Raw genomic sequence first — 57671 nt, forward strand, 5'->3', positions numbered from 1 at the left:
AACAGTATGCTTGAAGATATACTTAGCGCAAGCAACATGAGACAAGCCTATAAGCAGGTCGTATCGAACCTTGGCTTTGGTTTTCGTTATAAGAAAGGCGGTTGTGTGCCACGTGTGTCCGAGCGTCCGAAAGAACGACTAAAGGACAAGATACGTGTGATAACCAAACGCAGTCGTGGCATCAGCATCCGACAGATGCTGGAAGAGTTGAACACGGCTACATGGGGATGGGTAAACGACTTCCGTATAGCCGGATGCAGGACGTTCCTTGAAAAGGTGGACGGCTGGATACGTGTCCGTCTGCGAACTTTTATATGGAAGCAGTGGCAGTTCATCCGTACCCGCATCAAAAAGCTAAAGCAGTTCAACATCCCCGAATGGGTTGCTCTGACGGTAGCCAAAACTCGTAAAGGACCTGTGCGCATCGCTTCTACAGCATTGAGTACAAGTATGACGAATGACTACCTGAAAGGATTGGGGTTCATCCCCATGTCAGAATACTATTACGTGAGAACATCAAGTTTAATGAACCGCCGTGTACCGAACGGTAAGCACGGTGGTGTGAGAGGTCGAAACGGGAAATAATCCCGTTTCTCCTACTCGATTATCCGCAACTAAAAAAAAGAAAAATGGAAAAAGAAAAGAAAATCGAAAAAGCTAAACAAGTATTCAGAAGAATGCTTGTTGACGAGTACGGCATAAAATCAGCCGACCAGTTTTTCTCTACCGAAGGAGAGGAAATGGCAGAAATATACGAGAGCATGAAAATTGAACAAGAGAACTTCAATCTCACTGATGATGAATTGAATAACCTTTTAGATTCAATTTTCGATGAAATGTAAATGCGGATAACAACGCAGGATAACGGCAAACCGTTCCCCGTCAAACCATTAGTAACAAAAGTAAAACGTCATGTTTGATTATAAAGAAATAGAACGAACAATCACGGACAACAATCTTCCATTTCAGAAAATAGAGGATGCAGATAAAGAGATTTTAATACAAAGTCTATATGATACTTTTGTATTTGGCAATCCCCGTGCATTATGGTTGAACTTTAAATATGTGCCATACAGCATAGATTGCAACATGGAAGATCCTTACTTTCATCTACTGGATATAATAGACAAAAATATCGTTCTCTATTTCTTTATTGATTATTGGAACAAAGATTTCATTGTTTATAAAGCAAGAATGTCTGATATATATACATTCATAGGTGATTGTGAAGGACTTGATGAGTATTATTTAGTGACTGTTGATTTTATGGAGTTATATAGCATAACAGACCATGATGATTTGCTTTATATTGATGTGAGAAAAAATGAAATGAAGAAGTTGATAACAAACGAATGAACTGCCCTAACGGTCAATTATTCGCCAGCCATTATGAATTAAAAGATTAAATATATGATTGAAGCATTGCAAAATATAGGATTTGTTGTAAAAAGAAGAACTGAAATTAAAGAATTGTCTCCTTTCTTTTTACAACGATACAGTAATCTCCCGGCAGATTATCTCAAATTCTTGAATGAGTTCCAACTTATCACAAATGAGGATGATAACGTATGGTTTAATTCCATTGAAGATTTTAATGAGGAAGTCGATAATGGATTCCGTTGGAACGAGTTCGAAATAATGAGCCTTGATGCACTTAAAGATGATAAAGAAGCCTGTGAAGAAATACGCAACTTTTGGAATACGCATATTCCTATTGCAATGGCAGTCGGAGGAGAATATCAATATCTATGTATTGATTTGTCTCCAAATAATTATGGTAAAATCTATTATGGATTAGAACCTGAATTTGAAGATTCAGCAGATTTTGTCTGTGATAGCTTCAATCAACTATTAGGGTTACTGTCTTCTGATAGTGAAGACAATAGGCTTATACCTTTCAAATGAGTTCATAACGAAGCGCGATAACGCTTGAACAGCGTTCCACGCCAAACCATTAGCAATAATTTGTAGTAAAGATGAAAAATACAAGTGAAACAAGAAGTCGTTTTGAGCGAAATAACTCAATGCAGAATGGGAAGAAATACAGGTATTGCTTCTTTGATTATCTGTATTACAGGCTGTATGTTACCTACAAGAAGCATAATGATCCGCCACGTTTCAGTGCTTTCGGCGTGTTTGCCGCCACATTCATGATTGCCCTGCTCTTTTTTAGTATTTTCTTCAATTGTGTGCTGACGGACAGTTGGTTTTCACGAAAGAACTTCACGGAACTACAAGGCGGGCTTGTCTTTTTTATCCTGACAACCGTGTTTTGTATCATCCCCTTCTATCTGCGATACACCCGGAAACGGACTGCTGCCATACTGCTGAAATATAAAGGAAACAAATGGAACAGGATTATCCCGTCTTGGGTAATATATACTTTCCCGATATGGGGTTTCTTGGCAGGGATAGGAATATGTATGTTGATATTCAACTAACAACAATATAGGCATGGATAAAAAAGGTATCAATAAGATTGTACGCATGAAGAAAGTTATATTATGTATTATTATACTGTTCGGCTTTGTCAGTTGTGAGACTTGGTACGAAAAATTAATTGGCAATTATTACCTTTTGGCAATAGATTCAATGAGTGAAATGCGCGTCAGCTATTATGACAAGGGTATGGACTTGGATGTTTCGATTACAGAAAACGGAATATATGAAGTGGGGCACGATGAACATTTCATTCTTGCCAAAGCATACAAGACACTGATAGATAGTCTTGGAAATTCCTTGCACCGTTACGATACGGACATAACCGAATATTACATCATCCCGGTGGATAACACACAAAACGGGTTGGAAGCACAGGAAAACTGCTTTAAGCTGACGACCAAAGAGGAATTTGAAGCCAAACGAAAGGAACTCGGAGTGCCGGACAAGATTACGTTTGATATTGATTTCAAGAAATTTTATAGATAAAAGGAAGGTAACATAACAGATGAAAGCAAAATTGAAATTTCCGATATTTTCATTCTCACCCCGAAATAACATGGTATATGCCTTTTGGAAAGCGAATGACTATAAGACTACCGATATGAAGTGGTTCAAACGGAATAAACGCAAAAAGGACATAGTTGTGGATGCCACGGGTATGATGTACAAGGTAAAAAGTGTGCATTTCGTCCGCTGGAAAGGCATACATGGATTTATCGGTCTGCAATGCGGTATTATTGAGATCGAGAATGAATATGAAGAAAATCCAGTCCGCATATCCTTACGGGAACTGCAAGAAATCGTGATGGAACGATACCCAAAATCACGGGCATATCATGAGGAATTTTGGGAGAGCATAGGTGAGTTCAAGCAGACCGTATTCGGATGTAAGAGCTTTGAAGAACTGGCGGAGGTATTCAGATGCCGCCCGTCCAAAAATATCTTTCTGAAACTTTGGCGGGGGTATTGAAGGTGATAAATATAGTTGTCAATCAAATATGGAGAAAAGAGTGTAACAAATAAAGCTATACTTTACTCTAAACGAGAAGATACTCTTCAATCTGAATACCAATATGTATTTATAAGGAAAAGATGCTTTGCCAATTTGTGGGGAGAGGAATATAAAAAGATATGCAAGGAATTAAACATTTAAGAGGTAGAGCCAACAGCTAAACGCTGTTCCCCACCAAAATAAGATAAATGAGAACAAACTTAATTGATATAGTACAAAGAAATGTTTTCCTAAAGCAGTTGTATCCTAAAGGCTTTGAAAAATTCTGCATAGGACAATTAAAACTGGGAATAGGTGAAATAAATCTCCAGCTTCATGTTTTTGATAAACCATTAGTAGAAGTTTCTAAATGGGGAGTTTGGAATAAAGATTATAATGTGGTTGTGATAGAAATATCAGATAATGTAATTCAAAAACTGAATATTTACAATTGGCAGAATTGTAATATGGGTTTATGCGATTGCGAAATACAAGAATATGATAACCATATAATTCACTTATTGTTTAAGGGAGAAAGTTGGCAAATTGAATTAGAAACAGAATTTGGTTTGATATTTCAAAAATGTGGTACATATATAATATAAACGAATAAGGTGGTTAACAAAGCGTGATAACGCCTGACCGCGTTCCCCGCTTAGCCATTTGCCCTGCATGTTCAGTAACTATAGGGTGGCACGTCCCGAACGAGCCTTGATAGTGGGAATCGTTAGCCAAGAGCAAGGGTGTCCACCATGAGGAGGAATCCGAAGGAAGCCGGAGGCAAATTCTCGGTCAGACGAACAGAAACCGGATATAAGGCAGTCGCAAATAGACCAGTCTGCATCTATCTTTTCCACGTTGTTTGTCGGGAGTGATTTGTGGTTACATCATAAAATATCACGCTGGATAGCTTTAACCTTAATAGCACTCGCCTACTTAATGAGTTTTGAATATTATTGTTTTTGCGACGAATATAGATTAATCATTCATATAAATTCAAATGAAAAGATTATTTTAGCAAGTGTAGCCGACTTTTATCAATATTGGTTTTGTCATGGTCTGCTGGCAGGCTATCTGCTCTTGGCAACCGGGGTTTCACATCTAATAACAAGAAAGAAGTTACTAACGAAGCATGAAAACAGCGATATACCGTTTTCTGCTTAACCAGACTGATAACAACATATAAGAATGAAGAATGTAAAATACATATTCTGTATCGTCTTTTGTTTGGGAATGATGAATGGCGTAATGGCACAAAACAGCACTGTTTTGTCTGCTTTGGAAAAACAGCTTTGTTTTATTCAAGACACACTATATACGCTACGGCAAAATTATTCCTGCACGAATGATGCTTATTGCGATTCTTTGCAAAACAGATTCTCTGTCCTATTGGAAGAACTCTGCGCAACCGATAAAGGAATGGAATACGACTTCAAGGATTTGAAGAAAAAGGAACGGCAATTTACTGCCGGCGTATCAGCAGACGGAAATATGAGGGTGTTTTCCCGAAACACCTATTGGGGCGGTTCTATGCCTTTGTTCGCTTGTTATATTCAATACAGGAATAAAGAACAATCCTACTTCTTCGAACTGAACGGGGAGGATGATATGGGAATGTGCTATGACACCATTTATTCGGTTCAAGCATCCGATAAACGATACTACCTGCTTGCAGGAACAAGCCGGATAGCCGCTGCCTATCCGTTAGCGGTCATGCGGGCTATCAGTTGTAAAAACGGGAAGTTGGAAAAAGAAGCCATATTCGTTTCCGATGATATTCAAACGGATTGTTTGTCTATCTCTTACCGTTCTGTACCGGATGATATAGACGCACGGTTATTCATTGACAGTAATTTGTCGTTTCCCCATATCGTGTATATCGGAACACAAGAGGAAATATTAAAGCCTGTTGTCGTGAGAGATAAGGACGATACCGAATATATCAGTAGAGAGATTGAGGTTTATAAACTGGAGAGAAATAAGGATGAAATAAAATTCATCAGCAGTGGCAAGGATGGGCATTTATGAGTATTGCATTCCTTTTAACAGCGAGGGTCACAAAATAATAGTATGGAGAATGAATAAAAGGTAAACATGAAAAAGATGATTCTATATATAATGTCTGCAATGATACTATTAAGTATGCAACAATCAGATATTAATTGGGTGGATGTCCGACCAGTTAAGAGTAATGCCTCCGTTATTTTAAAGGCAAATCGCTCAAAATCCAAAATCCTTATGATACAATTCCCATTAGCTTTTAAAGTATGCAACTTGTCATCAGAAAAAGTGTGTCTATATTACCATAGCTATTACATCAATCATACCGATAAATCCCGTATTGGAAGAACAGGTTGGATGGGACAAGGCATGTTAATTTTCAAGAATATGGATGGGAAACTACAAAGTCCATATCAAGCAGGCAGAATCGTTACTAATCCCAAAGAATGCAGTGAATACATAGCATATACCTATCATCTTATCGGAGAGCAAGGGAATTATCAAGACGTGTTTTCACATTATTTGGAAAAAATGAAAGAAAAACAGAAAGATACCTTACACATCGGGACTTTGGAGGAAATAAAAATGGCATCCCCTCGAATAATTGACGATTTCTTAAAAGGAGATAGTATTGAATTTGACTTTTGGAGAATTTATATGGTGGGAAAAGAGAAAGGACAATCTGTTGTTTTACCTGTTAAAATTCTATAGTGAGAAAATTCTGTTTCTTACCGCTTTACTACTAAGATACTGACCTGCTTATTTCTAAGCTAAACTTTTTTTCTTTGCGCCTAATCCCAATTTTTCTATTAAAAACGACAATTGCCGATATTTATATAGGTATAAAGGCTCATTTCTTAGATTTTATCCTTTTCTTTGCATCATCAGAATATTAATAACGTAAAATACAGACAATGAAAAAGAAGTTTTTATTAAGCTGCCTCTTGATGGTCATGGCATGGCTTCCGTCATTTGCCCAAATTCAAGATCCGGTCAAGTTTAAAACTGAGTTGAAAACAATTTCCGACACAGAAGCACAGATTGTGTTTACCGGTAAAATTGATGCCGGATGGCATGTTTATTCCACCGATCTTCCTTCGGGCGGCCCTATTTCCGCTACCTTCAATGTGGAAAAGATACAGGGTGCAGAACTGGTAGGAAAGCTCACTCCACAGGGAAAAGAAATTGAAAATTTCGACAAAGTGTTCGAGATGAAATTACGTTACTTTGAGAGCACAGCAACATTTGTTCAAAAGTTTAAAATCACAGATACTTCTTATCAAATTGAAGGTTATTTGGAATACGGTGCATGTAATGACGAGAATTGCTTACCACCGACAGAAGTGCCGTTCTCTTTCTCAGGAAAAGGAAATGCTGCCACTACTGCAGTTGCAACTCCGGAGACCAAAAACGAAACTGTAAACCAGCCGGCCGCCGAGACCTCTGTTGCAGAAGCAACTGCCATTGACAGTGCCGCTACTGTTGCCTTAGCCGGCAACGAAACTTCCGTTCAGGACTATTGGACACCGGTCATAAAAGAACTGAACAGTTATGGTGAGACAACTTCACAGCAGAATCGTTCATGGATATATATTTTCTTTGCCGGGTTCATCGGCGGATTACTTGCCTTGTTCACCCCGTGTGTATGGCCTATTATTCCAATGACTGTAAGTTTTTTCCTGAAACGCAGCAAAGATAAAAAGAAAGGTATCCGTGATGCTTGGACTTACGGTGCATCTATCGTAGTCATTTATGTAGCATTAGGCTTGGCCATTACTTTAATTTTCGGTGCAAGTGCATTAAATGCGCTATCTACCAATGCTGTATTCAACATCCTGTTCTGTTTAATGCTGATTGTTTTTGCTGCGTCATTCTTCGGAGCATTTGAGTTGACATTACCTTCTAAATGGAGTAATGCGGTGGATAGTAAAGCAGAGCAAACAAGCGGTTTATTGAGTATCTTCCTGATGGCATTTACCCTGTCATTGGTTTCTTTCTCTTGCACAGGCCCTATTATCGGTTTCTTACTAGTAGAAGTTTCCACTACCGGCAGTGTCGTTGCACCTGCTATCGGTATGCTGGGTTTTGCCATTGCTTTAGCTTTACCGTTCACCCTGTTCGCCATGTTCCCGTCTTGGTTAAAATCAATGCCGAAATCCGGAGGCTGGATGAATGTCATTAAGGTAACATTGGGCTTCCTTGAATTGGCATTCGCCTTGAAGTTCTTGTCTGTAGCCGACTTAGCTTACGGATGGAGAATTTTAGACCGCGAAACATTCCTCGCCTTGTGGATTGTAATCTTTGGCTTGCTGGGATTCTACTTGTTGGGCAAAATCAAATTCCCGCATGACGACGACGACAATACCACAAGTGTTCCCCGTTTCTTTATGGCACTGATTTCTTTGGCATTTGCCGTATATATGGTTCCCGGTCTGTGGGGAGCACCGTTAAAAGCTGTCAGTGCTTTCGCACCTCCTATGACGACTCAGGATTTCAATTTGTATAACAATGAAGTCCATGCAAAATTTGATGATTACGACGCCGGCATGGAATATGCCAAACGCAATGGCAAACCGGTTATGCTCGACTTTACAGGTTACGGATGCGTAAACTGCCGTAAGATGGAAGCAGCTGTCTGGACTGATCCGAAAGTGAGCAAACTGATGACAGATGATTATGTATTGATTACATTATATGTAGACAACAAGGAGCCGTTGCCGGAACACATTAAAGTAATGGAAAACGGCAAGGAGCGCACTCTGCGTACAGTGGGCGACAAATGGAGTTACCTGCAACGCTCCAAATTTGGTGCTAATGCACAGCCGTTCTATGTATTGATAGACAACGAAGGAAAACCGCTGAATAAATCTTATTCTTACGATGAGGATATAGATAAATATGTTGATTTCCTTCAAACCGGATTAGACAATTACAAAAAAGCAAAATAAGAACTCCAGATAAGAGGTTGTACCAAGAAAAACGGTACAACCTCTTACTCAGAAAAAACTCTAAAACTATGATTGCCAAGTCAGAAAGAGAGCAAATCATTGCCCTGATAAACCGTGAAGTGGTTCCCGCCATTGGATGTACTGAGCCCATAGCCGTCGCACTTTGTGTAGCCAAAGCAACCGAAGCATTGGGAAGAAGACCTGAAAAAATAAAAGCACTGCTAAGTGCCAATATATTAAAAAATGCAATGGGAGTAGGTATTCCGGGAACTGGCATGATTGGCCTTCCTATTGCCATCGCTTTGGGAGCTTTAATTGGAAAGTCCGAATACCAGCTTGAAGTATTGAAAGACAGTACTCCCGAAGCTGTAGAAGAAGGAAAAAAGCTGATAGACTCACAAGCCATTTGCATCGGGCTAAAAGAGAATATAGACGAGAAGCTATATATCGAAATCATTTGTGAGGCAGGTAATGACAGAGCAACAGCCATTATATCAGGAGGACATACTAATTTTATATATGTGTCTCGCAACAATGACATTATACTGAACAAACAGACTACAAGCTCCTCTGAAGAAGAACAGCATGAGCCGGAATTAGACTTGCGAAAAGTGTATGATTTCGCCATGACTACCCCTCTCGAAGAAATCCGCTTTATACTTGAGACCAAACGTTTAAACAAAAATGCAGCCGAACGCTCTTTTCAAGGTAATTACGGACACCAATTAGGCAAAATCTTAAAGGATAGCAAAAGCGAAGAACAGTTATTGGGCAGCAATACTTTCACTCATATTCTATCTTACACTTCTGCAGCGTGCGATGCACGTATGGCCGGAGCTATGATACCAGTAATGAGTAACTCGGGCAGTGGGAATCAAGGAATTACCGCTACCCTGCCGGTGGTGGTTTATGCGGAAGACAACCATAAGTCTGAGGAAGAATTGATTCGCGCACTCGTCCTCAGTCATTTGACCGTAATTTATATCAAACAAAGTTTAGGACGTTTATCAGCTTTGTGCGGCTGTGTAGTTGCAGCAACAGGTTCCAGTTGCGGGATAACCTACTTAATGGGAGGAAATTACGAACAGATTACTTTTGCCGTACAAAATATGATAGCCAATATTACGGGAATGATTTGTGATGGAGCGAAACCCAGTTGTGCCCTCAAACTGACAAGTGGGGTATCTACAGCTGTATTTTCCGCTATTTTAGCAATGGAGCATAAATGTGTCAGCTCCGTAGAAGGCATTATTGATGATAATGTAGACCGCAGCATCCGCAATCTGACCAAAATTGGCTCACAAGGCATGAATGAAACAGATAAATTGGTATTGGAGATTATGACTCACAAACAGTGTGACTAAAATACAATCTTTGGAAAAGGCAGTGTGTCGCGACACACTGCCTTTTATCTTTATACCAATAAATCCTTGTATTGCGAATGACGTATGAAGTATGTCTTTGCAAATGAACAAGTCGGTTTTATTTTCAATTGGTTTATTTCAGCATATCTGGCAGCAGCCGTTGTCAAGTCTGCCGCTATTCCCATTCCTTCCAATTGCGGAGGAACCATAGTGTGGAGTATATCCAGCACTCCGTCCTTTTCCTCATATTGCAGATAGGCAATCTGTCCCGATTCAAAAACCTCAAACCGATTTACCTTCTCATCATGTATGACTGTATGTTCCATTCTATTCTTATTTTAAATGTGACTATTACAAATAAAACAACTTCAAAATGGAATTGTTCTTATCATTCGCCTTGTTCTTGTTTTTCCTCCTGATACACTGACGGCAGCATACCAAATTCTTCTTTAAAATATTTAGTGAAATACTTCGGATTATTGAAACCCACCTGATAGGCAACTTCCGATATATTCAGCCGAGTTTCACGCAACAACTTAGCAGCATGCTTCAAACGGATGGCACGAATAAACTCTATCGGTGTCTTTCCTGTCATAGCCACCAGTCTCTTATATAAGTTTACCCGGCTCATTCCTAGTTCACGACTTAATTCTTCTACCGATAAATCGCTACGGGAAATATTACTTTCTACATATTTCATCGCGGTTCCCAATAGTTTTTCATCTACCGACTCATCGTTACTACTGTAGCTTACTGCTTTCTTCGTTCCTATCATTTCACTGATAGCAGGCGGTATGATATTATCAACCTTCTTGCTTCCTGCAGTAATAATTACTTCCGGCAACTCATCTTCCGGTACTATATGGGTGATATACTCATCACTATTTTCACCTTCTATAAGTTGGATAACTCTGGCTCTCTGAGTCTTGATGGTTGAAACGGTATCAATTTCCTTTTTTTCCGCCAAAACAGATTCTATTGTTTTTATCTCTACAATCTCCTCCTCTTCTTCAACCGTTTTTGGGTGAGAAGCCTCATCCATGTCTTCAGAAGATACTGATTCATCATGGGCAAGTACAACAACACCCGAATCTTCTTCGGGCACTATTTTCTCTTCAGGCTTATAGCTGAGCAATTCAAGATTTTCCGATTCCTTATCCGATTCATCCTCTTCTATTCCAGACTGTTCCTCCGGTTGTTCAACCTTACGCTTACCACCGCACATTCTGCTGCGCATTAACAATATAATGCAAACAAACAAAAGTGCATACAATATATAAGCCCATGTAGACAACCAAAACGGAGGTAGGACAATTATTTTCAGAGAAGCCTCTTCATTTCCACTGAACCCATCGCTGTTTATTGCTTTCACTCTCAATAAATAAGTACCGGGGAACAAATTAGTATAAATGGCTTCACCGGCCTTAGTCGTAATCCATTCATCACTGAACCCTTCCAACTTATAGGCATATTCCACTTTTTCAGGAATAATGTAATTATCTGAAGCAAACCGCACGCAGAACATATTCTGCTTATAATCCAATTCCACTTTTTCTGCAAAATTCAGAGCCTTATCCAAAACGACTTTATCACCATATATTTTTCCTACTTCAACTTCTTTATTGAACAATAAGAAATGAGTGAAAAACACGTTAGGCAATACCTCATTATATTTAATTTCATCGGGAAAGAAACGGTTAATTCCATATACACCTCCTATTACGATTTCACCGGAAGACAACTTTTTCACAGAACGTTGATTAAAGCCGCTCCTCTGCAAGCCATCTCTTTCATCATAAATATTACAACGAAAATCGTACATGCCGGTCTTTGAGTCAAGCATTGGTATGATATGAGTCAATCCTTTGGCAGAAGTTATCCATATATTCGAATTATCATCCTCTACAATTCCGGCTATCAACAAGTTCGACAAACCATTTTCCTCTGTAAGAATCGTCAGTTCATCTACCTTCGGATTATAAATATTCAACCCCTCACGAGTTGCTATCCATATCAGGCCACGGCTATCTTCATATACCTGGTTTATATTCTGGTTTGAGAAGCGAGTCTTTCCCGATTTTGTTCCCACCAAAGAGATAATCTTTTTTGTGGATAAGTCCATGACAGACAAGCCCCGGGAAGTTCCTATTATTAAAGAGTTATCCCTAGTCATACACAATGAAGAAACACTATTAAACGCGAGGTCAGACGTTGTGGTATTATAGGTATTAAATTCTCCTGTACGCGGATTAAAGCTCTGCAGACCGCCACCCAATGTTCCTATCCAGACAATACCGGATTTATCTTCCGCCAAGGCCCCGATGTTATTATCGGCCAATGAATTACTGTTTTTCACTATATTCTTATAATGAGTAAAGCGGCCATTGTCATTACAATCCAATCCCCCTCCCAACGTTCCAATCCAAAGTTTTCCGTCTTTGGCCCTCAACAGGCAAGAGACAACATCCGATGACAAAGAATTGGTGCCGGAAGTCTCACGGGCAAACGACTGAGGTTCGCCGGCATTTATTTTCCAATGTATCAATCCGTCATTACTTGTCCCTATCCACAAATCTCCATTTTTATCTTCTTCAACCGCAGTAACATCACCCACATAATCAAGGCTGAATTTGAAAATACTTTCATGATAATAAGATATTCCTTTCTTCCATGTACCCACCCACATCATTCCGTTAGAATCTCCATATAATGCTGAAACAGTATTATCTTGCAGACTGCGTTCATCATCAGACTGGTGCATCAACGTTTTTATTTCACCGGTAGATTTATTCAGAATATTTATCCCATCATGTTCCCGTCCTAGCCAAATACGTCCTTGCAAGTCTTGAGCAACAGACAACACCGCACTACGCGATTGTTGTTTTATAAGGTCACCTAACTCCTTCTGCCATTTCTTTTCTTTCAGATTATAAATCCAAAGTCCGGAGGGACTGTAAACCCAGATATCCTCCTCTCTATCTACGAAAAAAGAAAAAATCTCATATTTATTATTTCCCAGTTCCTTGGGAATCTCCTTTAAATCCCAGTTTATTTTATTCGTATCCTTGTTCAGACACACAATCATTCCCGTATTATAAATCAGCAACACTCCATCGCTACACTCTGAAATATCCGTTATTTCTCCTTTAGGCAATTGACCGGCATCAAACAAAAGCGGATAAAGCAACTGTGATTCGGGAATATAAAGATAGCAGCCTTTAGAAGCAATATAGAACCACATGTTCTTATTCTTATCAATATAAGTCAAAGCAGGAACTCCATCAATGCCGGCTTCCCACAGCAAAGTACGCACGTCACGATTAAAACTTTCTGTTTGAGAATCATAAACCGTATAACCGGCAGCAGTACGTATCCACAGTCTTTTCTTTCCATCTTCCTGCACCTTTTGAGCACAATTATCCGGCAAGGGGCCTGACTCAAGGTCATAACTGCGAAAGACCTTCATTTGGCTACCATCATAACGGTTTAATCCCGAAGTCGTGGCAAACCACATAAAACCTTCAGAATCTTTAAATATATCATTTATCTGATTGCTGGACAATCCGTCTTTCACTTCAAGATGCTTGAACATAAAACCACCGGCACTAACTGCCAAAGAAAGACATAACAGTACCATGACAAGTCCCAATTTCTTCATATCTTTATTATTTAAAAGCTAAATTCTTTTTTCCTATGCAAAAGAAAGAAAAAGCTTGATAATAACCAAGTTAATTCTTTCATTTTTATCATTTAATACCTATAATTTGTTTCACCGTTTCTCTCCAACTTTGAGCATAAGCATTATTTTTCCTATTTTTGCAACCGAAATGAAGCCATTAACAGATACACAATACATCCGGCAACTGGTCTCGGAGGGAGAACATTGCCATCAGGATTTTAAATTCGAGATATCGGATGCCCGCAAGATAGCCCGAAGTTTGTCAGCTTTTGCCAATACAGAAGGAGGACGATTGCTGGTCGGCGTCAAAGACAACGGTAAGATAGCCGGTATCCGTTCTGAAGAAGAAATATATATGATAGAAGCGGCAGCCACAATGTATTGTCGCCCCAAAGTAGAAATCGAAACACGGACTTATCTGGCCGAAGGAAAAGCTGTATTAGAAGTTTCTATCAGTGAAATGACAGCCAAGCCTGTTTATGCGCTGGATGAAGAGAATAAACCTTGGGCATACATCCGCATCAAAGACGAAAATATCCTCGCCACACCTGTACATCTGAAAATGTGGCAACATACCAAAAAACCGGAAGGAGTATTGGTCGAATTTACCGAAAGAGAACAACGGCTGCTTGACACACTGAAAGAACGTGGCGAAATATCTCTTAATCAGTGTTGTCGAATTTGTAACTTAAATAGGAAGACTGCAAGCGAACTATTAGCGGACTTTATTCGTTTTGGCTTAGTGGAGCCTGTATTTAGCGGACATAAGTTTTACTTCAGACTAAACCAAGAATAAAAACATCAATATTAAAACCTAAACTAAAGACAATAAGAGAAATGGAGATTTTAACCCAATTAATCGGCAGCATAAACGATGTTCTTTGGACATACATCTTAATTATAATGTTGCTAGGTTGCGCATTTTGGTTCACTTACAAGACGAAATTTGTACAATTTCGCATGATAGGCGAAATGGTACGTCTACTTGGAGATTCCACCGGCAAGACAGAAGGCCGCGAACATCACATCTCCTCTTTTCAGGCATTTGCCATCTCCATAGCAAGCCGTGTGGGAACAGGCAATCTGGCAGGAGTGGCCACCGCCATCACATTGGGTGGTCCGGGCGCCGTCTTTTGGATGTGGATAATTGCACTCTTTGGTGCCAGCAGTGCTTTTATCGAATCCACACTTGCTCAATTATATAAGGTACACGGACATAATTCTTTTGTCGGTGGCCCGGCTTATTACATGAGAAAAGGATTAAAACAGCCATGGATGGGAGTTCTATTCGCCTTTCTGCTTATTTTTACTTTCGGCTTTGCTTTCAATTCCGTACAGAGCAACACTATCTGTGCCGCCTTCGAGGAAGCATTCAATATCTCTCCGACTCTAATGGGATGCATATTAACTGCACTTACATTAATTATTATTTTTGGAGGTATTCAGCGTATAGCCAAAGTCAGTAGCATTATTGTACCCGTCATGGCCTTGGGATATATTTTTTTAGCCCTTTTCATCATAATTATGAATGTAAAACATTTGCCGGGAGTCATTGAGCTGATTATTGAGAATGCCTTCGGTTGGAAACAGGCATTAGGCGGAGGTGTAGGTATGGCACTGATGCAAGGCATCAAACGCGGACTGTTCAGCAACGAAGCCGGTATGGGTTCCGCGCCCAATGTGGCAGCAACTGCCGATGTCACTCATCCTGTAAAACAAGGATTGATTCAAACATTAGGTGTTTTTACAGATACCCTGGTCATTTGCACATGTACAGCATTTATCATTCTTTTCAGCGGACTGGCGTCTACAGGAGAAGCCAACGGAATTAAACTGACACAGATGGCGTTGAATAATGAAATAGGCAATATCGGAACGATTTATGTGGCAGTAGCAATCCTATTTTTTGCTTACAGCAGCATTTTGGGAAACTATTATTATGGCGAAGCCAATGTACGTTACATCACCCGCCAACGCTGGGCTATTCCGGTTTACCGCATCTTAGTAGGCGGCATGGTTATGTTTGGTGCACTTGCCAGTTTGGACTTGGCCTGGAGCCTGGCAGATATGGCAATGGGATTCATGACCATCTGCAACCTGATAGCCATTATTTTATTAGGCAAATATGCTTTTCGTTTATTGGAAGATTACCGGATACAGAGACACAACGGAATCAAGAATCCTGTTTTCACTAAAGATAGGATGAAGGATATTGAGGAAGATTTGGAATGTTGGTAAAGTATTAAAAAAAATAAGTATCTTTGCGGCAAGAACATAAAATAAGAAAGCCATGAGCATATTTTCAAAATTATTCAGTAAAAAACAAGCAGAAGGAGAAGAAAGTACCAAAGTGGGTGGAATGGAAGACTTCATGACACTGATTCGTGTATATTACCAATCTGTAATGGCCTGCAACATAGGTATTACCAATATTAATTTCCTGCCTGATATGGCAATTTTCAAACGTACGCTTAAAATTCCAACCCAAAACAATAAATTGGGAATTGCCGAAAAGTCACGCTGCAAAAAAATGCTGGTAGAACTTTATGGCCTGAGCGATGATTTCTTTAAAGAAATAGACAATTCCATTAAAAAGAATTGCAAGAACGTAAACGATGTAAAGACTTATCTTTTCATGTTCCAAGGATTCAGCAATGACTTGATGATGCTTATCGGCAACCTGATGCAATGGAAGTTCCGTATGCCCAGCGTAATGAAGAAGATGCTGCGCAATATGACGGAAAAAACCATCCATGACATTATGACCAAGACAGACTGGAAGGATGACAGCGTACACAAGACCTGTATCGCCATTCGCAAGTACCAACACGCATTGGGATACTCTGAAAAATGGATGACTGAATACGTTTACAACATTGTTTTATTAGCTAAAAAAGAACCGAAGCCGAAGGAATAAAGATTTCATGAACTCTCTATTAAACATCGAAGCACATCCGTTAGAGCCCTTTCTACCGGCTAATGCTGTCCTGTTGATGCTGGGTAGTTTTCCTCCGCAAAAAAAACGGTGGAGCATGGATTTCTTCTACCCTAACCTGCAAAATGATATGTGGCGTATCGTCGGACTTATTTTCTTTCAGGATAAAGAGCATTTTCTGAACCCTGAGAAGAAAGTATTTGATAAAGACCGTATCATTGAATTCCTAAACGACAAAGGAATCGCACTTTATGATACAGCTTCAGCTATCCGCCGTTTACAGGACAATGCCTCCGACAAGTTTCTGGAAGTAATAGAACAAACAGATATCAGCCTGTTACTAAAACAAATTCCGATGTGCAAAGCCATTGTTACCACCGGACAGAAGGCAACAGACATTATCCGCGAACAAATAGACGTAAAAGAGCCAACCGTAGGTACAAGCGAACCGTTCGAATTTGGAGAGAAGACTATGAAATTATATAGAATGCCTTCTTCCAGCCGTGCCTATCCTTTGGCACTGGAAAAAAAAGCTGCAGCTTATCGGGTCATGTTCAGCGAATTAGGGTTATTGAACGAATAAGAAAAAAAATATTTTTTCATAAATAAGTTTGTATATTTCAAATATTACACTACCTTTGCAGCCGCAAACACGGGAGTAGCTCAGTTGGTAGAGCACCGGTCTCCAAAACCGGGTGTCGGGAGTTCGAGCCTCTCCTCCCGTGCAAATAAAAAGGTTGTGTCAATACATTGATACANAAATAAAAAGGTTGTGTCAATACATTGATACAACCTTTTTTATATACAAAGCCGCGACTATCCCCTTCCAGTGAACCAAACCACAAAGCACCAGTCTCATCTTGATAGATAGAGATGATATCGGAACAGTCAGAGACCCCTGTGGGTGATAAGGAGACAGTCATTATTCTTGGGGGGAGGTAACATATCAATCAAACACCTGTCGCCTGATGTTGTCTCCTCCGGTTTTCAACCTCTGCATACGTTTTTTGAGCTCCCTAAGTCGTTTCATTAGCCGGACTAAACGTTTTCGTCCTTTCGGTTATGCCTGTCTGTCCGTCGGATTACTACAGTCTCCGGCAGTGGACTGTACGGTCTACGTCAATGGACTGTACGGTCTACGTCAATGGACTGTACGGTCCACTGCAACGGACTATACAGTCCGCTGCCGGAGACTGTAATAATCTTCCGTTTAAAAGACCTTGACCGACCCTAAGAAACGGCTTATTCTTCCCTTTGTTTGTGATATGATATTTGCTCCCCCCAAGAATAATAAAAAACAGGACAATGTGCCGCCAAAAGCTTCACCGTCTTTTAGAAAAAGACTTTGTTCTTTTTTAAAAAGAACAAGATGTTTTGCGGAAAGACCAAGGTCTTTTTTCAACACACTTTCCTCTGAATTTTCTCGCAGATTTAATGAATAAATTGAGTCCCAAAAGAAAGTTGACAAGACTTCCTTTCACGTTTCACAAGCACCGGGAACTTGCTGTTCATAAGGGTTTCCGTGTGAAAGCAATCCATTCACCTCTTAAAAGTTCTTTTCACCCAAAAAGCCGATGAATAAAGGGTTTCAGAGAGTGAAACGTGTGAAAGCAACTTGATATCAACTTTTTCTTGAAAGCATTCTTATTGCAAAAAAAGACATCAGGGTATTTGCAATAACTTATGAGTCTGCAGGCTCAACCGCCATTCGGGATGCTTCAGAATATAAGCTATTACTTCCTCGGTATTGGAACAGGAACAAGGCTGCATAAAATAATACCGAGCAGGCAAATCCAGATAAACAGATACATCTTGTCCTACATAGACAACCTTCACCTCATCTATATGGTTTAACTTTATTTCCCCTCCTTCTTTTGGCGAACAAGTCACCCAGTCTATATTGTTCGGCAGCACACACGTACCGTTAGTCTCGACACAGACATATTTTCCTTCATTATGCAAAGCATCCACCAAAGCTTCGTCAATCCACAAACCCGGTTCGCCACCGGTAAGAATAACCATAGGAGCAGGATACTTAACGACTTCCGATATTATTTCTTCATCGCTCATCATTACCCCGTCTTCATGTGACGTATCGCAAAAAGAACACTTCATATTGCATCCCGAAAAGCGGACAAATATGGCAGGAATACCTGTATGATATCCTTCACCCTGCAAACTATAAAAAATCTCATTAATCTTTTTCATATATCACAGTATTACCTTCCGATTCACGGACTTCAACTTTAAAACAAAAGGGTATTTGCCCACAAATCCAATGTGCAATATTTTCGGCCGTAGGATTAAATTGAAGTACCTCATTCAGATTTTGATGATCCAAACGCCCCATCACAGCCTCTTTGATATGGGTAAAGTCCACCACCATTCCGTCTTCATTCAGCACCTCCGAACGGCAATAAACTGTAATAATCCAATTGTGACCATGCAAATTCTCACATTTACTTCTATACGAAAGTTTCAGGCTGTGCGAAGCCGATACTTCCATTCGCTTAATTACTGTATACATTGCTTTAGTTTATATTTAGAAAGAACTTACACCTAATGTCACCTCGGTGTGTAGATGCAAAGATACATTATAAAATCTAAGAATATAGAACAGTAATCCGTATTTTTTCATTTTTTGGTCTATATTTGCATCCATGAAAATTTTCTATACCGTCACAGGAACGATATCACTGGCATTAGGCATTATTGGCATCTTTGTACCTCTTCTGCCTACCACCCCCTTTTTATTGTTATCCGCCGCACTCTATTTTCGCGGTTCTCCACGTCTGTACAGTTGGCTAATCCATCAAAAACAACTGGGACCTTATATTAAAAATTTCCGTGAATACCGCGCCATCCCCTTACGCGCAAAAGTTATTTCCGTATCACTGATATGGATAACCCTAAGTTATTGCATTTTCCAAATAGCTCCTTATCTTTGGTTGAAAATTGTATTACTTGCCATAGCCATTGGTACCACTTGGCATATTCTTTCATATAAAACACTGAAAAAGTAAACCGGCAAGGAGGCAGTAAAAAAGGAGTCGTAAAAGACTGAAAAAAAAGTTTTTTGACCGGAATTGATAAATTCCCCTCAAAATATTTTCTTGTTTGCTTTCAATCCTATATATTTGTGTACAATTTTGGTATAAAATGACTGAAGAAGACAAAAAGCTATTAAGTACTTTTGAAGCAAGACTGAGACATTTTATGTATTTGCACGATGAATTAACGCGTGAAAATGCTCAGTTAAAGCAACTTCTCGCCGAAAAAGACGAAAAGATAGAACAGGTAGAAGATAGTCGCAAAGAATTGGAAGTAATGTATACCAATTTAAAAATGGCTAGGACAATCAGTATCCACGATAATGATATCAAAGATACGAAGCAAAGGTTGTCAAAGCTCGTGCGTGAAGTCGACAGATGCATCGCTTTATTAAAAGGCCAATAGGATTTTAAAACAATAAAACGATAGTATGATGGACGATGTGATGAAAATACATTTACTGATTGACAACGAAAGATACCCTTTAACTATTCGTCGGGAAGATGAACTGTTATATAGGAACGCTGCCAAACAGATTGATAATAAACTAAACAAATACCGTAGCCGTTTTCCTGATTTCAGCCCCACAAGGCATTGGGCAATGGCTGCGTTGGAATTAGCTTTTGAAAACATTTCTATGAAAGACAGAAATAATACTGAACCTTATCAGGAGAAGTTGAAAGAGCTGACGAAAGAGATAGAGCAGTATCTTAGTAAAAACGAATAGTTTAAATTTTTAAATTAAGGATATTCACGCACAACTTAACTGTCAAGAGAAGGGTTCTTGACAGAATGGTTGTGCGTTTTTTATTTATATAAATTAATAACAATGGTAACAACAGTAATAATAGCAATTGTGTGTTTCGCTGTAGGTGGTGGGTTATCATACATGCTTTTCAGATATGGCCTGAAATCGAAGTATGACATCATCATTAAGGAAGCACAAACAGAAGCTGAAGTAATCAAGAAGAACAAGCTTCTCGAAGTTAAGGAGAAATTCTTAAATAAAAAGGCGGATTTGGAAAAAGAGGTTGCATTGCGCAACCAGAAAATCCAGCAAGCCGAAAACAAATTGAAACAGCGCGAACTGATGCTGAATCAGAAACAGGAAGAAGTACAGCGCAAACGTACAGAAGCTGAAGCTATCAAGGAAAACTTGGAAGCGCAAATTGTGATTGTAGACAAGAAGAAAGAAGAATTGGACAAACTGCAAATGCAGGAACGCGAAAAACTGGAAGCACTGTCCGGTTTGTCTGCCGAGGAAGCAAAAGAACGTTTGGTGGAATCTTTGAAAGAGGAAGCCAAAACCCAAGCTGCCTCTTATATTAATGATATTATGGACGACGCCAAGTTGACAGCCAACAAGGAAGCCAAACGAATCGTCATCCAGTCCATTCAGCGAGTTGCCACAGAAACAGCAATCGAAAACTCCGTCACTGTATTCCATATTGAATCAGATGAAATCAAAGGTCGTATCATCGGCCGTGAAGGACGCAATATTCGTGCTTTGGAAGCTGCAACAGGCGTTGAAATTGTAGTGGACGACACTCCGGAAGCTATCGTACTTTCCGCATTCGACCCGGTTCGTCGCGAAATTGCCCGCCTAGCACTTCATCAGTTGGTAACAGACGGACGTATTCATCCGGCACGTATCGAAGAAGTGGTTGCCAAAGTACGCAAACAAGTAGAAGATGAAATCATCGAAACCGGTAAGCGTACCACTATCGACTTGGGTATTCATGGTTTACACCCCGAATTAATCCGTATCATCGGTAAAATGAAATATCGTTCTTCCTATGGTCAGAACTTATTACAGCATGCACGAGAAACTGCAAACCTCTGCGCTGTAATGGCATCAGAATTGGGACTGAATCCGAAGAAAGCCAAACGTGCCGGACTCTTGCATGATATTGGTAAAGTGCCAGATGAAGAACCTGAATTGCCACACGCACTGCTGGGTATGAAGATAGCCGAGAAATACAAAGAAAAACCGGATATTTGCAACGCTATCGGTGCTCACCATGACGAGACGGAAATGACCAGTTTGCTAGCTCCTATCGTTCAGGTATGTGACGCTATCTCAGGTGCACGTCCGGGAGCGCGCCGAGAAATTGTAGAGGCATATATCAAACGCTTGAATGACCTCGAACAGTTGGCAATGTCTTATCCGGGAGTAACAAAGACCTACGCCATCCAAGCCGGTCGTGAATTGCGTGTTATCGTAGGTGCCGACAAGATTGACGATAAGCAAACCGAAAGCCTGTCAGGAGAAATAGCAAAGAAGATTCAAGATGAGATGACTTATCCGGGACAAGTGAAAATTACGGTTATCCGCGAGACACGTGCGGTAAGCTTCGCCAAATAATATCGAATAAAACTGAATTTTATTTATACAGAGGATGTTTCATCAAAACTGGGACATCCTCTTTTCATTCCCCTCCAATACCCTCATGAAGTTACAGTCTCTTCCGATACTTTCCTTACTCTTCTTCTTTACTGCCTGTTCTGTACGAGAAGATACCCTATGGCTGCAAAAAGCTGAACAATTCTATGCAGACAAACAAATAGACAGCACCCTCACTTACTTAAACAGAATCGTACCCGAAGAATTAGGAGGAGAAGACGTTTACACCTATTGGCGGATTCAGTTCAGCGTCGCCCCCCAGCCTTTCATCCTGCATTCCTCTGAGAAAATAGAAAAGTTGTCCCAACATTATGAAAAGATGAAAGATACAATAAACTTGAGAGAGATAAACCACATAAAATACAGACAATTCCTATACAACCAAGTATATGATAAAGCCGATTCCATGCTTCAAATAATCGAAAAAGAAGCCATCGTACAACAATGTCCCAAAGAGCTTGTACGCACTTATATCTATAAAACACAATTCTTTAAACAAATAGGAAGGGCAGATTCTACTTTGGCTTACATCAACAAAAAGATGGCAATAGACACCACCCATCTACACCTCAAACATTATTATCGGGAAAAAGCCCAGACACTACTCGGGCTAAGAGAATTTGAAGTCGCAAAAGAAATGCTGGATTCTGCCAAAGCCTATGCCACAAGAGATAAAGATAGCGAATTCGCATATAGCCTTGCCAAAGAATACACCGACCTATATGTAGCTCAAAGGCAGTTCTCCGAAGCCCTGCAATCCTTACAACAGTCCCGCCGGAACATGAAACGCAGTGACATTCCTCTGCACAACATGTACAAAGCCCATGTTTATGAACTCATGCACCAGCAAGACTCCGCCTGCTATTACTACAATCTGGTATCCCAGTCAAGCAATATATTCTTGGCAAGCGAAGCCGCACTACGCCTCTCTTATCTGTACGAGCAAAGCGGATCTCCCGAAAAGGCATTCCGCAAACATGAAAATGCTATTGCTTTCCTTCACAACATCTACTCAGCCTATAACAATCAGGCCAGTGCCAGCCAGTTTAACGAGCTGAAACTGGAAACAGAAATCAATGCATTGGAAATTGTACGCCAACGCCATATCAATCTCATATTGCTGCTCACATTCATCCTCTCAATGATTGTCACCGCTTTCTTGTATTATCTCCAATACAAGAAAAAAGAGGAAATGAAAAGAATCCTCCAACAGGAAAGCGAACGGCTAAAGCAAGAAAACAAACTACTGAAACAAGCGGAAGAACTAAGCGTCCTCAGAGAGAAGGCAAGCATGTTACGCGAAGAACTGCTTCGTAAGATGGAAGTGTTCAAAAAACTGCCCTCTTTGGACAACGATACGGAAGAAGATAAAAACAGTAATCGGCAAATATCATTAACAGAAAATGAATGGCGGGAAATAAGAGTCGTACTCGACAGTAACTATGACCATTTCACAACCCGCCTGAAACAGAAATTTCCCACATTGAGTATAGCGGACATTAACTTCTGCTGCCTGATAAAAATCAATGTCAGCCTACACGATATGTCGAACATTTACTGTATAAGCCGAAACTCTGTCAGCAAAAAAAAGCTACGCATGAAAGAAAAGCTCGGTATCACCTCCAATGAAGGAATTTCATTGGACGAATACCTGCAAAAGTATTAATTGTCCATCATAAAAGATAGCTAAACAGCTAATATACAGCAATATAATATTTCATAGTTGTCCATCACGATTTTATAATCAGATTCCTTTCATTCCTAACTTTGCGGTAAATTTTAAAACAACAAAGTATGAAACCACATTTATTTTTTGTGCTGGCTACCTTAATGATAACAGCCTGCAACAGCAAACAAAAAGAGAACGACAACACAGCATCAGGCGATTCAAGAATATGGAACGAGCTGCCTACTGTGGCAGCCAAAGTGGAAACAAACGGAACCACCCTCATGGTATGCGACTGGACAGCCGTTAAAGATTCCATCCACCTGCCACTCAGTTATTTCATCGAAGATTTGGAAATTGTAAAGTTGGACAATAAGGACGAAGCCCTGGTAAGGAACAGTAGTGTAGTCGTATCAGACAACTACATCCTAATCCACTGTTCTCAAAACATACCTTTCAAATTATTCGACCGTAAAGGGAAGTTCTTGCGTAACATCGGCTCAGTGGGAAACGGTCCCGGAGAATACACTCAGGTAGGGCCTTTTCAACTGGATGAAAAACACAACCGCATCTACCTCATGCCATGGAATGCAACCAAACTCATCACTTACAATCTGAACGGAGAGTTGCAAAAAGACATTCCACTGATAGGTGAATCGGAAAAATGGGTACTCCCCAAATCCGTATTCCATGTAGACGGAGACAAAGGGCAAATTACTGTAGCCACACTGCCTTGGAAAAATAATCCAAGAATGATTTGGGTGCAAGACTTCGAAGGCAACCGCCTTGCCGAACTTCCTCCCATGAAAGAGATGAAGCCCGATTACAGCAACGACATTTACCATAACAACAACACGGAAGCCTTCGATTTCTCCTTTCTGGACTTTCATATAGAAAAAGCTGATACCTTGTATCACTACGACTATACCCAGAATAAGCTGCAACCGACCTTTACCATCCATTTTTCTAGTGGAAAAGCTCCAATTCACTGGCAATACGAATACCCGACTTGCTTTATTGGGACTGTTGTAGGAAAAATGGAGCAAACAGACAATCACGGCAGTAGCGAAACAAGAGAGCACCGAAACTTTATTGTAGACAAGAAAACGCTGAAAGGAGGATTATACAAAGTGTACAATGACTTTTTGGGAAACGGAGAAACTTTTTGGTTCGCAAGTTGCCGAAATGGGCATTATATTCGAAACATCGATCCCAACGTATTGAAAGAAGAACTGGAGGAAGCACTTAAGAAAACCGACCTGTCACCCGAAATGAAGGAAAAAATCAGCACACTGGCAGGCTCCATCCAAGAGAATGACAATAACTACCTGTTGATTGGCCGTATGAAGCAAACAAACAATAGCCATTAAACATGACCATAACACGACATGAATTAAAATGGCTGCCCAGCAATGAACAGCCATTTTAATTTATACTATCAGAAAGAATATCCAAGAGTCACCCAAAACGTATTTCGGAACGGACAGTCATCTGATGCAAACAGCCATGCAAAATCCAGATGTCCACCGTAGCGGTTCATTCCTGCACCTACTGTAGCAAAACTATGATCTCCTTTTTCCTTGTCTCCATAATGATAACCACCCCGAAACATAAAATGCTCCGCCAACGTATATTCTGCTCCGGCACTTACATTCACTGCCTCCACATCCGAAGGGGCCAAGCGATAACCTAAATCGGCTGTCACCATCAAGCGGTGCATCTGTGAAAACGGTAAGTCGACCGAACCGCCCACTTTAGCCATCATCGGCAGAGACTCGCTGGACTTGGGATACTTTATCTTCGGTCCCAGATTGCTCACTTGTAATCCGGCAGTCCAACTCGCACCTTCCATCCGGGCTATTGCCTTCCTGTAAAATGCACCCAAGTCAAAGGCGACCGTACTTGCTCCCTGGTCGTTGCCTACCTTTCCCATATCCGAATAGATATAACGAAAAGTAGCAGATACGGAAAGGTTCTTAATTACCTCACGGGCATACCCCACTTCAGCAGCCAGTTCCTTCGGACGTATACTCTCCCCTCCGGTCTCAAGGACACCTAACTTCGGATAGTTATAATAACGGAAACCCGCCAATATCACATTCTTCTCGTCTATCTTATAAAAACCTCCCAGCGTATGTAGCGAGTATCCTGACTGATAATCGCGCATCCATGGAGCATACGTATAAGAAGCACCACCCTGAGTATTCTTATCTGCCACAACAGTAGCACCATTCAAAAAGATGGCATTCTCATTGCCGGTGAGTGAAACACCTGCGCCAGCCAATGCAGCCGTACGAGCATCGGGCATAATAGTCAGGAAGTTGGCAGCTCCCGTATTGATAGCAGTTACTTCATCCTGCCCATAAGCACCGGCAACAAACATGCCCAAAGCTACTACACAAAATATTGCTTTCTTCATATTTTACTATTTCTTTTTTCTACCGGATTAATATTTAATAAAGTTTTGTTTCATCGTATGACCGTTGCATTGATATTCCATCGTGTAATATCCGGCAGCCAACTTGCTTACATCTATTGTTGTCATAGACATCGCCATCACTCCCCTCTTCGCATCAAGTACCTTCCCGCCCGTACTGTTATAAATAATGATACGTGCATTACCGGCCAACTGATAGTTCACCCAAAAGAGCAAACTTCCATCACTTACTTTATTGTTTTTCAAAGTCAACGTCGGTGTCTCATCCGTCACCTCAATATTCAATGCCGCAGCAGCGTCTACACAACCATAGCCAAGCTGTCCGGCATATTTCAGATTATAAGCATCTACATCATAGGCACTCTTGAAGAGTATTTCTTTCAGCCTATCAGGAGTAAATTCCCTCTCGCTCAATCCATATTTCTGAATAACCAAAGCCGCTACCCCCGACACCATCGGACAAGCCATAGAAGTTCCACTCATATCCCCATAAGAAGAATTATGAATAGTACTATACACCATCCCATTACCATTCAGGTTACCTCCTGGAGCCGAAATATCAATGTATGAACCATAATTGGAATAAGAAGCCTTCGTATAGTCCGGAGCAATGGCAGCCACCGACACTACCGGCTCATAATCAGCCGGAGAAGCCGTACCGGGGTTAGACACATTATCATTGCCTGCAGCAAAGATAACAATGCCGCCTTTCATCGGGCTGTCAGGCAACTGGTTACCATCATTGTCGCACCCGGCATATTTAATAAAATAGTCAATTGCTTCCTTATCCGCAGGATCAATATATGAGGTGCTGGTAGTGGTCGTATTGTATCCCCAACTGTTTTGACTGATAACCGCTCCATTATCGGCACCATATTTAATGGCCGCAGCCGTATTATTGGAGCCTACAGAGCCCAGCACTTGAGTACACATCAGTCTCACGCCACTTCCCGCAGTACCGTTTCCTCCTGCTATTCCGGCAATTCCCCTACCGTTATTTCCACTTGCTGCAATGATTCCCGCCACATGCGTAGCATGTTTCATGGGAGTTAGTTTGCCTGAATCATACATGAAATTATAGCCATTCACATCATCTATATAACCATTCTCGTCATCATCGATACCGTTTCCGGGGATTTCTCCTTCGTTCACCCATATATTATCCACCAAATCGGGATGGTTCACCTGGATGCCTCCGTCCATCACTGCAACAATAATACGGGGATCCCCGGTACATTCTTTCCAGGCATCAGACACCCGGATATCAGCACCCGGTTGTTGCCACGCCTCTGTACCCGGATTTTCCAGATACCACTGCTTGTCAATAAAAGTATCATTGAAATCAATGGCACGCCAAACCGATTCATTCATACCCAAAGATCTCACCTTCACAATAGGTGCAGCTATTTCTATCCCTTCCAGAACCGAAACCTCACCGGCCGCACGCGCCACAGAAACATCCTCCGAATACCAGACATCATACCATAAATGCAATCCCTCACGGCGTGTACGTTCTTCATATTTTCCAGCATGGGGAAAAGTACGTTCCATGCGGGTTATTTTCAATGCCGATGCAGAACGGCCTATCATTTTAATTCGTGCAGATATACCGCCGTCAGCGCTTCGCTCACTCAAATCTCCGGCAGGTTCCTCTTTCAGTTTAATGCGCATACGTCCCTGTACAACATCATTTTCAGATAGTCCCAGCTCAGCAAGATTTATTTCCGGCCCATTGTCCGGCAGACTGACCTCTTCCTCCTGATGACAAGAATAGAGGAGAGAAACAGACAGCAAGAATGGAATTATTCTTTTCATTGTATCTTTTTTATGTATAATAATCTACGATAAAACTTATAGTTGGAAGTTGCAAATATATGCTTTTTTCTTCATTCTTACGACTTTACCTATCAAAATAATTACGTTCACCCAATGAAACGACTTAGGAAGTCCGACTAATATCAGAATGAGCCTAAAGATATAATCAACAATTCAGGAAGAAAACAAAATGTATAATATAAAATTAGCGTTATGACTGTCTCAACCATAACGCTACCTTATAGAATATATTCATTCAAAAGTTTCCCCGATACATTTACTTCTCCAGCAACAGCTTTTCCTCAAATATCTTTTTCGCACAGCTATACCCTTCGTTATACAAATCGGTCAGCTTTTTGATATCCGTTTCAATCCGGTCGACTTCCATGGGTCTGTGAGGACGTATCACTATAATCCGACCTTCATCCTCCAACTTCTCAACCAGTTCCAGCTGTTCATTATAAACGCGGCAACGCTTGCTGAGCACCACTCTCAGACGAGGATATTTCTTATAAATGAAATGAGGTATCTTGATATCCCTTCCCTTTTTACGGTAACCGCGATTACGGGTGAGCACTACTACATTCTTTTCATATCCCTGTTCAAAAGCCCGCATCACGGGAATGGAATCAATAATTCCGCCATCGAGCATAGGTACACTGTCCACATAAGCAATAGGACATACATACGGCAAACTGCTGGATGCCTTGGCTATGTCTATAATACGTTTCCGGTCATGCTTCTCTTCCAAGTAACAGGCACGCCCTGTATGGCAGTTAGTAGTCACCATTTCGAAACGTGCCGGATTCTTTTCGTAGGTTTCATAATCGTATGGAAGAATCTCTTTAGGAAAATGCTCGTAAAGCAATTCTTGGTCAAGAATGCTATGTTTGCTCCACAGATGCTTGATACCGATGTAATGATACTTATCCAGTAAATCGATATTGCTGAATTTTGCACGTCCCCGCTGACGGGACATATACGAAAGCCCGTTGCACGCGCCTGCCGATACTCCTACTCCGTAAGAAAACCAGATTTCGTTGTCCATCAAATAATCCAGTACGCCACAGGTAAATACTCCGCGCATACCTCCTCCTTCTAATACCAGTCCTGTTTTATCGTCTATTTTCATAATCAAAGTCAAGGAACAAACAGCTTCCCATTAAAGTTCGACACAAAGTTATCTTTTTCGGCGAACATCCAAACATCTTTTCTTCAAAAATTATTTCGCTATAAAGAAAGGTCTCAACTCATTTTCATTCTTATCTATAGGATAGAGAGCCTTTTCCATCTCCAGTCTTTTTACCATCAATCCAAACAATTCCTTCGCCTTTTTCAGCTCCGATTTTGCCACATCATTCTTCTCATAGGGATCTGCCGACAGATTAAACAGTTTATAATAAGGAGCCTCGGGATGTTCCGGGTTATAATAATAAATCAGTTTCCAATCGCCTTTGCGGTAGGAAGTGAAATAACTGCCACGGTGTTCGTGAGGGAAATGCATCAGGAAATCATCTCGATGTGCTTTATCCTTCTTACCTGCTATCATTTTTCCAAGGGTGGAACCATCCAATATATGATTTTCCGGTGCTTTTACTCCGGCAACAGATAATACGGTAGGATAAATATCCATCACTGTCCCCATCTGTGTCTGTATGGCATTTTGTGCGACGGGAAAAGCTTTCTGAAACTTATTGCCCGCATCGGGATGCGCCCAGGCAACAATGAAAGGCACTCTCACTCCGCCTTCATACTCCGAGCCTTTCTTGCCTTTAAAGGGTGCTGATGAGCCATAATCCGCCGCTCCTCCCAAAGGTGCATCCCCTCCATTATCACCCAAAAAGATAATCAATGTATTCTCAGCAATACCTAATTCTTCCAATTTATCCATTAAATCACCCAATGATTTATCCATTCCTTCGATTAAAGTGGCAAAGGCACATGCCTGTTGGTCCTTCTCCGGGTCTGTGTAATGTCCTATAAACCGCTCGTCCGTCTCAAAAGGAGAATGAACAGCATAATGAGCCATATTCAGGTAAAAAGGCCGCTTTTCGGCAACCGCTTTCTCTATTTCTTTATCCGCCTCCAATGTCAGCGCATCGCTCAAGAAAGTCTTGGTATGGAAATATTGTTCCAAATCGGGAACAGCCCGAGACTTTGCTCCTTTTATCGCCCCATAACCGTTTTCTCCATGATAACTGCCCGGACTGCCGATGGCAGAACCGGCTATATTAACCTCAAAGCCCAAATTCTTCGGATTGGCTCCTTCACTGCCGATACAACCGAAATGTGCTTTACCGACATGAATAGTCTTATAACCGGCCTGTTCCAGCACATAAGGATAAATAATACTGTTACGTGTCAGTCCTTTCCAATTCCAGTCCAATGGTCCATAAGGGGTACGATTGTTATCCTCCGGCTTAATCCAATTTGTAGTACGGTGTCGGGCTGCATTCTGCCCCGTCATGATAGAAGCTCTTGAAGGAGAACTCACACTCTGAGCATAAAAAGTGGAAAAACGAATTCCCTGTTGGGCAAGGCGTTCCATATTAGGAGTGCGATACCATTCATTTAACGGCTGCTTCACCGCATTTCCATGATGGTCTGTCACAAAAGGAACAGAGGTATCCATCAACCCCATATCATCCACAATAAATACTACGATATTGGGACGGTCTTGTGCATTCATCATCGAAAAACAAACACCACAAAAGGCTCCCGATAGACTTCGGCTTACAATTCTATTCATTTTGTTAGTTATTAAGAGGTTAATAGAAGCGGACTTAATAAAGATTTCATCGAAAAGACGCGGCAAGTTATTAAGAAATTCTCGTTTATACAAGAAAGAATCGAAAAATATGAAGGATAAACAAGCACAAAGTCGCGCGGTATGATTATTTTTTAAACATCAGCACGTGAATTTAAAATTATAATTGTTACATTTGCAAACAGTTCATAAATATTCAATTAAAATCGAGTTAACCATGTTTGATTCTGCTATTTATAAAAACCGTCGGCAAGCACTGAGAAACAAAGTGCAAAACGGCCTTATCCTTATATTAGGCAATAACGAAGCCCCGGCAAACTACCCGGACAATACATATAAATTTCGTCAGGACAGTTCTTTCCTCTATTTCTTCGGTCACTCTCATCCGGGATATGCAGGAATCATGGACGTTGAAGCAGGAGAAGATTATTTCTTTGGCAATGATGTAGATATGGATGACATTATCTGGATGGGGCCTCAACCGAGCGTCAAGGATTTGGCTGCACAGGTAGGTGTCCAGCAGAGTTATCCTTTTGCGCAACTGAAAGAAATGGTGGGAAAAGCCGTTGCACAAGGCCGAAAAATTCATTTCCTCCCTCCCTATCGTTACGACAATATGATGCTGCTGGAAGAATTGACCGGTATCCGTGCTTCCATCGTTAAAAAATATGCTTCACTGGAACTAATCAAAGCTGTCGTTGCTTTGCGTTCTGTCAAAGAAGCCTGTGAAATAGAAGAAATTGACTTAGCTTGCAATATCGGCTATGAAATGCATACCGCTGCCATGCGTTTATGCAAACCGGGAGTAAAAGAACAATATATTGCCGGAGTATTGGACGGCATCGCTTCTTCTTACGGAAGCATGACTTCTTTTGCCACTATCCTGACTCAGCACGGTGAAACATTGCACAACCACGACCATAGCCACATTTTAGAAGTGGGACGCATGATGCTGACCGATGCGGGGGCAGAACGACTGAGCAATTATTGCTCCGACCATACCCGTACCGTTCCTGTCGGCGGAAAATTTGAAGGACGCCAAAAAGACGTATATAATATAGTATTGGCTTGCCATGACAGAGCATTGGAAATTGCCCGACCGGGCATCACTTATATGTCCGTGCATCAAGAAGTATGTAAAGTTCTGGCACAAGGACTGAAAGACTTAGGACTGATGAAAGGCAATATAGACGAAGCTGTTGCAGCCGGTGCGCATGCCTTGTTCCTCCCTCACGGCCTGGGACACATGATGGGACTAGATGTACATGATATGGAAGACTTGGGACAGATTTATGTCGGCTATGACGATGAAGTGCGTCCTTCGTCACAATTCGGACTTGCTTCTTTGCGCATGGGACGCCGTCTGCAAGAAGGTTTCGTTATCACAGACGAACCGGGCTGTTACTTTATTCCCGCTCTCATCGACAAATGGAGAGCCGAGAAAATGCATACCGACTTCCTGAACTATGATGCGATTGACAAATTCAAAGACTTCGGCGGTATCCGTTTGGAAGATGATATTCTGATTACTCCCGAAGGCTCCCGCTTTACCGGAGAGAAACGTATCCCTATTACTATCGATGAGGTAGAAGCAATTATGAATGAATAATAATTTAATATCAAACAAAACTATTATCACTGAATGAAAAGATTTACATTACTCGCCGCAATTGGACTCGTCAGCATGAGTCTGTCGGCTCAAGAAGCAAAAGAAGAACCCAAAGAAGAAGGATTCGTATTTACTACCGTAAAGGAACTTCCTATTACTTCTATTAAGAACCAAAGTCGTGCAGGAACTTGCTGGTGTTACTCAAGTATGGCCTTTTTGGAATCAGAATTACTCCGCATGGGAAAAGGCGAATACGACCTGTCTGAAATGTATATCGTACATCAAACTTATCTCGACCGTGCCGATGCAGCCGTGCGTACTCACGGAGATGTATCTTTCTCACAAGGAGGTTCTTTTTATGACGTACTGTATGGCATGAAGAAATTCGGCTTGGTACCTGAAGAAGAAATGCGTCCGGGTGTGATGTATGGAGATACATTAAGCAACCATACAGAACTGACAGCCGTATCTGACGCTGTTGTCGCTGCTATCGCAAAAGGAAAGCACCGCTCGCTCCAAACAGACGAAAACCGCAAACCGTTGTGGAAGAAAGCCATCGCTGCCATTCATGACATTTATTTGGGTGAATGCCCCGAAAAGTTCACTTACAAAGGGAAAGAATATACTCCTCAGTCATTCTACGAATCAACCGGACTGAATCCTGACGATTACATTTCATTGACTTCTTATACTCACCATCCGTTCTACGAACCGTTTGTTCTTGAAATTCAAGACAACTGGCGTTGGGGACAATCTTATAACTTGCCTATCGACGAACTGATGGAAGTATTTGACAATGCCATCAATACCGGCTATACTATTGCATGGGGTTCCGACGTCAGCGAACAAGGATTTACCCGCGATGGTATCGCAGTGATGCCCGATGCTGAAAAAGTACAAGAGTTGAGTGGCTCGGACATGGCACACTGGCTGAAAATGAAACCGGAAGAAAAGAAACTGAACAGCAAACCGCAGCCTCAGAAATGGTGTACTCAAGAAGAACGCCAAGAAGCATACGACAACTGGGAAACGACCGATGACCACGGAATGCAGATTTACGGTATCGCCAAAGACCAAGATGGAAACGAATACTATATGGTAAAGAACTCTTGGGGCAAAGCCGGCAAATATAACGGTGTGTGGTATGCATCAAAAGCATTCGTGCGCTACAAAACCATGAATATCGTTGTCAACAAGAAAGCACTTCCTAAAGAAATCGCTAAAAAGTTAGGTATTAAATAATACTGTAATATACTAGTATTTAAAGCACTACCGTTAATTCCGTAAAAATATATACGGAATTAACGGCTTTTTTATTTGTTTTTTCCTAACTTTACGGATTGATTGGAGACCACCTGAAACAGATAAAAGTGAGGTCTCCTCATGTGAGAAGAAAAAAGAAAAAAATAATATATAAAATGAATCACAAATGGAATTACCAACCTCCAAGCCAAGAACAGACAGAAGCAGCTAAAGCATTAGCTAAAGAGACAGGAATCAGTCCCGTCCTCTGTAAGCTATTGCTAGAGAGAGGTATAACCTCAGCAGCAGAGGCTAAAAGATTCTTCCGCCCACAGCTTAGCGAACTACACGACCCTTTCCTGATGAAGGATATGAGTATTGCCGTAGAACGCTTAAACCAAGCTATGGGAAAGAAAGAACGTATATTGGTTTATGGAGACTATGATGTGGACGGCACGACAGCCGTAGCATTGGTATACAAGTTTCTCCAACAGTTCTATTCGAACATCGATTACTATATTCCCGACCGCTACAACGAAGGTTATGGAGTATCAGTGAAAGGGGTGGATTATGCCTATGAAACGGGTGTAAAACTAATTATTGTATTGGATTGTGGCATTAAGGCGGTGGAAGAAATTGCTTATGCAAAAGAAAAAGGAATTGATTTCATCATCTGTGACCACCATGTACCCGATGACGTGCTCCCTCCTGCCGTAGCCATTCTGAACGCGAAACGCCCGGATGCAACTTACCCTTACGAACATCTGTCGGGGTGTGGCGTAGGCTTCAAATTTATGCAGGCTTTTGCCTTGAACAACGGCATTGAGTTCCATCAGCTGACTCCCCTCTTGGATTTGGTCGCTGTCAGTGTAGCCTCTGACATTGTTCCCATCATGGGAGAAAACCGTGTTCTGACTTACCATGGACTGAAACAGTTGAATTCCAATCCAAGTGTAGGACTTAAAGCAATTATTGACATTTGCGGATTGTCCGAAAAAGAAATCACTGTCGGAGATATTGTATTCAAGATTGGACCGCGCATCAATGCTTCCGGCCGTATACAGAATGGAAAAGAAGCTGTCGAATTATTGATAGAAAAAGACTTCTCCTCCGCTTTGGAAAAAGCCAATCAGATAAACCAGTACAACGAGACCCGAAAAGACCTTGACAAGACCATGACCGAAGAAGCCAATCACATTGTGGACAGTTTGGAAGGATTGGCAGAACGTCGTACCATCGTCATTTATAATGAAGCATGGCATAAAGGGGTAATCGGGATTGTAGCTTCACGCCTGACCGAGATTTATTACCGCCCGGCAGTGGTGCTGACACGCACTGACAATCTAGCAACCGGTTCGGCCCGTTCCGTTTCCGGTTTTGATGTATATAAGGCTATTGAAAACTGCCGTGATTTGCTGGAGAACTTCGGTGGTCACACGTATGCGGCAGGACTCTCGATGAAGGTAGAGAATGTGGAAGAGTTCACCCGGCGTTTTGAAATGTATGTATCCGAGCATATTTTACCCGAACAGACCAGTGCGGTAATAGATATCGATGCTGAAATAGATTTTCGCGACATCACTCCGAAATTTCATGCCGACCTGAAGAAGTTCAATCCGTTCGGACCCGACAATCACAAACCGGTATTCTGTACACATAATGTATATGACTACGGAACCAGCAAAGTGGTAGGTCGCGATCAGGAGCATATCAAACTGGAACTGGTCGACAACAAATCAAACAATGTCATGAACGGAATAGCTTTCGGACAAAGCTCACAAGCCCGTTACATCAAGACAAAACGCTCGTTCGACATCTGTTATACCATCGAAGAAAACACGCATAAGCGCGGAGAGGTACAGTTGCAGATTGAAGATATCAAACCTAGTGAGGAATAGACAAGGGTGACCTACAAAGAGATTCTAAAACAATACTGGAACTATGATAACTTCCGTGGCATTCAAGAAGAAATCATAGAGAGTATCGGAAAAGGACATGATACGTTAGGGCTGATGCCTACCGGCGGAGGTAAATCCATTACCTTCCAGGTACCGGCATTGGCGCAACCGGGATTATGTCTGGTCATTACCCCCCTTATTGCTCTCATGAAAGACCAGGTGCGCAATCTCCGTGACCGGGGAATCAAGGCACTGGCGGTTTATTCGGGCATGACGCGTGAAGAAATTGTTGTAGCGCTGGAGAACTGCATATTCGGCGATTATAAATTCCTTTATATCTCTCCCGAACGACTAGACACTGATATATTCCGCACCAAGCTGCGGAATATGAAAATCAGCATGATTACAGTCGACGAGTCTCATTGTATCTCTCAATGGGGATATGACTTCCGCCCTGCCTATTTAAAGATTTCCGAAATACGGGAGTTGCTTCCTGACATCCCGATATTGGCACTTACCGCTACAGCCACTCCCGAAGTAGTCAAAGACATTCAGATAAAATTAGGCTTCAGAGCAGACAGCCATGTCTTTCGCATGAGTTTTGAGCGAAAGAATCTGGCCTATATTGTCCGCAATACAGAGAGCAAACAGGAAGAGTTGCTGCACATTTTGAACCGTGTGTCAGGGAGCGCTATCGTATATACCCGAAACCGAAAGCGTACCCGGGAAGTGGCGGAGTTACTGACAAACAATGATATCACAGCCACCTTTTACCACGCAGGACTGAACAATGACGTGAAAGATCAGCGGCAGAAAAGCTGGCTCTCAGGCGAAAGCCGTGTCATGGTTGCCACTAATGCATTCGGAATGGGCATTGACAAACCGGATGTCCGTCTGGTTATCCATATTGATTTACCAGATTCGCCCGAAGCTTATTTCCAAGAAGCCGGACGTGCGGGACGAGACGGACAAAAAGCTTACGCTGTCTTACTTTATGCCAAGAGTGACAAGACAACGCTCAACAAACGAATAACCGACACGTTTCCCGATAAAGAGTATATCCGAAAAGTGTATGAAGACGTCAACTACTATTTCCAAATGGCAATGGGAGACGGTCTGGGCTGTACGTTTGCCTTCAATCTGGATGAGTTTTGCCACAACTTCAAGCACTTCCCCGTGCAGGCAGACAGTGCGCTGAAAATACTGACCCGAGCCGGATATCTGGAATATACAGACGAGCAAGACAACGCTTCCCGCATTCTGTTCACCGTCCACAGAGACGAGTTGTACAAACTCCGCGAAACCGACCCCGAAACAGAGAAACTTATCAACATCATCCTTCGTTCTTACACCGGCCTGTTCACCGACTACGCCTATATAAACGAAGATTCCCTAGCCATCCGTTCCGGTCTGACACGCCAACGCATTTACGAAATCCTGCTGATGCTGACCCGCCGGCATATACTGCACTATATCCCACGCAAAAAGACACCTTATATAATATATACCCGTGAACGACAGGAAAGCCATCGCCTTGCCATCACCCATGATATATATGAAGACCGTAAGGAGAGCTATATGACCCGAATTAAGGCCATAATAGAGTACGCCACTGCCAAAGACAAATGTCGCAGTCGCATGCTGCTCCGCTATTTCGGCGAGAAAAACGAGCACAACTGCGGTTTATGTGACGTATGCCTCAGCACACACCATTCGGGTATGAAGCTGGGTGAATTTCAAGAGATGGAAAATCAAATCCGTGAACTGCTCGGAACATCCCCCCTCTCTGCCGCCGATTTGTTAAACAGCATAAACGGAGAGCGCAAAAAGGCGGAAAAGGTGCTTTCGTACCTCCTATCTGAAGAAATAATACAATCAAATGATGGAATACTTTCTTTATAAGTATTATCTTTGCCACTGATTTATTAACCTTTTACCCCAATAAAACATGAGAAAAGCGTATTTAGCAATTATTTGTCTGTTTGCAGGACTCAATGCATTTGCACAACATGCAGACGTCCAGCCTGTACCTCAACAGATGTCCGAATCCGGCCAGCGAATCACTTTACCCGGAATCTATCAATTCACTGGAGACACGGAAGCTAACCCCTATGCAGTACAACAATTAAAACAGTTATTGGCAGGAAAACACTCAGCCAAAGAAGGTTTACGCATCTATATCGGGGAAAAAGGAGACAAATCCGTCCGCAAGTTTGCCCGTCAGATTCCCAACCGGAAGGAAGGCTACTATCTTTGCATCAACGATAAAGAAATTGTATTGGCAGGAAATGACGAACGAGGAACATTCTATGCCTTGCAGACCCTCAGCCGCCTGCTGAAAGACAACCAACTTCCGGCTGTCGAGATAAAAGACTACCCCTCTATCCGTTTCCGCGGTGTAGTGGAAGGATTCTATGGCACTCCGTGGAGCCATGCCGCCCGTCTGCGCCAACTCAAATTCTATGGCGAGAACAAGATGAACACCTATATTTATGGTCCTAAAGACGACCCTTACCACAGTTCTCCCAACTGGCGCCTGCCCTATCCCGAAAAAGAAGCCAAGCAGTTGCAAGAACTGGTGAAAGTAGCCAAAGAAAATGAAGTCGATTTCGTATGGGCCATCCATCCGGGACAAGACATCAAATGGAATCAGGAAGACCGTGATAACCTGCTGGCCAAATTCGAAAAGATGTATGACTTAGGCGTACGTTCTTTCGCTGTCTTCTTTGACGACATTTCAGGCGAAGGAACCAACCCTGTCAAACAGGCAGAGCTATTGAACTACATCGACGAGAACTTTGTAAAAGTGAAAAAGGATGTAACCCCGCTCGTCATGTGCCCCACAGAGTATAACAAAAGCTGGTCCGACCCCAAAGGCGGATACCTCACCACACTGGGCGACAAGCTGAACCCGAGTATCCAAATCATGTGGACAGGTGACCGCGTGATTTCCGACATCACCAAAGACGGTATCCAATGGATTAACGAACGAATCAAACGTCCGGCCTATATCTGGTGGAACTTCCCTGTATCAGACTATGTACGCGACCATTTGCTGCTTGGCCCTGTATACGGCAATGACACTCAGATAGCCGACCAAATGTCCGGCTTCGTGACCAATCCGATGGAACATGCCGAAGCATCGAAGATTGCCATATACGGAGTAGCATCCTACTCATGGAATCCTGAAAAGTATGACAGTGAAAAGACTTGGAAGGATGCCATCAAGAACATCATGCCGACATCTGCCGAAGAATTGGAATTCTTTGCGGCACATAATTCCGACCTGGGAGCGAACGGACACAGATATCGTCGTGACGAATCTGTCGCTTTGCAACCGGTCGCCCAAAGTTTCACCGACAGCTATATAAAAGGTGGGAAATATAATGAAAGCGATTACACCGCCCTGCAAGAGACTTTCGGCAGAATGACAGAATCCGGCGACATCCTACTGACCGACGCCGAAAACACTCCATTGGTGGAAGAAATGAAACCGTGGCTGGCACAATTCAAACTGCTGGGCGAAACGGGAGGAGAAGTTCTGGCTATGGCAAAAGCCTACGAAAGCGGCAACCAAGAACTGTTTATGCGCAAATACAAACACGTAAAAGCTTTACAGCAACAGATGTTCCAAATAGACCAGACATACAATCAGAATCCATATCAACCGGGTGTAAAAACGGCCACAAAAGTGATTAAACCATTGATTGACCAAACCTTTGCAGCTGTGACAGAACGCTATAACAAGAAATACAGCACCCTGCTGGATGCAACGACCGATTATATGCCGCATAAGCTTGTCAGTGATGTGGAACAAATCAAAAACCTGCCATTGCAACTAAAGACCAACCGCATCCAAGTGTCTCCGGCACTGGAAGTCATCAAATGGCAAGCCAAAGGCTTTATCACTATCGAGCTTGATAACGTTTATCCGGGATTAAGCATTGATATTGACTTCGGCAAACCCGAAGTGGCAACCTGGGGAGTACTTGAAGTTTCGACCGACGGCAAAGAATGGAAGAAAATAGATTATAAACAGGAAAAGAATCGCCTGACAGCAGACCTGAAGAAAGCTCCCGTCAAAGCCGTGAGATTCAGCAACAGTCAAGACAAGGAACAAGAAATCTATCTCAGACGATTCATTATTACTGTAGACAAATAAAACAACTGTAAATTATGGGCTTTTTTAAATCTTTATTCGGTGGGAACAATACCCCTGAAACGGAAAAAGAGAAAAACGATAAAAAGAATTTTGAGATTTTAAAATACGACGGCATCCGCGCTCAGCGCATGGGCAAATTGCCCTACGCCATCAAATGTTTTGAAGAAGCAGTTGCCATCAATGACGAGATGGAAACGCTCACCTTCCTTGCCAATGCATACATCCAGGCCAACCGCCTGGATGATGCACGCATCACCTTCGACCGCATGGCAGAAAAAGACCCTGAACAAGTCAGCACCTTTCTGTCGCTGGCCGGTATCTGCTTCATGCAAGAAGACTATGAAACCATGAACGATGCCTGCCAAAAGGCACTCGCCTTAGACGACAAGAATCCTCTCACCTATTATCTCACTGCCAAAGCAGCGGTGGGAATGAAAGAAGAAATCAATGCCATTGCCATGCTGACCAAAGCGATAGTCTTAAAAGAAGACTATACGGAAGCATACCAATTGCGCGCTGAAGTATTATGGGGCATGAAGCAAGCAAAAGATGCGGCAGAGGACATTCAGAAATTACTGAGCCTCAACCCCGAAGACGAACAGGCCCTGTTGTTGAAAGGCGAAATACTGGCAGCAACCGGTGAAGAGGAACAGGCAGAGGAATGTTTCAATCAAGTATTGTCGCTCAATCCTTTTAATGAAAAGGCATATCTGCTGTCGGGAGAGCTTTTCCTGACAAAGAAAGACTTCGACAAAGCCATCGGAGTGTATGATGAAGCCATCGAAATCAATCCCAACTTTGCACAAGCCTATCATGAGAGAGGCCGCATCAAGTTGTTGAAAGGCGACAAGGACGGTTCTGTGGAAGATATGAAAAAAGCCATGGAACTGGCTCCCGAAACCGAAGAAAACATCAGCGGACAATATAACAATTACGAGAACATGACAAAGAACGTTCCCTTCTGATGAGATAAACATTATGCTCTGTTTTATTGTTTATCTACGAGAGATATACAATAAAACATGAGCGTAAAAGAACAATACTGGAAATATTCCCTTATCACCATCATACTGGGCTTAGGGCTTTTGCTCTTTCTGAAAATGACTCCTTTTATGGGAGGAATATTAGGAGCATGTACCATCTACATCATGGTCAGAGGACAGATGCTCTATCTTACTCAAAAGAAAAAAATAAGGAAAAGCATCACTGCCATTATCCTGTTGATAGAAGCAATACTCTGCTTCCTGGTTCCTCTCTCATTGGCTGTGTGGCTCCTTATCAACAAGTTGCAGACCGTCAATGTAGACACCACCGCTTTTGTCAACACAGTCACCAACCTTGCCGACTGGATTCGCCAGAAAACAGAATATGACTTGCTGAGCAAAGAAAACATCAGCTCGATAGCCTCCATACTTCCCGGCATCGGCCAATTCCTGATGGGCGGTATCAGCAGTTTTGCCGTCAATCTCTTCGTATTGGTTTTTGTACTCTACTTCATGCTGATTGGAGGAACAAAAATGGAACAATATATTTATGAGCTTCTCCCCTTCAGTGACAGCAACAAGAAGCATGTAATGAACGAAATCAACATGATTGTTCGGGCAAATGCGATAGGCATTCCATTATTGGCAATCATTCAAGGAGCAATCGCTACGTTGGGCTACTATCTGTTTGATGCCCCCAGTGCATTGCTTTTCGGTTTCCTTACCTGCTTTGCCACCGTTATTCCTATTGTGGGAACAGCCCTGGTATGGTTTCCTTTAGCTGCTTACATGGCCATATCGGGTGATTGGCCTCATGCCGTCGGGTTACTGCTGTACTGCGGATTGATAGTGACCAACATCGACAATCTTATCCGCTTTATCCTTCAAAAGAAGATGGCAGACACCCATCCTCTCATCACTATCTTCGGAGTTGTCATCGGGCTGTCATTATTTGGATTCATGGGAGTGATATTCGGTCCGCTACTGATTTCCATCTTCATTCTATGCGTCAATATCTTTAAAGAGCAATACTTAAAATAGACAACTATCGGAAAAACAGTCATTTTATCTCCCTGCCATCATAAACAATATTCATGGAGGGCTACGGGCTTCTTTTCCGATAAACTGTCCCTTCCCCCTACTTACCGCAGACAAAGGGAAGACTAAGGCATTCCATGCCGTCAGCTAAGGTCTTTTAAGCGGAAGATTAGTACAGACTTCGGCAGCGGACCGTACAGTCCATTACAGCAGACCGTACAGTCCACTGCAGCAGACCGTACGGTCCATTGCCGAAGTCTGTAATAGTCTGACCTACAAAAACACTTAACCAACAGGACGGAAAGGCTTAATCCGACGCACATCGGGACTAACCTCCGGAACAAATACAAACAGGACGTAAAACATAGCCGGATTTCTTTTTATTTTTGTAAAACTCAAGGCTATAAGCAAAATAATAACTATTTTTGCGCATTCAATTGAACAAAACATTTAACTCATGAGTAATCAACGATACATGCAGCGCGGCGTGTCCGCATCCAAGGAAGATGTACACAACGCCATTAAGAACATTGACAAAGGTATTTTTCCACAAGCTTTCTGTAAGATTATCCCTGATATTCTGGGTGGTGACCCCGAATATTGTAACATTATGCACGCCGACGGTGCAGGGACAAAATCATCATTAGCCTATCTCTATTGGAAAGAGACCGGTGACCTGAGTGTGTGGAAAGGCATTGCGCAAGATGCACTGATTATGAATATCGACGACCTGCTTTGTGTGGGTGCTGTCGACAACATTTTGGTTTCATCCACCATCGGACGCAACAAACTGCTCGTTCCCGGAGAAGTCATTTCTGCTATCATCAACGGAACAGACGAACTGCTTGCCGAACTTCGTGAAATGGGAGTAGGCGTATATGCCACCGGTGGCGAAACAGCCGACGTAGGTGACTTGGTCCGCACCATCATCGTAGATTCTACCGTAACTTGCCGCATGAAGCGCGCAGACGTTATCAATAATGCCAATATCCGTCCGGGTGACGTCATTGTCGGCCTGGCTTCTTACGGACAGGCAACTTACGAAAAAGAATATAACGGCGGTATGGGAAGCAACGGTTTGACCAGTGCCCGCCATGATGTATTCTCTAAATATCTGGCAGAGAAATACCCCGAAAGTTATGATAAGGCCGTTCCCGAAGAGTTAGTTTATAGCGGAAACTTGAAACTGACAGACAAAGTGGAAGGCAGCCCGCTGGATGCAGGCAAACTGGTATTATCGGCTACGCGTACATACGCTCCGGTAGTGAAGAAGTTGCTAGATGCGCTTCGTCCCGAAATTCACGGTATGGTTCACTGTTCAGGTGGCGCACAGACCAAGATTCTGCACTTTGTAGACAACGTCCGAGTGGTGAAAGACAACCTGTTCCCTGTTCCTCCGTTGTTCAAGACCATCAAAGAGCAAAGCGGTACGGATTGGGAAGAAATGTACAAGGTATTCAATATGGGGCACCGTCTGGAAGTCTACTTGTCACCGGAGCACGCTGAAGAAGTGATTGCTATCAGCAAGTCGTTCAATATCGATGCACAAATTGTAGGACACATTGAAGAAAGTGACAAGAAGGAACTGATTATCAAGAGTGAATTTGGAGAATTCAAATACTAACCAATATGAACAGACGAGTTTTCCTCATACAGATATTGTTATCTCTTATTCTACTCATCGGGCTTTGTCTCATATTCAAAATGCCTTCAGGTAGTATAATTGGAACAGTTATCGGTTACTTAGTAGGTGGAAGCGTCGTTGCTGTGATTAATAATAAGAACAAGAAGAAGTAGTAGTAACTCAGTGAATGGCAGAAAATACATTATTAGATAAGTTAGAAGGGCTGGTAGCCCGGTTTGAAGAAGTTTCCACCCTCATCACCGACCCGAATGTGATTGCGGACCAAAAGCGTTATGTCAAACTCACCAAGGAATACAAGGATATGAGCGACATTATGAAGGCCCGCAAAGAATATATACAATGCCTGAACGGACTGGAAGAGGCAAAGCAGATAATGACAACCGAATCTGACCCCGAAATGAAGGAAATGGCACGCGAAGAGGCAAATGCCTGCGAAGCGCGTATTCCCGAATTGGAAGAAGAAATAAAGCTGCTGCTCGTTCCCGCCGACCCGCAGGACGACCGTAATGCCATCCTCGAAATACGTGGCGGTACCGGAGGCGATGAAGCAGCCATCTTTGCCGGCGACCTGTTTCGTATGTATTCCAAATATTGCGAAACGAAAGGCTGGAAACTGGAAGTTTCCAGTGCCAACGAAGGTGCTGCCGGAGGATTCAAGGAAATTATCTGTTATGTGACTGGTGATAAAGTATATGGTACGTTGAAATACGAATCAGGAGTTCACCGTGTGCAACGTGTTCCGGCTACCGAAACCCAGGGGCGTGTGCATACCTCGGCCGCTTCTGTTGCCGTATTGCCGGAAGCCGAACCGTTTGATGTGGAAATTAATGAAGGTGAAATCAAATGGGATACCTTCCGAAGCGGTGGTGCCGGCGGACAGAACGTCAACAAGGTGGAATCGGGAGTACGTCTTCGCTACAATTGGAAGAACCCGAACACGGGCGTAGTGGAGGAAATCCTGATTGAATGTACCGAGACCCGCGACCAGCCGAAAAACAAAGAACGCGCCCTTTCGCGCCTGCGTACCTTTATATATGACAAGGAACACCAAAAGTATATCGATGATATTGCCAGCAAGCGTAAGACGATGGTATCTACCGGAGACCGTTCGGCAAAGATTCGTACCTACAACTATCCGCAGGGACGCATCACCGACCACCGTATCAATTACACCATCTACAATCTGGCTGCTTTCATGGACGGCGACATTCAGGACTGCATCGACCATCTGATAGTGGCTGAAAATGCAGAGCGATTGAAAGAGAGTGAATTATAATAATATCAAGCTAAATAGCATAACTATGAACAAGCAACAATTATTTGAGAACATCAAAAAGAAGAAATCATTCCTCTGTGTAGGATTGGATACAGACATAAAGAAAATCCCCGAACATCTGTTGAAGGAAGAAGACCCTATCTTTGCTTTCAACAAGGCTATTATCGATGCAACAGCTCCTTATTGTATTGCATACAAGCCCAACCTGGCTTTCTATGAGAGCATGGGCGTGAAGGGATGGATTGCTTTTGAAAAAACAGTGAACTACATCAAGGAAAACTATCCTGACCAATTCATCATTGCCGATGCCAAACGTGGCGACATTGGCAATACCTCGGCCATGTATGCCCGCACTTTCTTTGAAGAATTGAACATCGATTCTGTCACTGTAGCTCCATATATGGGTGAAGACAGCGTTACTCCGTTCCTCACTTACGAAGGCAAATGGGTTATTTTGCTGGCCTTGACCAGCAATAAAGGTTCGCACGACTTCCAACTGACGGCAGATGCCGACGGCGAGCGTCTGTTTGAAAAGGTTTTGCGCACCTCACAGAATTGGGCAAACGATGAAAACATGATGTATGTAGTAGGTGCAACCCAAGGACGTGCATTCGAAGATATCCGTAAGATTGTTCCCAACCACTTCCTGCTGGTACCGGGCATAGGTGCACAAGGCGGTTCATTGGAGGAAGTTTGCAAATATGGCATGAACAACACTTGCGGACTGATTGTCAACTCCAGCCGCGCCATTATCTATGCCGATAAAACTGAAAACTTCGCTAACGTAGCCGGACAAGAAGCCAAGAAAGTTCAGGCACAAATGGAAGAACAGTTGAAAGCAATTCTTTAATGAGTGAAAGAAAAATCATAAACGACCCCGTCTTCGGGTTTATCAATATCCCGAAGGGGTTGTTATATAATATTGTATGCCACCCGTTGCTGCAACGCCTCACACGCATCAAGCAACTGGGCTTATCTTCTGCTGTGTATCCGGGAGCGCAACATACCCGGTTTCAGCACTCGCTGGGAGCCTTCTATTTGATGAGTGAAGCCATCAATCACCTGACAGCCAAAGGTAATTTCATTTTTGACAGTGAAGCGGAAGCTGTTCAGGCAGCTATTTTGCTTCATGATATCGGACATGGGCCTTTTTCGCATGTTCTGGAGAACACATTGGTCACAGGCGTCTCTCATGAAGAAATTTCACTGATGCTGATGGAGCGCATCAACAAAGACCTGAAAGGGCAGCTCAATCTTGCTATCCAAATCTTTAAAGATGAGTATCCCAAAAAGTTTCTTCACCAATTAGTCAGCGGACAACTGGATATGGACCGGTTGGACTATCTGCGCCGTGACAGTTTTTACACCGGCGTAACGGAAGGCAATATCGGTTCGGCACGTATCATCAAGATGCTGGACGTAAAAGACGATCATCTGGTGGTCGAATCGAAAGGAATCTACTCCATAGAGAACTTTCTGACATCCCGCCGCCTGATGTATTGGCAAGTCTACCTGCATAAAACATCTGTAGCCAGTGAAAAGATGCTCATCAGCACCTTGCTCCGCGCCAAAGAATTAGCTTCAAAAGGCATTAATCTCTTTGCTTCTCCGGCATTGAAGTTCTTTTTATACCATTCCATTGGCAAAGAAGAATTTTATAATGATTCTAATTGTCTAGAATATTTTATTCAATTGGATGACAATGATATATGGACTGCACTGAAAGTATGGAGCAGCCACAGCGATATCATACTCTCTACTTTGAGCCGCGGACTCATCAACCGCCGTCTCTTTAAAGTAGAAGTCACCTCTTCCCCCATCTCGAAAGAGAGAAAGGAAGAACTGCTTTCAATGATATGTAACCAACTAGGTATCAACAAGAAAGAAGCAAATTATTTTCTATCAATATCCAGTATAGAGAATGACATGTACAAAAAGGAAGATGACAGCATTGACATCATCTACAACGATGGAAGCACCAAGGACATTGCCGAAGCTTCGGATATGCTGAATATCTCTCTACTCTCTCGGAAAGTCAAGAAATATTATGCATGTTACCTGCGTCCGGAAGAAGGCGGGCATTAAATAATTAGTGAATTGTACGGATATATCAAAAAAAAATGCGTAATTTGCATAATTAATAGTGCAGTTACACAGATATGTAACGCGCAAGTAATAAAACAGAAACATTTAGAACATAAAGAATTAAAACAGTATTATGGAGTTCTCAGCTAAACAAATTGCGGAATACATCCAGGGAATTATTGTTGGTGACGAAAACGCAACTGTGCATACTTTTGCTAAAATAGAAGAAGGAATGCCGGGTGCACTTTCATTTCTTTCAAATCCGAAGTATACTCATTACATTTATGATACGCAGTCTACCATTGTGTTGGTTAACAAAGACTTCGTCCCCGAGCAGGAAGTTAAAGCAACCCTTATCAAAGTGGACAATGCATACGAGAGTCTGGCAAAGCTGCTGACACTTTATGAAATGAGCAAACCTAAAAAAACCGGCATTGACCCGCTGGCATACATTGCCCCTACCTCCAAAATAGGAAAAGATGTATATATCGCCCCATTCGCTTGTGTAGCCGATGGTGCTGAGATTGGTGACAATACTTCACTCCACCCGCATGCTACTGTAGGCAGCCATGCGAAAGTGGGCAGTAACTGTACATTATATCCTCATGCAACTGTATACCATGACTGTCGTGTCGGCAATAACTGTACATTGCACGCCGGTTGTGTGATTGGTGCTGACGGTTTCGGCTTTGCCCCTTCATCCGAAGGATATGAAAAGATTCCTCAAATCGGAATAGCAATTATAGAAGATGATGTGGAAATCGGTGCCAATACGTGTGTAGACCGTGCTACAATGGGAGCAACAGTGATACACAAAGGCGTGAAGCTTGATAACCTTATCCAAATAGCCCACAATGTAGAAGTAGGAAGTCACACAGTGATGGCTTCGCAAGTGGGAATCGCCGGCTCTACCAAAGTGGGCGAATGGTGTATGTTCGGCGGACAAGTAGGTTTGGCCGGCCATATCAAAGTGGGTGATAAAGTAGGAATCGGTGCACAGGCAGGCGTTCCCGGTAATATCAAATCCAATGAAAAGGTAATGGGTACTCCGGCCATCGATGCCAAGAACTTTATGAAGTCATCGGCCGTCTATAAGAAGCTTCCCGAAATGTATGCAGCACTGAACAGCATGCAGAAAGAAATAGAAGAATTAAAAAAACAACTAAATAAATAACCCCATGTTGAAACAGAAGACATTAAGAGGCAGTTTCTCACTAAACGGAAAAGGCCTGCATACCGGAGTAAACTTGACGGTGACATTTAATCCTGCACCGGACAACCACGGGTATAAAATTCAACGTATTGACCTTGAAGGACAACCAATAATTGATGCAGTGGCAGAAAATGTAGGTGATACCACCCGCGGAACTGTACTGATAAAGAACGGCATAAAAGTAAGTACTGTCGAACATGCATTGGCGGCACTTTATGCGGCAGGCATTGACAACTGCCTCATCCAGGTGAACGGACCTGAGTTCCCGATATTGGACGGTAGCGCCAAACAATATGTGGAGTGCATCCAACGTGTGGGCATCGAAGAGCAAAACGCCGTTAAGGATTATTATATCATTAAATCGAAAATAGAATTCAGAGACGAGACTTCCGGTTCTTCCATCATTGTTTTACCGGATGAAAACTTCAGTGTCAACGCCCTGATTTCTTATGATTCCAAAATCCTGTCCAATCAGTTTGCCACTTTGGAGGATATGTCCAAATTCCCCACCGAAGTAGCTTCTGCACGTACATTCGTTTTTGTGCGCGAGATTGAACCACTATTGGGAGCAGGCCTGATTAAAGGCGGCGATTTGGACAATGCCATTGTCATCTACGAAAAAGAAATGAGCCAGGACAATTATGACAAACTGGCTGACGTAATGGGTGTTCCCCACATGGATGCCACTCAATTAGGTTATATCAACCACATTCCTTTGGTATGGGACAACGAACCGGCACGTCATAAATTGCTGGATATCATTGGCGACCTTGCCCTCATAGGCAAACCCATCAAGGGACGCATCATCGCAACACGTCCGGGACACACCATCAATAATAAATTTGCACGCCAAATACGCAAAGAAATTAAATTGCACGAAATTCAGGCTCCCAGCTATAATTGTAACGAAGCCCCTATCATGGATGTCAACCGCATCCGCGAATTACTTCCACACCGCTATCCGTTCCAACTGGTAGACAAAGTGATTGCCATTGGTGCCAACTATATTGTAGGTGTGAAAAACGTCACTGCCAACGAACCGTTCTTCCAAGGACATTTCCCTCAAGAACCCGTTATGCCGGGTGTACTTCAGATTGAAGCAATGGCACAATGTGGCGGACTGCTTGTACTGAACTCGGTAGACGAACCGGAAAGATACTCCACCTACTTCCTGAAAATAGACGGTGTGAAGTTCCGTCAGAAAGTAGTGCCGGGAGATACCCTGATATTCCGTGTAGAACTGTTGGCACCTATCCGCCGCGGCGTTTCTACAATGAAAGGATATGTATTCGTAGGTGAGAAAGTAGTGTGCGAAGCAGAATTCATGGCACAAATAGTAAAAAACAAATAAGATAAGAAATGATCAGTCCACTAGCATATATACATCCCGAAGCAAAGATTGGTGAAAACGTAGAAATCGGTCCCTTCGTATTTATCGATAAGAATGTGGAAATCGGTGACAACAACACCATCATGCCCAATGCCACTATCTTGTATGGTTCACGCATCGGCAATGGAAACACCATCTTTCCGGGAGCAGTCATAGGCGCTATACCCCAAGATTTGAAATTCCGCGGTGAAGATACGACTGCAGAGATTGGTGACAACAACACTATCCGCGAGAACGTAACCATCAACCGTGGCACCGCAGCCAAAGGCAGAACAGTGGTGGGCAGCAATAACCTGCTGATGGAAGGTGTACATGTGGCACACGATGCATGGGTGGGAAACGGTTGTATCATCGGAAATTCCACTAAGATGGCAGGCGAGATTATCATTGACGACAACGCCATTATCAGCGCTGCCGTGTTGATGCACCAGTTCTGTCGTGTGGGCGGATATGTAATGATTCAGGGAGGATCGCGATTCAGCAAAGACATTCCTCCTTATATCATTGCCGGACGCGAACCGATTGCTTATGCAGGAATTAATATTGTAGGGCTACGCCGCCGCGGATTCTCAAATGAACTGATTGAGAACATACACAATGCCTATCGCATTATCTATCAAAGTGGTATGAACGTGACAGACGCATTGGCAGAAGTGCGAAAAGAAGTTCCTATGAGCCCGGAAATAGAATATATCATTTCTTTCATAGAAAATTCTCAAAGAGGTATCATCAGATAACAAAGTTTTTTATAACTTTACTGCACGAAAAACAAGTTATATAGTATATGGTATATAGATTTACACTCATCTCTGATGAAGTCGATGATTTTATAAGAGAAATAAAGATAGATTCCGAAGCTACTTTCCATGACTTCCACGAAGCCATCCTGAAAGCGGCAGGATATAAGAATGACCAATTAACCTCATTCTTCATCTGTGATGACGACTGGGAAAAAGAACAGGAAATCACACTGGAAGATATGGGTACCAGCTCGGATGAAGACAGTTACATCATGAAGGAAACCAAGTTAAGCGACCTGTTGGAAGACGAAAAGCAGAAATTGCTTTATGTATTCGACCCCTTGGCTGAACGTGTATTCTTTATTGAGTTGTCTGAAATCATAACCGGTAAAGACCTTGACAAAGCCGTTTGCTCACGCAAAGCGGGAGATGCTCCTAAACAGACTCTTGATTTTGACGAAATGATGGCAAACAATGGCGGGAACCTTGACCTGGACGAGAACTTCTATGGCGACCAGGATTTTGACATGGAAGACTTCGACCCCGAAGGATTTGATATGGGAAGCGGCAGTGCTGCTGCCGACCCTTACGAGCAAGATAACTATTAATCTGAATTGTAGGGGCGACTGATGCAGTTGCCCCTTTTATTTTTAAGCCTGATGTCTCACACCCTTATCGTCCTCATTGGCCCTACCGGTGTAGGAAAGACAGAACTAAGTCTTTCCATTGCCGAACATTTCCAAACCTCTATTATTTCGGCAGATTCCCGCCAACTCTATAAAGATTTGAAAATAGGCACTGCCGCCCCTACTCCCGAGCAATTGTCACGCGTGCCTCATTTATTTGTCGGCACTCTGGGACTGACTGATTATTACAGTGCCGCACAATATGAGGCTGATGTATTGAATCAGTTGGAACACTTATTCCAAACACACGATACTGTTGTACTCACCGGAGGTTCCATGATGTATGTGGATGCCATTTGCAAAGGTATCGACGACATTCCCACCGTTGACAAGGAAACCAGAGAGTTGATGCTCCGACGCTATGAAGAAGACGGATTGGACAAGCTCTGTGCCGAACTGAAGTTGCTTGACCCTGAATATTACAAAATAGTAGATTTAAAGAATCCCAAACGGGTAATCCATGCACTGGAAATCTGCTACATGACCGGCAAGACTTACACTTCATTCCGCACCCGCAACTGCAAAGAACGCCCTTTCCACATTGTGAAAATAGGACTGACACGCGACCGTGAAGAGCTATACAGCCGCATAAACCATCGTGTAGATATTATGATGCAAGAGGGATTACTGGAAGAAGCACGCAGTGTCTATCCCTACAAAGAGTTGAACTCGCTGAATACAGTGGGATACAAAGAAATATTCAAATATCTGGATGGTGAATGGACGCTCGACTTTGCCATTGAGAAAATAAAGCAAAACTCACGCATCTATTCCCGCAAACAAATGACCTGGTTTAAACGGGATATGGATATCACCTGGTTTCATCCCGACCAACAAGAAGAGATAATGGAACATATTAAAAAACAACTATCATGAAAAAACTGCTTACCTTATTATTAATGTGCATGATGCTCATCCCGGCATCGGGCAAAGAATCGCAAAAATGCTGGCATCAGAATAAATACTCCATGTTTATCCATTTCGGACTTTATTCCGAACTGGGCGGTGTATGGGAAGGCAAGCCTGTCACTCGCGGATACAGTGAACAGATACAGTCTTTTGCCGGCATCTTCAGTGACTGGTATGGAGATACGGCACTCCGTTTCAACCCTACCCTCTTTCATGCTGACTCCATCGTTGCCTTGGCTAAAAAAGCCGGAATGCGTTCCATCGTCTTCACAACCAAACATCATGACGGCTTCTGTATGTTTAAGACGGCAACTACCGACTATAACTCTTACGATGCCACTCCCGGCAAACGCGATTTCGTAAAAGAACTGGCAGAAGCCTGCAAACGCGGAGGCATCAATTTCGGCATGTATTTCTCTTTGATTGATTGGCATTTTCCACAAGCCTATCCCATTTCCAGCCATAACTGTGACTTTATTACCCCGCAACACCATGAGTTTACGAAACAACAGGTTACGGAACTGCTCACCAATTATGGACCTATCTCCGAACTTTGGTTTGATATGGGTTCCAATACCCCCCAACAAAGTCAGGAACTTTATGAACTGGTTCACAAACTGCAACCAGACTGTATGGTAAGCGGACGTCTTGGAAATGACCGTTATGACTTTGCAGTCATGGCTGACAATGCCTATCCCGAAGGAGCTCTACAGACTGCATGGCAGTCGGCTGCTTCCATGTTCAACGAAACATGGAGCTACCGTTCATGGCAGGAAAGAGGAGATGTACATACTAAAGCAATGGAGAAATTACGCAGCCTTATCAATGTCGTTTCGCACGGAGGTAACTTCCTGCTCAATATCGGACCTAAAGGCGACGGCTCCGTTGTTCCTTTCGAAAAAGAAGTGTTGGAGAGAATCGGTGCTTGGCTGGAAAAACACGGAGAAGCCATTTATGGCACAGATGCTTCTCCATTCCGTGAACAGTATGAATGGGGAGCTATCACTCGAAAAGAAAATAAACTCTATCTGATTTTGTCAGGAAAATATCCTCTACACGGCGAAATTATCCTGAATACTCCGGGCTTCAAGCTGAAAGAGGCAAAAGGCAACTTCACCCATATCAGCCAAAAGAAAGGGAATCTGCATATCACTGTGCCCCAAACGGCGTATAACAATACTGATATAGAAGTTCTTTCTTTAGACATGGACGTGACAGCACCTATTGCCACCACACATGAATATGTACCTAATTACAGTTACTCTTGTTTCGATTATTACAGCAACTATCGCAGCACTGTAAGCTATGAATGGGAAATTCCCAATCGCAATACCCAACTGGAGTTGACTTATACACCGCAGGAAGTCGGCAAAGAACTTGTCATTACAAACCCGACCGGAAATGAACAAAGAGTAATACTAAACGGAGCAAAGGCCAGCCCTCTGAAAGTAAACCCTAAAACCAAATGGGGAAAGCGCTATCTCTGCGGACCGGGCAGCAGTCTGTTCGATGCCCCTTCCAATATCCATGTCAGTCTCGATAAAGCTCCTATAAGGAACGGACAGTGGAAAGAAATGAGCGAAGAAAAGATGATGTTCCCTGCCAATATCCTTGAGACTTACTTTGTATTGCAAGAAGTCGAATCGCCGGTTGCACAAGATGTATTAGTGGATGTAGGCGCCGGAAACGGCATCGAGGTTTATCTAAACGGCCGTTCTGTTATGAAGCATTTAAACCCATACCGTTGCAAATTCCGTGAAGAAAAGGTATTATTGCATCTACAAAAAGGGGTGAATCAAATTGTCTTACGCTTATACAACAGATTTGAAAAGGAAACAGGATACCTGCTCCGTCCTTCGGAAGAGCAAGTCGTTTACAAACAACGCTATATATATACTGTGCCCGATAAAGACAAAAAGCAATCTGCTATCAAGTTACAGGTTAAACAAAATAATCTGCCAACCCAACATACCGATACGGAATTGCATAATCTCACTATCAGAATAAAACAATAGGTATATACTAAGACAACAGTATCCTTAAATCCGGCATACAACAGCCCGATTTAAGGATACTTTATATTATAGCTCGATTCAAATCCCCCCATTGCAAAGAAAGCAGCTTTCACATAGAATCCCCATGAACAGGAGATTTCAGTACTCGTTACGTGTGAAAGGAAATCATTACCAAGTTGAATGGCATGTGAAAAACGAAGCTGTCAGGACTTTCCGGTCCTATAATTCATAATTACTCCAATCAACACCTGGATGGAGAGTACGAGCAAACCTACATTAAAAAAAATATTCCGCCACTCGCTCTTCGTTATAAATTGCTTGTAAAGCGGTTTAATGACAGGCGCATCCGAATGCTGCACTTTACAACGCGATTTATCAATTGCCTTTTTATAATCCTCCACATCGAAAGTGCACCATTCATAGCATACCAAAGAATCCTGCTTATCATGCTTTACAGAAGCAACCCATGCCTTTACTTCTCTTTCTGTATATTTATGTGTAGGCAATGAATCCTCAAAAGCCGGTGATACCGAATACCAATACTGCTTCTTCTCTGTCCGATAGGAATGCCGTGATATACGTCTGGTATGTTCACGCCAAATGCTGACAGTGCTTCTCCTCTTATAATCCACTTCCAAATGATTGAAAGTAAAATATAGAGGCTTATTCTTTTCCTTATATAAATCTGTTATTGAAGCATAACGGACTATATCATCGGCAGAATGGAACAGCCAGTTTTGCAAAGGCACATTGAATGCGACAGAAGCCACAACCGTCCACAAAAGCAATAGCCCCATCCGGCTTCCCCTGAAACGAACAGCGACAACAATAAAAGATACCAACGGAGCAAAAGAGTAACAGAGTATCTGCATCCAATTGGTGGTATATCCACGAAAGATATAAGTAAAGATTAATCCCAACAAGGAAGGAATAATCAGTATCAACAATAACTTTGCTATCCGGTTGTGTCTCATCATAAAGTCTTTTATTACTTAGCTGCAATCGTATCTTTCTTTATATCTATTTTCTTGGGAGCGAAAAAGAAGTCATCAGGCGCTCCATTCTTAAAGAAATCTTCTTCCTTTATCTTCTGCACTCTTTTCTCGGCCATTTGATACGTAGTAGTAGCCGATTCAATGAGTTTTCCTTCTTCATCATAAGGGAAACGTTGATTCTTGGGAGTCAAAGACATAAACTTTTCATAGAAATGCACGGCATTCTCATAATCTTTATTGGAATCATAAGCCCTAGCTATACTAAAGAACAGTTTATAGTCTTTATTCAATTTATACAATTGATTCATGGCTTCTATCTTCTTATAAGTCTCACCGGCATAACCATAACATTCTGCCAAACCTTTATAGAGACGTTCCAGTATACTGTCATTGGGGGTGGCTATCTCTACAGCCTTTTCCATAAACTCAACACCTTCTTTCTTCCATGAAGTGCGTGAACAGGATTTTGCATAATAATATAATACATTAATATCGGTAGGGTTTTTCGCATACGCTTCCTTCAAATTATCATAGGAACCATAAAACCAATTGTCCCCATAATAAGATATCCCTAAATAATAAGAGGTAAGAAAGCTGCGGTCGCCCATCCGCTTCAAACTTTCATAACGCTCGATAGCCGTCTTATAATCTTTCAACATACAATAAGCCTTGGCGTTCTGGCGGTTGACATCCACACTTGTCGTATCGGTCAGCCGATAACGCTCCGTCACGTCAACGGCATCTGCAAATTGCTGGTTATTATTAAAGATATTGGCTATGCGAGCAACGGTCTGGGCATCCAGAGAATCCCGACGATAGGCAATATTATAACTGAAAAAAGCATTGGATATATCCTGCATTCCCTCATAAGCCTGCCCCAAGTACTTATATCCGGTGGCAGAAACCGTATCTTGTTCCAGCCATCCATGACAAGCCTCGCGCGCCTCTTCAAAGTCCTCGGCATTCAATAAGGAACGTATATATTGCAAACGGAAGAACTTATTCTCCGGGCGCAAACTCACCGCCTTCTGATAATAATTGGCCGCCTGACGCGGCCTACCCATTAATTTGTAACACTCAGCCAGGTCTATTAATACTTTTGTATCCGCACTATCCTTCACAATAAGAGAAGTCAAACCGACAATGGCTTCCGGATAACGATTCATGGCCTTCAACGCCTGTATCCTAGTCGATAACAATAATGAATCCTTTGTGTCGGGGGCTATCAGATGGATTACCTTATCATAATCAAACTCTTCCATAGCCAAACTAATTTCATCGTGTGCCTGAGCAACAACTGTCACCGACACCAGACATAGCATGAATGTTACCAATGTTCTCATCATATTATATTCTATCGTTTTGTAATAATCGCCAAAACATCGCCCTTTCCCTTTCGGCATAAAGAGCGATTGCTTTATTATCCTTCAGCACAATGGCAGTCTCAATCTCTGCCATTGCGCATTCGGATTTTCCACTCCATCTTCTATAATCAATAAAAATTAGTTAGATTTGGATTCATCCTCTTTCTTCTTTTCTTCTACCCACAACTTAAATTTAACAGGAACACTAAACTGCGTGCGGACAGTAACGCCTCTTTGCTTTCCCGGATTCCATTTGGGCATCAACTTAATGACTCTCAAAGCCTCTTTATCCAAGTAAGGGTCTACACCTTTTATGACTTTCGGATTAGAGATGCTTCCATCTTTCTCGACTATAAACTGAACCGATACTATTCCTTGAACACCGTTTTCCTGAGATATAGCCGGATATTTTAGATGCTTAGACAAGAACTTGAGGCATTCAGGCATACCGCCACCGGGAAATGAAGGCATTTCTTCCACAATCTGAAAAACTTGGCTGTCATCGGAAGATGCATGCGCTTTAGCTTCTTGTTTTACAACCGTTTTAGTGCTATGAGAAGACATAGAATCGGATTTATCATCTTTCATTACAACTACAATATTCTGTTCTTTCTCATCGCCAGCAACCTTAACTTCCACCGTTTTATAGCCGATAAAAGAGACTTGTAATACATCGCCTGCCTTCGCCGTAATATTAAAACGACCTTCTTCATCGGTAACAGTACCCATAGTAGACCCTTTAATAAGCACATTGGCACCTATTATTCCACTACTATGCTCTTCATCAAGCACACGTCCTTTCACTTTTATTCCGTCTTCCGACAGAATTTCTGCACTTTTAACCTCTTCGGCTTTCACAATTGCAGTCAAATCATTAACTTTGACGGCAGAAATCTCATCTAATTCTGTTGAGACTTCGGGGCGGGCAAAAGCAGTTATTGCAATAGCTGCCAACGGAAGTACATAAAGATACTTCAAACGTGCCCATGGACTTGATTTTTCTTTTAACATCATAGTAATACGTTTTTTAAGTGAACTGTGATTAAAGCTGTTGGCCATAGAGTAGAGCCTTGTGCCAACGGCTTTTTTAATTAATAATAACTGGTATCTTTTCGCATCAATACCTTGATTGATTACGCATGCGTCTGCTTCATATTCATGAATATTCTGTAATTCCTGTTTCAATAGCCAAGAAGCCGGATTAAACCATTGGAAAAAGATACATATATCCGCCACCAATAAATCAATGGAATGATGTTTGCGGATATGAGCCACTTCATGAGTTAAAATCTCCGCACCATTTTCCAATAAATCCGTCTCGGAAAGCACCACAAACTTCATCCAACTAAAAGGAGCTATGTTCTTTTGATGAGCAATGATAGTAATCCCATTTTCCCGACTGACTATCCGGCTGTCCCTAATCAAATGCAACATACGGAACAATGCCCAAAGAGTACGGATAAAAAAGAAAACCATGCCCGACAAATAAACCAATAAAAGCATTTCCCTCCATGTAAAATCAGGCACCAACATTGCATTTCCAACTTCTTCTACCGGACTTACCGTCGACAAGAATTCTTCCAAGGTAAGAAATTGTTGATGCATCTCAGTCGGCTCCTTCACTGTCATCTTCATGAACGGCACCATGCAGGACAAAAGCAAGATGCCAAGCAATGCAAATCTGTTGAAACGATGGAACGTTTCCTTGCTAAGCAACAGGCGATAAAATAAATAAAATACCGCCAGGCAGACTGATGATTTAAGTATATAAACGAAAAATGCTCCCATAGTTACTGTCCGTTGATTTATTTATTGGCATTCTCAACCTCGCGAATCAACTGTTTCAATTCCTCCACCGAAATGTCTTCTTCCTTTACAAGTGACGATACGGCTCCCAGATATGAATTGTTAAAGTACTTAC

General features: G+C 42.3%; 53 protein-coding genes and 1 tRNA gene (1 of these 54 running past the window's edge). 41 read left to right on the plus strand and 13 right to left on the minus strand.

Going from position 1 to position 57671, the window contains the following annotated elements:
- The 8 genes from IR173_RS11365 to IR173_RS11400 all read left to right on the plus strand — a co-directional run.
- Positions 1 to 585 (plus strand): group II intron maturase-specific domain-containing protein (locus tag IR173_RS11365; protein ID WP_317207944.1); only part of this gene is annotated, 585 nt, incomplete at its 5' end.
- A gap of 44 nt (positions 586 to 629) precedes the next feature.
- The gene (locus IR173_RS11370; RefSeq protein ID WP_237039719.1) at positions 630 to 842 is read left to right on the plus strand and encodes a hypothetical protein; all 213 of its coding nucleotides are present in this window, start codon (positions 630 to 632) and stop codon (positions 840 to 842) included.
- A 70-nt stretch (positions 843 to 912) separates the two neighbouring features.
- Positions 913 to 1356 carry a DUF6756 family protein gene (locus tag IR173_RS11375; protein WP_237039720.1) on the plus strand — a complete coding sequence of 148 codons (444 nt, stop codon included), beginning with the start codon at positions 913 to 915 and terminating at the stop codon, positions 1354 to 1356.
- Between the two features lie 54 nt (positions 1357 to 1410).
- The gene (locus IR173_RS11380) at positions 1411 to 1905 is read left to right on the plus strand and encodes an SMI1/KNR4 family protein (RefSeq protein ID WP_237039721.1); all 495 of its coding nucleotides are present in this window, start codon (positions 1411 to 1413) and stop codon (positions 1903 to 1905) included.
- Between the two features lie 71 nt (positions 1906 to 1976).
- Positions 1977 to 2441, plus strand: coding sequence for a hypothetical protein (locus tag IR173_RS11385; protein ID WP_237039722.1), 465 nt, complete (start codon positions 1977 to 1979; stop codon positions 2439 to 2441).
- A 13-nt stretch (positions 2442 to 2454) separates the two neighbouring features.
- Positions 2455 to 2928, plus strand: coding sequence for a DUF3997 domain-containing protein (locus IR173_RS11390; protein WP_237039723.1), 474 nt, complete (start codon positions 2455 to 2457; stop codon positions 2926 to 2928).
- Between the two features lie 19 nt (positions 2929 to 2947).
- Entirely contained in the window at positions 2948 to 3412 is a 465-nt protein-coding gene (locus IR173_RS11395) for a hypothetical protein (protein WP_237039724.1), read from the plus strand.
- 230 nt (positions 3413 to 3642) lie between these two features.
- Complete coding sequence (locus IR173_RS11400; protein WP_237039725.1) at positions 3643 to 4038, plus strand: hypothetical protein; 396 nt, start codon at positions 3643 to 3645, stop codon at positions 4036 to 4038.
- Between the two features lie 78 nt (positions 4039 to 4116).
- Here IR173_RS11400 and IR173_RS11405 read toward each other — a convergent pair whose 3' ends face one another.
- Entirely contained in the window at positions 4117 to 4290 is a 174-nt protein-coding gene (locus IR173_RS11405; RefSeq protein WP_237039726.1) for a hypothetical protein, read from the minus strand.
- Positions 4291 to 4621: 331 nt separating this feature from the next.
- Between IR173_RS11405 and IR173_RS11410 the strand changes: the two genes are divergently transcribed.
- The 4 genes from IR173_RS11410 to IR173_RS11425 all read left to right on the plus strand — a co-directional run bounded on the left by IR173_RS11410 (position 4622) and on the right by IR173_RS11425 (position 9746).
- Positions 4622 to 5461, plus strand: coding sequence for a hypothetical protein (locus IR173_RS11410; RefSeq protein ID WP_237039727.1), 840 nt, complete (start codon positions 4622 to 4624; stop codon positions 5459 to 5461).
- Between the two features lie 66 nt (positions 5462 to 5527).
- A complete protein-coding gene (locus tag IR173_RS11415; protein ID WP_237039728.1) occupies positions 5528 to 6145 on the plus strand; it encodes a hypothetical protein in 618 nt (205 codons plus the stop codon).
- 203 nt (positions 6146 to 6348) lie between these two features.
- A complete protein-coding gene (locus tag IR173_RS11420; RefSeq protein WP_237039729.1) occupies positions 6349 to 8382 on the plus strand; it encodes a protein-disulfide reductase DsbD family protein in 2034 nt (677 codons plus the stop codon).
- A 68-nt stretch (positions 8383 to 8450) separates the two neighbouring features.
- Complete coding sequence (locus IR173_RS11425) at positions 8451 to 9746, plus strand: L-cysteine desulfidase family protein (protein ID WP_237039730.1); 1296 nt, start codon at positions 8451 to 8453, stop codon at positions 9744 to 9746.
- A 50-nt stretch (positions 9747 to 9796) separates the two neighbouring features.
- Here IR173_RS11425 and IR173_RS11430 read toward each other — a convergent pair whose 3' ends face one another.
- Positions 9797 to 10072 (minus strand): GNAT family N-acetyltransferase, encoded by a 276-nt coding sequence (locus tag IR173_RS11430; RefSeq protein ID WP_237039731.1) that lies wholly within the window; start codon positions 10070 to 10072, stop codon positions 9797 to 9799.
- A 62-nt stretch (positions 10073 to 10134) separates the two neighbouring features.
- A complete protein-coding gene (locus tag IR173_RS11435; protein ID WP_237039732.1) occupies positions 10135 to 13404 on the minus strand; it encodes a two-component regulator propeller domain-containing protein in 3270 nt (1089 codons plus the stop codon).
- A 169-nt stretch (positions 13405 to 13573) separates the two neighbouring features.
- Between IR173_RS11435 and IR173_RS11440 the strand changes: the two genes are divergently transcribed.
- From IR173_RS11440 to IR173_RS11460, 5 genes are all read left to right on the plus strand, one after another.
- Positions 13574 to 14221, plus strand: coding sequence for an AlbA family DNA-binding domain-containing protein (locus tag IR173_RS11440; RefSeq protein WP_237039733.1), 648 nt, complete (start codon positions 13574 to 13576; stop codon positions 14219 to 14221).
- Between the two features lie 41 nt (positions 14222 to 14262).
- Positions 14263 to 15663 carry an alanine/glycine:cation symporter family protein gene (locus IR173_RS11445; RefSeq protein WP_237039734.1) on the plus strand — a complete coding sequence of 467 codons (1401 nt, stop codon included), beginning with the start codon at positions 14263 to 14265 and terminating at the stop codon, positions 15661 to 15663.
- Between the two features lie 52 nt (positions 15664 to 15715).
- Positions 15716 to 16342, plus strand: a complete 627-nt coding sequence (locus IR173_RS11450; RefSeq protein ID WP_237039735.1) for a hypothetical protein — start codon at positions 15716 to 15718, stop codon at positions 16340 to 16342.
- 7 nt (positions 16343 to 16349) lie between these two features.
- The gene (locus tag IR173_RS11455; RefSeq protein ID WP_237039736.1) at positions 16350 to 16943 is read left to right on the plus strand and encodes a uracil-DNA glycosylase family protein; all 594 of its coding nucleotides are present in this window, start codon (positions 16350 to 16352) and stop codon (positions 16941 to 16943) included.
- A gap of 69 nt (positions 16944 to 17012) precedes the next feature.
- Positions 17013 to 17085 (plus strand) — tRNA-Trp (locus IR173_RS11460).
- Positions 17086 to 18022: 937 nt separating this feature from the next.
- Here the strand turns inward: IR173_RS11460 and IR173_RS11465 are convergent.
- Positions 18023 to 18568 (minus strand): 7-carboxy-7-deazaguanine synthase QueE, encoded by a 546-nt coding sequence (locus IR173_RS11465; RefSeq protein WP_237039737.1) that lies wholly within the window; start codon positions 18566 to 18568, stop codon positions 18023 to 18025.
- Positions 18555 to 18887, minus strand: a complete 333-nt coding sequence (locus IR173_RS11470; protein WP_237039738.1) for a 6-carboxytetrahydropterin synthase — start codon at positions 18885 to 18887, stop codon at positions 18555 to 18557. Before IR173_RS11470 ends, IR173_RS11465 begins: the two co-directional genes overlap by 14 nt.
- 133 nt (positions 18888 to 19020) lie before the next feature.
- Between IR173_RS11470 and IR173_RS11475 the strand changes: the two genes are divergently transcribed.
- The 6 genes from IR173_RS11475 (at position 19021) to IR173_RS11500 (ending at position 24851) form a co-directional block, all read left to right on the plus strand.
- Positions 19021 to 19383, plus strand: a complete 363-nt coding sequence (locus IR173_RS11475; protein WP_237039739.1) for a YbaN family protein — start codon at positions 19021 to 19023, stop codon at positions 19381 to 19383.
- A gap of 136 nt (positions 19384 to 19519) precedes the next feature.
- Positions 19520 to 19816, plus strand: a complete 297-nt coding sequence (locus IR173_RS11480) for a hypothetical protein (protein WP_237039740.1) — start codon at positions 19520 to 19522, stop codon at positions 19814 to 19816.
- Between the two features lie 28 nt (positions 19817 to 19844).
- Positions 19845 to 20138: a cell division protein ZapA gene (locus IR173_RS11485; RefSeq protein ID WP_237039810.1), complete on the plus strand. Its 294-nt coding sequence runs from the start codon at positions 19845 to 19847 to the stop codon at positions 20136 to 20138.
- A gap of 102 nt (positions 20139 to 20240) precedes the next feature.
- Positions 20241 to 21776 carry a ribonuclease Y gene (rny, locus tag IR173_RS11490; RefSeq protein WP_237039741.1) on the plus strand — a complete coding sequence of 512 codons (1536 nt, stop codon included), beginning with the start codon at positions 20241 to 20243 and terminating at the stop codon, positions 21774 to 21776.
- Positions 21777 to 21861: 85 nt separating this feature from the next.
- On the plus strand, positions 21862 to 23481 hold the full coding sequence (locus IR173_RS11495; protein WP_237039742.1) for a hypothetical protein: 1620 nt from the start codon (positions 21862 to 21864) through the stop codon (positions 23479 to 23481).
- A gap of 128 nt (positions 23482 to 23609) precedes the next feature.
- Positions 23610 to 24851 carry a 6-bladed beta-propeller gene (locus IR173_RS11500; RefSeq protein ID WP_237039743.1) on the plus strand — a complete coding sequence of 414 codons (1242 nt, stop codon included), beginning with the start codon at positions 23610 to 23612 and terminating at the stop codon, positions 24849 to 24851.
- 68 nt (positions 24852 to 24919) lie between these two features.
- Here IR173_RS11500 and IR173_RS11505 read toward each other — a convergent pair whose 3' ends face one another.
- The 4 genes from IR173_RS11505 to IR173_RS11520 form a co-directional block, all read right to left on the minus strand.
- Complete coding sequence (locus IR173_RS11505) at positions 24920 to 25900, minus strand: PorV/PorQ family protein (protein WP_237039744.1); 981 nt, start codon at positions 25898 to 25900, stop codon at positions 24920 to 24922.
- A 27-nt stretch (positions 25901 to 25927) separates the two neighbouring features.
- Positions 25928 to 27733 (minus strand): S8 family serine peptidase, encoded by a 1806-nt coding sequence (locus tag IR173_RS11510; RefSeq protein ID WP_237039745.1) that lies wholly within the window; start codon positions 27731 to 27733, stop codon positions 25928 to 25930.
- A 277-nt stretch (positions 27734 to 28010) separates the two neighbouring features.
- The gene (locus IR173_RS11515) at positions 28011 to 28865 is read right to left on the minus strand and encodes a patatin-like phospholipase family protein (protein WP_237039746.1); all 855 of its coding nucleotides are present in this window, start codon (positions 28863 to 28865) and stop codon (positions 28011 to 28013) included.
- 90 nt (positions 28866 to 28955) lie between these two features.
- Positions 28956 to 30482: a sulfatase gene (locus IR173_RS11520; RefSeq protein WP_394800668.1), complete on the minus strand. Its 1527-nt coding sequence runs from the start codon at positions 30480 to 30482 to the stop codon at positions 28956 to 28958.
- Positions 30483 to 30717: 235 nt separating this feature from the next.
- Between IR173_RS11520 and IR173_RS11525 the strand changes: the two genes are divergently transcribed.
- The 18 genes from IR173_RS11525 to IR173_RS11610 all read left to right on the plus strand — a co-directional run bounded on the left by IR173_RS11525 (position 30718) and on the right by IR173_RS11610 (position 53391).
- The gene (locus IR173_RS11525) at positions 30718 to 32109 is read left to right on the plus strand and encodes an aminopeptidase P family protein (protein ID WP_237039747.1); all 1392 of its coding nucleotides are present in this window, start codon (positions 30718 to 30720) and stop codon (positions 32107 to 32109) included.
- Positions 32110 to 32142: 33 nt separating this feature from the next.
- Positions 32143 to 33351 (plus strand): C1 family peptidase, encoded by a 1209-nt coding sequence (locus IR173_RS11530; RefSeq protein ID WP_237039748.1) that lies wholly within the window; start codon positions 32143 to 32145, stop codon positions 33349 to 33351.
- Between the two features lie 176 nt (positions 33352 to 33527).
- A complete protein-coding gene (recJ, locus tag IR173_RS11535; protein ID WP_237039749.1) occupies positions 33528 to 35249 on the plus strand; it encodes a single-stranded-DNA-specific exonuclease RecJ in 1722 nt (573 codons plus the stop codon).
- Between the two features lie 6 nt (positions 35250 to 35255).
- Entirely contained in the window at positions 35256 to 37151 is a 1896-nt protein-coding gene (locus tag IR173_RS11540) for a RecQ family ATP-dependent DNA helicase (protein ID WP_237039750.1), read from the plus strand.
- A 46-nt stretch (positions 37152 to 37197) separates the two neighbouring features.
- Positions 37198 to 39411 carry a beta-N-acetylglucosaminidase gene (locus IR173_RS11545; protein WP_237039751.1) on the plus strand — a complete coding sequence of 738 codons (2214 nt, stop codon included), beginning with the start codon at positions 37198 to 37200 and terminating at the stop codon, positions 39409 to 39411.
- 14 nt (positions 39412 to 39425) lie between these two features.
- Positions 39426 to 40376 (plus strand): tetratricopeptide repeat protein, encoded by a 951-nt coding sequence (locus IR173_RS11550; protein ID WP_237039752.1) that lies wholly within the window; start codon positions 39426 to 39428, stop codon positions 40374 to 40376.
- Between the two features lie 57 nt (positions 40377 to 40433).
- The gene (locus IR173_RS11555) at positions 40434 to 41435 is read left to right on the plus strand and encodes an AI-2E family transporter (protein WP_237039753.1); all 1002 of its coding nucleotides are present in this window, start codon (positions 40434 to 40436) and stop codon (positions 41433 to 41435) included.
- A gap of 454 nt (positions 41436 to 41889) precedes the next feature.
- Complete coding sequence (locus tag IR173_RS11560; RefSeq protein WP_237039754.1) at positions 41890 to 43056, plus strand: AIR synthase related protein; 1167 nt, start codon at positions 41890 to 41892, stop codon at positions 43054 to 43056.
- A gap of 5 nt (positions 43057 to 43061) precedes the next feature.
- Positions 43062 to 43229 (plus strand): hypothetical protein, encoded by a 168-nt coding sequence (locus IR173_RS11565; RefSeq protein WP_237039755.1) that lies wholly within the window; start codon positions 43062 to 43064, stop codon positions 43227 to 43229.
- 14 nt (positions 43230 to 43243) lie between these two features.
- Complete coding sequence (gene prfA, locus IR173_RS11570) at positions 43244 to 44353, plus strand: peptide chain release factor 1 (protein ID WP_237039756.1); 1110 nt, start codon at positions 43244 to 43246, stop codon at positions 44351 to 44353.
- A 25-nt stretch (positions 44354 to 44378) separates the two neighbouring features.
- Positions 44379 to 45203 (plus strand): orotidine-5'-phosphate decarboxylase, encoded by an 825-nt coding sequence (gene pyrF, locus IR173_RS11575; RefSeq protein WP_237039757.1) that lies wholly within the window; start codon positions 44379 to 44381, stop codon positions 45201 to 45203.
- Positions 45203 to 46438, plus strand: coding sequence for an HD domain-containing protein (locus tag IR173_RS11580; protein ID WP_237039758.1), 1236 nt, complete (start codon positions 45203 to 45205; stop codon positions 46436 to 46438). Before pyrF ends, IR173_RS11580 begins: the two co-directional genes overlap by 1 nt.
- Before the next feature lie 133 nt (positions 46439 to 46571).
- Positions 46572 to 47612, plus strand: coding sequence for a UDP-3-O-(3-hydroxymyristoyl)glucosamine N-acyltransferase (gene lpxD, locus IR173_RS11585; protein WP_237039759.1), 1041 nt, complete (start codon positions 46572 to 46574; stop codon positions 47610 to 47612).
- A gap of 4 nt (positions 47613 to 47616) precedes the next feature.
- Complete coding sequence (locus tag IR173_RS11590) at positions 47617 to 49002, plus strand: bifunctional UDP-3-O-[3-hydroxymyristoyl] N-acetylglucosamine deacetylase/3-hydroxyacyl-ACP dehydratase (protein WP_237039760.1); 1386 nt, start codon at positions 47617 to 47619, stop codon at positions 49000 to 49002.
- Between the two features lie 8 nt (positions 49003 to 49010).
- Positions 49011 to 49778 (plus strand): acyl-ACP--UDP-N-acetylglucosamine O-acyltransferase, encoded by a 768-nt coding sequence (gene lpxA / locus IR173_RS11595; protein WP_237039761.1) that lies wholly within the window; start codon positions 49011 to 49013, stop codon positions 49776 to 49778.
- Positions 49779 to 49825: 47 nt separating this feature from the next.
- A complete protein-coding gene (locus IR173_RS11600; protein WP_237039762.1) occupies positions 49826 to 50389 on the plus strand; it encodes a plasmid pRiA4b ORF-3 family protein in 564 nt (187 codons plus the stop codon).
- A gap of 48 nt (positions 50390 to 50437) precedes the next feature.
- The gene (gene miaA / locus IR173_RS11605; RefSeq protein ID WP_237039812.1) at positions 50438 to 51343 is read left to right on the plus strand and encodes a tRNA (adenosine(37)-N6)-dimethylallyltransferase MiaA; all 906 of its coding nucleotides are present in this window, start codon (positions 50438 to 50440) and stop codon (positions 51341 to 51343) included.
- The gene (locus tag IR173_RS11610) at positions 51340 to 53391 is read left to right on the plus strand and encodes an alpha-L-fucosidase (RefSeq protein WP_237039763.1); all 2052 of its coding nucleotides are present in this window, start codon (positions 51340 to 51342) and stop codon (positions 53389 to 53391) included. The genes miaA and IR173_RS11610 overlap by 4 nt, the downstream gene beginning before the upstream one ends.
- 203 nt (positions 53392 to 53594) lie before the next feature.
- On the opposite strand, the gene IR173_RS11615 is transcribed toward IR173_RS11610, so the two are convergent.
- From IR173_RS11615 to IR173_RS11630, 4 genes are all read right to left on the minus strand, one after another.
- A complete protein-coding gene (locus tag IR173_RS11615) occupies positions 53595 to 54368 on the minus strand; it encodes a hypothetical protein (protein ID WP_237039764.1) in 774 nt (257 codons plus the stop codon).
- 11 nt (positions 54369 to 54379) lie between these two features.
- Positions 54380 to 55729, minus strand: a complete 1350-nt coding sequence (locus IR173_RS11620; RefSeq protein WP_317207945.1) for a tetratricopeptide repeat protein — start codon at positions 55727 to 55729, stop codon at positions 54380 to 54382.
- Between the two features lie 159 nt (positions 55730 to 55888).
- A complete protein-coding gene (locus tag IR173_RS11625; RefSeq protein ID WP_237039766.1) occupies positions 55889 to 57538 on the minus strand; it encodes a M56 family metallopeptidase in 1650 nt (549 codons plus the stop codon).
- A gap of 17 nt (positions 57539 to 57555) precedes the next feature.
- Positions 57556 to 57671 carry the 3' portion of a BlaI/MecI/CopY family transcriptional regulator gene (locus IR173_RS11630; protein WP_237039767.1) on the minus strand. 247 nt of this gene lie beyond the right edge of the window, so only the last 116 of its 363 coding nucleotides appear in the window; the start codon falls outside the window, past its right edge — the gene reads right to left on this strand; it ends in the stop codon at positions 57556 to 57558.

Source organism: Phocaeicola faecalis, assembly GCF_021730445.1.
Classification (GTDB): domain Bacteria; phylum Bacteroidota; class Bacteroidia; order Bacteroidales; family Bacteroidaceae; genus Phocaeicola; species Phocaeicola faecalis.

Excerpts from the sequence above, each read along its gene's own strand:
- IR173_RS11620 (WP_317207945.1), bottom strand. The coding sequence starts at position 55,729 with ATGAGAACATTGGTAACATTCATGCTATGTCTGGTGTCGGTGACAGTT.
- IR173_RS11385 (WP_237039722.1), top strand. The coding sequence starts at position 1,977 with ATGAAAAATACAAGTGAAACAAGAAGTCGTTTTGAGCGAAATAACTCA.
- IR173_RS11395 (WP_237039724.1), top strand. The coding sequence starts at position 2,948 with ATGAAAGCAAAATTGAAATTTCCGATATTTTCATTCTCACCCCGAAAT.
- recJ (WP_237039749.1), top strand. The coding sequence starts at position 33,528 with ATGAATCACAAATGGAATTACCAACCTCCAAGCCAAGAACAGACAGAA.
- IR173_RS11420 (WP_237039729.1), top strand. The coding sequence starts at position 6,349 with ATGAAAAAGAAGTTTTTATTAAGCTGCCTCTTGATGGTCATGGCATGG.
- IR173_RS11565 (WP_237039755.1), top strand. The coding sequence starts at position 43,062 with ATGAACAGACGAGTTTTCCTCATACAGATATTGTTATCTCTTATTCTA.
- IR173_RS11625 (WP_237039766.1), bottom strand. The coding sequence starts at position 57,538 with ATGGGAGCATTTTTCGTTTATATACTTAAATCATCAGTCTGCCTGGCG.
- IR173_RS11545 (WP_237039751.1), top strand. The coding sequence starts at position 37,198 with ATGAGAAAAGCGTATTTAGCAATTATTTGTCTGTTTGCAGGACTCAAT.
- IR173_RS11505 (WP_237039744.1), bottom strand. The coding sequence starts at position 25,900 with ATGAAGAAAGCAATATTTTGTGTAGTAGCTTTGGGCATGTTTGTTGCC.
- IR173_RS11525 (WP_237039747.1), top strand. The coding sequence starts at position 30,718 with ATGTTTGATTCTGCTATTTATAAAAACCGTCGGCAAGCACTGAGAAAC.
- pyrF (WP_237039757.1), top strand. The coding sequence starts at position 44,379 with ATGAACAAGCAACAATTATTTGAGAACATCAAAAAGAAGAAATCATTC.
- IR173_RS11590 (WP_237039760.1), top strand. The coding sequence starts at position 47,617 with ATGTTGAAACAGAAGACATTAAGAGGCAGTTTCTCACTAAACGGAAAA.
- IR173_RS11480 (WP_237039740.1), top strand. The coding sequence starts at position 19,520 with ATGACTGAAGAAGACAAAAAGCTATTAAGTACTTTTGAAGCAAGACTG.
- lpxA (WP_237039761.1), top strand. The coding sequence starts at position 49,011 with ATGATCAGTCCACTAGCATATATACATCCCGAAGCAAAGATTGGTGAA.
- IR173_RS11500 (WP_237039743.1), top strand. The coding sequence starts at position 23,610 with ATGAAACCACATTTATTTTTTGTGCTGGCTACCTTAATGATAACAGCC.
- IR173_RS11615 (WP_237039764.1), bottom strand. The coding sequence starts at position 54,368 with ATGATGAGACACAACCGGATAGCAAAGTTATTGTTGATACTGATTATT.
- IR173_RS11560 (WP_237039754.1), top strand. The coding sequence starts at position 41,890 with ATGAGTAATCAACGATACATGCAGCGCGGCGTGTCCGCATCCAAGGAA.
- IR173_RS11435 (WP_237039732.1), bottom strand. The coding sequence starts at position 13,404 with ATGAAGAAATTGGGACTTGTCATGGTACTGTTATGTCTTTCTTTGGCA.
- IR173_RS11550 (WP_237039752.1), top strand. The coding sequence starts at position 39,426 with ATGGGCTTTTTTAAATCTTTATTCGGTGGGAACAATACCCCTGAAACG.
- rny (WP_237039741.1), top strand. The coding sequence starts at position 20,241 with ATGGTAACAACAGTAATAATAGCAATTGTGTGTTTCGCTGTAGGTGGT.
- IR173_RS11530 (WP_237039748.1), top strand. The coding sequence starts at position 32,143 with ATGAAAAGATTTACATTACTCGCCGCAATTGGACTCGTCAGCATGAGT.
- IR173_RS11470 (WP_237039738.1), bottom strand. The coding sequence starts at position 18,887 with ATGTATACAGTAATTAAGCGAATGGAAGTATCGGCTTCGCACAGCCTG.
- IR173_RS11425 (WP_237039730.1), top strand. The coding sequence starts at position 8,451 with ATGATTGCCAAGTCAGAAAGAGAGCAAATCATTGCCCTGATAAACCGT.
- IR173_RS11415 (WP_237039728.1), top strand. The coding sequence starts at position 5,528 with ATGAAAAAGATGATTCTATATATAATGTCTGCAATGATACTATTAAGT.
- IR173_RS11600 (WP_237039762.1), top strand. The coding sequence starts at position 49,826 with ATGGTATATAGATTTACACTCATCTCTGATGAAGTCGATGATTTTATA.
- IR173_RS11465 (WP_237039737.1), bottom strand. The coding sequence starts at position 18,568 with ATGAAAAAGATTAATGAGATTTTTTATAGTTTGCAGGGTGAAGGATAT.
- IR173_RS11450 (WP_237039735.1), top strand. The coding sequence starts at position 15,716 with ATGAGCATATTTTCAAAATTATTCAGTAAAAAACAAGCAGAAGGAGAA.
- IR173_RS11440 (WP_237039733.1), top strand. The coding sequence starts at position 13,574 with ATGAAGCCATTAACAGATACACAATACATCCGGCAACTGGTCTCGGAG.
- IR173_RS11445 (WP_237039734.1), top strand. The coding sequence starts at position 14,263 with ATGGAGATTTTAACCCAATTAATCGGCAGCATAAACGATGTTCTTTGG.
- IR173_RS11495 (WP_237039742.1), top strand. The coding sequence starts at position 21,862 with ATGAAGTTACAGTCTCTTCCGATACTTTCCTTACTCTTCTTCTTTACT.
- IR173_RS11510 (WP_237039745.1), bottom strand. The coding sequence starts at position 27,733 with ATGAAAAGAATAATTCCATTCTTGCTGTCTGTTTCTCTCCTCTATTCT.
- IR173_RS11555 (WP_237039753.1), top strand. The coding sequence starts at position 40,434 with ATGAGCGTAAAAGAACAATACTGGAAATATTCCCTTATCACCATCATA.
- IR173_RS11610 (WP_237039763.1), top strand. The coding sequence starts at position 51,340 with ATGAAAAAACTGCTTACCTTATTATTAATGTGCATGATGCTCATCCCG.
- prfA (WP_237039756.1), top strand. The coding sequence starts at position 43,244 with ATGGCAGAAAATACATTATTAGATAAGTTAGAAGGGCTGGTAGCCCGG.
- IR173_RS11380 (WP_237039721.1), top strand. The coding sequence starts at position 1,411 with ATGATTGAAGCATTGCAAAATATAGGATTTGTTGTAAAAAGAAGAACT.
- IR173_RS11455 (WP_237039736.1), top strand. The coding sequence starts at position 16,350 with ATGAACTCTCTATTAAACATCGAAGCACATCCGTTAGAGCCCTTTCTA.
- lpxD (WP_237039759.1), top strand. The coding sequence starts at position 46,572 with ATGGAGTTCTCAGCTAAACAAATTGCGGAATACATCCAGGGAATTATT.
- IR173_RS11515 (WP_237039746.1), bottom strand. The coding sequence starts at position 28,865 with ATGAAAATAGACGATAAAACAGGACTGGTATTAGAAGGAGGAGGTATG.
- IR173_RS11400 (WP_237039725.1), top strand. The coding sequence starts at position 3,643 with ATGAGAACAAACTTAATTGATATAGTACAAAGAAATGTTTTCCTAAAG.
- IR173_RS11485 (WP_237039810.1), top strand. The coding sequence starts at position 19,845 with ATGGACGATGTGATGAAAATACATTTACTGATTGACAACGAAAGATAC.
- IR173_RS11580 (WP_237039758.1), top strand. The coding sequence starts at position 45,203 with ATGAGTGAAAGAAAAATCATAAACGACCCCGTCTTCGGGTTTATCAAT.
- IR173_RS11370 (WP_237039719.1), top strand. The coding sequence starts at position 630 with ATGGAAAAAGAAAAGAAAATCGAAAAAGCTAAACAAGTATTCAGAAGA.
- IR173_RS11430 (WP_237039731.1), bottom strand. The coding sequence starts at position 10,072 with ATGGAACATACAGTCATACATGATGAGAAGGTAAATCGGTTTGAGGTT.
- IR173_RS11375 (WP_237039720.1), top strand. The coding sequence starts at position 913 with ATGTTTGATTATAAAGAAATAGAACGAACAATCACGGACAACAATCTT.
- IR173_RS11390 (WP_237039723.1), top strand. The coding sequence starts at position 2,455 with ATGGATAAAAAAGGTATCAATAAGATTGTACGCATGAAGAAAGTTATA.
- IR173_RS11475 (WP_237039739.1), top strand. The coding sequence starts at position 19,021 with ATGAAAATTTTCTATACCGTCACAGGAACGATATCACTGGCATTAGGC.
- IR173_RS11410 (WP_237039727.1), top strand. The coding sequence starts at position 4,622 with ATGAAGAATGTAAAATACATATTCTGTATCGTCTTTTGTTTGGGAATG.
- IR173_RS11520 (WP_394800668.1), bottom strand. The coding sequence starts at position 30,482 with ATGAATAGAATTGTAAGCCGAAGTCTATCGGGAGCCTTTTGTGGTGTT.